Origin of the sequence: Massilia sp. (genome assembly GCF_032106685.1) — a bacterium.
Lineage (GTDB): Bacteria > Pseudomonadota > Gammaproteobacteria > Burkholderiales > Burkholderiaceae_D > Telluria.
In genome coordinates this window covers 57,672-114,559 of the sequence record NZ_DAMCPG010000001.1, presented here as the reverse complement: position 1 = coordinate 114,559, position 56,888 = coordinate 57,672, and the positions used below count along the sequence as shown (strand labels likewise).

Sequence of the window (56,888 nt, the reverse complement as noted above, 5' to 3'; positions counted from 1 at the left end):
GGCAGGCGCGGCCGCGGGAGCAGCAGCGGGCGCGGCAGCCGGTGCGGCAGCAGCCGGCGCAGGCGTCGACGGGGTGCCGGCGACCGGCGCGGCGGTCGCCGCGTTCTGGGCGGCCGGTGCGGCAGCCACTTCGGCCTGGGCGCCAGCGGCGGGCGCTGCCGGCACCGCCGGTTCCTTGAACTTGGCGCCGCTCTGGTTGGCCATGTAGACGACGGCGCGTTCGACCTCGACGTTGTCCAGGTCCGGATTGCCGCCTTTCGCCGGCATCGCACGGATGCCTTCGATGGCATGCTTGATCAGGGTATCGTAGCCCTGGGCCAGGCGCGGGCCCCAGTCGCCCGCGACGCCGGTCTTCGGCGCGCCGGCGGCGCCGGTGCTGTGGCAGGCCGCGCACACGGCGGTGTACACGGCGTCGCCCGCCTGCAGCACTTTCGGTGCATTGGCGTCGACCAGGGTAAAACCTTCCTCCGCGACCGGACGCAGGCGCGCGGCGACGGCTTCGTCGCTCAAGCTTTGCGTGCCGGCGCCCTCGAGCTTGTCGGTCGTGACAAAGGAGACCAGCAGGATGATGCCGATAACGATGACGAGGAAGAAACCAGCGACCACCGCGATGAGTTGCTTGGGCGTCCGGATAAACGATTGTTCATTGTGTGCGTCGCTCATGATTTCCTTAATGCGATTAAAAAAACCTGCTACCCGGCGCTTGCGCTTGCCCATCTTGCATGCATTTTTGCAAAGGCCGCCAATCGGCGATTATAGTCCCAAAAAATGCCCTATGGCACATCGTCCGCGAGCGCATCCACACTTTCCGTGGACGGCAGGCGCGAAAGACTGTATCCTTCGCATCGCTCAGGAGTTTCCCGTGCGGCTGTAGCTCAGTGGATAGAGTATTGGCCTCCGAAGCCAAGGGTCGCTGGTTCGATCCCAGCCAGCCGCACCACCTGACATTCCTGCTTTAATCCCCCTTCGTTTCTCCTCCATCTGCCGGTTTCCTTGCCGGCGCGGCGCTGCACATGCGTACAGCTCATGCTGCCTTTTTTTTCGTCCCGTATGACTGCATGGCACGTCATGATTATTTCCTCCCGGCACAATTGCAGAGATATAATTATCTTAATAAATTCGCCGAGACGATGATGACCCTGGACCATGCAAAAAAAGTTGCTGAGCTCCAAAAGCTTAAGCTGGAGAACATAACGAGCGTTTTCGGATTGATTGCGAAAACGGGCGCGGCAATGGGCACCGTGAGCGTGTTTGTTTACTGTTTCTTCGTCGTGAAGTTTTTTCCGGTTGGCTTGCAAGTCGGGGATACGCTGTTTTTCCTGTTTGTTGTACTCGGCATGGCGATCACTGGGGCACTTGTATCGGGCTTGGGTTTTATTACCTTGGTGCCCTGGGTATTGAAGCGTGCTTCGGCCTCAACCTGGACTGACTTCAACAAGGCAGCATGCGTGATGGGTTTGTTGCTATGTTCGCTGGGTATGTTGTACTTTGCACACGATTATTGGGCGGGACAATTCGAACTCGCGGATGCATGCACGCTGCTGCCGACTTGGGGCAGCGTTGGCGGTGTCATCATTTGTGCGCTGTCCTATTTTTTGATTACCTGGTTTTTGTCGAATGGATTTGCGAACGCCGTCGGCCTTGTGCTGCCGTGGCTGGCAGTTTCGCTTGTCGTGTCATTGCTGATGAGCCCTTTGGAGAGCAAAGTGGCGCTGATGTGGGCGCTGGCGATTCTTACCGGCGGCGCCATGATGGCCATCGGCATATCGGCCCTGGATAAAGCCGGCACAGGCGCACATGGCGCCCTGCCTGGATTACTCATTCTGGTTGCCGCCATGATGGTGCCATTTGTACTTGGCGAAGGCGGCAAGATGCTGGGTTTCGTCTTCAATGGCGTCGGTATCCGGTCGGACCAGGCGACCCTCGTCGTGAACCAGGCTAACCTGAACACCCTGCAGGCTGCCGCTGACGCACAAGGCCTGACACTGTACAGCTGCCGGGTAGAGGAAGACAGCCATGTTGTCAGCAAGGTTGGCATCCTCTGGCATGGAATCGGAGAGCGCAGCTACGTAGCGCTGCGGAGGACACCGGCGCAAGCGAGCTCCGGGAATAAAACGCCGGAGGCAGGTCAAGTGAAAGTGGAGCTCGATAGTGCCGGCGTGAAAAAGGTCGAAGGCACGCACGAGCAGTCCTGCATCGAATTACGCAGAGCGATTTATTTCGATTCCGGGAAGGCGACGCTGACATCGGCCCAATGGGCCGTGGCTCAGCCGGTAGTGCAACGTTTCCTGTCCAGCTATGCGACCGCGGAAAAGAATGACAAGGACGAGAACAAGGACGAGGACAAGGACAAGGACACGAACACGAACACGAACAAGGACAGTCTGGTCGTGACGGGTTTTGCCGACCCGATGGCGGATGCGGGCAAGGGCAATGCGATGCTGGCGCGTCAGCGCGCCTGTACCGTCTACCAGAACGTGCGTACTGACGAAACGGTCAAGCGACTTCAAGCAAAAAATAACTTACAAATCTTGATCGATAGCCGTATCGGCTCGAACGATGCCGCATGCGACGGCAAGAATAATGCGGCGGGCCAGCGCGCCTGTCACGAGAAAGACCGCCGGGTCGAACTGCAACTGATCAGCTCTGGCAGCGCGTTCAACCGGCTGGGACCAGTCGACGCCAAGGTCTGCGATACACCGTAAAGCCTGGAGAAAATTGCGTCGATCCGGGCGCAGCGCCCAAGCTGCGCGAGGCAATGCCCGAAGCGCTGCCCAGCGCAGGTGTCACAGCGTGATGTAACGCCGCAATCGCGGCCCCAGGCTGTTGGTCACCGCCAGCGGCAGCTTCTGCCACGCGCTTTCGACCAGCGGACGCAGGCTGGACTTCGCGCCGCCCGAGGTGGCCGGCGCGACGATGGGGGCAACCCCTTGCGCATCCCACTCCTTCCAGTCGAGCGCGACCGGCACCGCGCCCCACTGCTTCTTGAATTTATACGTCCCTTCGCCGTAGGTGGAGCGGCCGAAGTCGAACTGGCGCACGCCGGTTTCGCATAAATGCGACTGGATCGCCCAATACAACAGCATATTGGGCGCCAGCGGGTTGTAGTCGGCCAGGGTCGAGGCCCAGGGAATGACGGCCTGGTCGCCGCACAGCAGCACCCAGCCGGCGCCGACGGCCTTGCCTTCGTGGCGCACGATGACGATGAACATGTCGCCCGCCGCGCTGTAATGACGGTGGATCGCGTCGAACCAGCCGCGGCTGTGCGGCGGGCTGCCGAGGCGGCGCATGTTGCGGCTGTAGACGTCGTAGAACTCGGCCACCGCCGCCGCGCCCCTCACTACTTCCGACGTCAGTCCATTCTTTTCCGCCTTGCGCACTTGGCTGCGCAGTTTCGGCGGGTAGCTCTGCATCAGGCCGGCGGCGCTGTCCGGCAAGGCGAGCAGCATGCGTACCTTGCGGCCTTCGAGCGCCGCTTCTTCCAATGCTTCCTGGGCCGAGCAGCGCAGTTCGAGTCCGGTCGCGCCGCCCGTGCCGACGTCCTTGCGCGCCCGTGCGGCCAATGTCTCGGCGATGTCCGGCGCGGTCGCGAGCGGGCCGCCCAGGTCGCAAAAGGGGAGCGAGATCCAGCGCGGTTTGCCGAGCGGGCGGGCCACCGCCGACAGCGGCAGCAGGCCCTGGATCGCGCCGGCGCGGCGCGCCACCAGCACCTGGCCGGGATAACCATAGGCCGTCTCGACGGCGCGGCGCCAGGCCGCCAGGTGGTAGGCGCTGGCGCCGGGTTGGGCGCGCGCAAAGGCGTCGAGCTCGTCGTTGGCGGGGGAGTCGTTGTTCAGGTAGGCGAATTCGAGGTCGTTCAAGCGCAGCTCCTGCGGTGTGCACCGGCTTTTATCACCAATGCATGATTGTTCGCGCCAGATTGTAAACGATTGACAACTTTTTTAATGCCGCGCAAGCCAAGAGTGTGGGGTGCGCACAATTCATTTTCTTACGGAACTTGTATTTCAGAAAATGCTAATATTGCACGGTGCCCATGCAGAATGCGTGACGGTGAGACCCGTCGGCACCCCAGGCAGCGCGATGCAGAGCGGGGCGTCATGCGCCTGTCATCATCGCGTGGCAAAAAGCAAGCAGACCGGTCGCGTTTCTTGGGCGGGGTCATCCAAAGCTTGCATGGAACCGACAGCATTGGAAGCGTCCCGATGCAAATACAACATCGGTTGACCAAGCGTGTTGTTGGTGTTCTACAAACGGAGTAGCGAAGTTGAGGCGCCTCCTGTTTCCATGCTATATTAAAAATTAGCATAATAGCAAAACTTTATTCGATAACGGAAGCTGATAATGAAAGCAGATCAGGTCGTCGCGGTAGTTGGACTGGGTTACGTCGGACTGCCGTTGGCAGTGGAATTCGGCAAGAAGGTACGAACGATCGGTTTCGATCTGTCGGCCGCCAAAATCGAGAACTACAAGAAATTTATTGATCCGACGGGCGAAGTCTCCACCGAACAGCTGCAGGCCGCGCGCCAGCTGGAAGTAACGACCGACCCGGCGATGCTGGCCCAGGCCGACTACGTCGTGGTCGCCGTGCCGACCCCGGTCGACATCGCCCACAACCCGGACTTCACCCCGCTGGCCGGCGCCAGCACCACGGTCGGCAAGCACATGAAGAAGGGCGCGATCGTCGTCTTCGAATCGACCGTCTACCCGGGCGCCACCGAGGAAGTCTGCATCCCGCTGCTGGAACAGCACTCGGGCATGAAATGGAAAGAAGGCTTCCACGTCGGCTTCTCGCCGGAGCGCATCAACCCGGGCGACAAGGAACACACCCTGACCACGATCCTGAAGGTCGTGTCGGGCGACGACGCCGAGACCCTGGAAAGCGTCGCCCAGCTGTACGAATCGGTGATCACCGCCGGCGTGCACCGCGCCTCGAGCATCAAGGTCGCCGAAGCGGCCAAGGTCATCGAGAACACCCAGCGCGACCTGAACATCGCGCTGATGAACGAACTGGCGATCATCTTCGACAAGATCGGCATCGACACGCTCGAAGTGCTGAAGGCGGCCGGCACCAAATGGAACTTCCTGCCCTTCCGTCCGGGCCTGGTCGGTGGCCACTGCATCGGCGTCGACCCCTACTACCTGACCCACAAGGCCGAGATGGTCGGCTACCACCCGCAGGTGATCCTGGCGGGCCGCCGCATCAACGACGGCATGGCCAAGTTTGTCGCGGAAAAGACCGTGAAGTCGATGATCTCGTCGGGCTTCCAGGTCAAGGGCGCGAAGGTCAACGTCATCGGCCTGACCTTCAAGGAAAACTGCCCCGACCTGCGCAACTCGAAGGTCGCCGACATCGTCCACGAGCTGGAAAGCTACGGCGTCGACGTCCACGTCTACGACCCGCTGGCGGAAGCCGACGAGGCAGAGCACGAGTACGGCATCAAGCTGGAATCCTGGGACAGCCTGCCGAAGGCCGATGCCCTGATCGCCGCCGTGCCGCACAAGGAAGTGCTGGCGCTGTCGCTGACCGACTTCCAGTCCAAGCTGAACGACGGCGGCTGCTTCATCGACGTCAAGTCGCAATTCGATCCGGAAGCGCTGAAGGAAGCGGGCTACTGCGTCTGGCGCCTGTAAGGCGCCGCGGTCCGGGGCCGCCGTCTCGCGCGGCGGCTTTGCCGTCCCTGGACCCCTGGTTTTTTCGCATCGCGCAATCGAGAAAGTGTTCGGAAAACTGTGAATAAGATTCAAGACGTAAGGCAGCATCTGGGCCAGCACAGCCATCACTGGCTGGTCACCGGCGCGGCCGGCTTCATCGGCTCGAACCTGGTCGAGGCGCTGCTCAAGCTCGGCCAGCGCGTGACTGGCCTCGACAACTTCGCGACCGGGCATCGCCGCAACCTCGAGCAGGTGAAAGAATCTGTCACGAACGACGTCTGGATGAAATTTAATTTCATCGAGGGCGATATCCGCAACGAAGCCGACTGCGCGCGCGCCTGCGCCGGCGTCGACTTCGTGCTGCACCAGGCCGCGCTGGGCTCGGTCTCGCGTTCGATCGACGATCCGATCGCCACCAACGCCACCAACGTCACCGGCTTCCTCAACATGCTGGTGGCCGCGCGTGACGCAAAAGTGCGCCGCTTCGTCTACGCCGCCTCCAGCTCGACCTACGGCGACCATCCGGACCTGCCGAAGGTGGAAGGCGTGATCGGCAATCCGCTCTCGCCGTATGCGGTGACGAAGTACGTCAACGAGCTGTATGCGAACGTGTTCGGCCGTACCTACGGCATGGAATCGATCGGGCTGCGCTACTTCAACGTGTTCGGCCCACGCCAGGATCCGAACGGGGCCTACGCCGCCGTGATCCCGCAGTGGGTGGCCGCGCTGATCCGCAACGCGCCGCTGCGCATCAACGGCGACGGCGAGACCAGCCGCGACTTCTGCTACATCGACAACGTGGTCCAGGCGAATCTGCTGGCGGCGCTGGCCTCCACCGAAGCGGTGAACCAGGTCTACAACGTGGCGCTCAACGAGCGCACCAGCCTGAACCAGCTGTACGGCATGATGCGCACGCTGCTGCGGGAACGCTTCCCGCACGTCGAGACGCACCAGCCGCAGTACGTCGATTTCCGCCGTGGCGACGTGCGCCATTCGCAGGCGGACATCGGGAAGGCCGCCGCGCTGCTGGGCTATGCGCCCACGCACCGGATCGACGAAGGCCTGCGCCAGGCGATGGACTGGTATGTCCAGGACCTACAGGGCCAGGGTTCGCATGTGGTATCCGAGTAAGAAAAAGTAAGAAGAATTCAGGAGGACTGACGTGTTTAGAATCTCTAACCACTACGTGTCGAAAATCGTTTCCGTGCTGCTGGTCGTCGAGGTGCTGGTGCTGCTCGGCGCCGCCTATGCCGGCGTGGCCTTGCGTTACATGGAAATCGGCGATGGCGTGAACCTGCCTCCGCTCGAGCATTTCTTCACCTCGGCGGTCGCGTTCGCGCTGGCCATCGTGTTCAGCATGAGCGCGATGGGCATGTACCAGCTCGACTTCGAAGACGGCCTGCGCCACCCCTTCCTCATGAAGCTGCTGCCCTCGTTCGTGATGGGCTTCCTGATCCTGACCCTGGTGTTCTACATCGCGCCGGAGCTGTCGCTGGGACGCGGCATCCTGCTGCTGGTGTTCGCGCTGTCGGCGGTCGGCATCTACCTGGCGCGGATGATCTTCTTCAAGACTTCCGAAGCGCGCTTCCTGCAGTCGCGCATCATGTTCCTCGGCGGCGGCCCGCTGGCCAAGGAGTGTGCCGACCTGGCCGACCGCGCCGCGCGCTACCACCGCTACGACGTCGCCGGCTTCATTCCCGCCAGCGGCGAGGAACTGTGCGTGCCGCAGAACAGCCTGTTGAAGGTGCGCGAGGGCGATTCGCTGGTCAAGCTGGCGCGCCAGTACAACGTGCAGGAAATCGTGGTGTCGGTGCAGAACCGGCGCGGCGGCTTCCCGATCAAGGAACTGCTGGACTGCAAACTGCAGGGCATGAAAGTCACCGACGCCGCCACCTTCTTCGAGCGCGAGACCTGCCAGATCCGGGTCGATTCGATCCAGCCGAGCTGGCTGGTGTTCGGCGGCGGCTTCGACCAGAGTTTCGTGCGCACCTTCATGAAGCGCAGCTTCGACCTGGTGTGCAGCACCGCGATCCTGGCGCTGACCTTCCCGCTGATGCTGCTGGCGGCGCTGGCCATCTGGCTGGAAGACCGCGGCCCGATCTTCTATTCGCAGGAACGCGTGGGCAAGGACGGCAAGAGCTTCTTCGTCCACAAATTCCGCAGCATGCGCACCGACGCCGAGAAGGCCGGCAAGCCGCAGTGGGCGGCGCAGAACGACCCGCGCGTCACCCGCTTCGGCAACTTCATGCGCAAGACCCGGATCGACGAACTGCCCCAGATCCTGAACGTGTTCAAGGGCGAGATGTCCTTCGTCGGCCCGCGTCCGGAGCGCCCCTACTTCGTCGAGCAGCTGATCGAGGTGGTCCCATACTACAATGTCCGCCACAGCATCAAACCAGGCATCACCGGCTGGGCCCAGGTGCGCTACGGCTACGGTTCCTCGGCCGAGGACGCGCTGCAAAAGCTGCAGTACGACCTCTACTACGTGAAGAACAACAGCCTGTTCCTCGACTTCCTGATCCTGATCGATACGCTCAAGGTGGTGTTGTTCCGCAGCGGCCGCTGACCGTCTCTTTGCTGACTGTACGTACAACGTCTTGTCCCGGCCGCGGCTGGGACGAGGCATTTTCCGGACCCTGCCTCCGGTACGAGATCCATGGATAGTGTTCCCCTGACCAGTATCGCCGCCTACAGCCATGGGCTGGCGGCCCTCGGCTTCGTGGCCCTGGGCGTGCCGCTGCTGGCGGGCTGGCGCAGCCGCGCCTACGGGCCGGTGCTGATCCTGGCCTGTGTCGCCTCGGCGCTGTGGGCCGGCGCGCTGGCCTCGGCCGCGCTCGACCGCATGCTGTGGACCGACCTGTCCGACGCGCTCGAAGTGGCGCGCAACGCCGCCTGGTCGCTGTTCCTGGTGGTGCTGCTGGGCGACTACCACAAGCCGGGCAGCCGCCTGCCGTTCGGCCTGCGTCCGGTGCTGTTCGTGGCCGCCGTGTGCTACCTGCTGGCGCTGGTGGCCGCCTTTGCCGGCCACTGGGACCTGGCCCTGCTCGACTCGGTGCTGCCGGTGACGGCGCGCGTGGCGCAGGCCGTGGGCGGCATGCTGCTGGTCGAGCAGGCCTACCGCAACAAGACCGCGCAGGAGCGCTGGGCCATCAAGTTCGTCTGCCTGGCCATCGGCGGCATGTTCGCCTACGATTTTTATTTGTACAGCCACGCGATGCTGTTCCGCGAGGTCGATCCCGACATCTGGGCCGCGCGCGGCGTCGTCAACGCGCTGACCGTGCCCCTGATCGCGCTGTCGATGACGCGCGCCAAGTCCTGGAGCTCGCCGCTGGCGGTGTCGCGCCGCGCCATGTTCCATTCGGCGGCGCTGTTCGGCTCGGCCATCTACCTGCTGGCGATGGGCTCGGCCGGCTACTACCTGCGCTACTTCGGCGGCAACTGGGGCACCGTGATGCAGGTGACCTTCCTGTTCGGCGCCTTGCTGCTGCTGGCCGGTATCCTGTTCTCGGGCACCTTCCGCGCCTGGCTGAAGGTCTTCATCAGCAAGCATTTCTACAGCTACGGCTACGACTACCGCGAGGAATGGATGCGTTTTACGCGCACCCTGTCCGAACGCGGCGACAACCTCGGCGAGCGCGCCATCCAGGCGGTGGCGGCCCTGGTCGAAAGTCCCGGCGGGCAGTTGTGGCAGCGGCGCGAATCCGGCGCCTTCGAACCGGTCGCCGCCTGGCAGGTGCCGGGCATCGACACGGTCGAGCCGGGCGACTCGGCCCTGTGCCGCTTCCTGGAGAGCACGCAATGGGTGATCGACCTGGGCGAGGTCGTCACCGAGCCGGAGAAATACGACGGCCTGGAACTGCCGCAGTGGCTGCGCGACTACCCGCGCGGCTGGCTGGTGGTGCCGCTGATGATGGGCAGCAGGCTGTTCGGCTTCGTGGTGCTGCAGACCGCGCGCAGCCCGATCAAGCTCAATTGGGAAGTGATCGACCTGCTCGACATCGCCGGCAGCCAGGCCGCCAGTTACCTGGCGCAGCAGGAAGCGGCCAACGCCCTGATGGTGGCGCGCCAGTTCGAGTCCTTCAACCGCATGTCGACCTTCGTCGTGCACGACCTGAAGAACCTGGTCTCGCAGCTGTCGCTGATGAACGCCAACGCCGAGAAGCACAAGCACAATCCCGAGTTCCAGGCCGACATGCTGGAAACGGTGTCGCTGTCGGTGCAGAAGATGAAGCTGATGCTGCAGAAGCTGAGCCGCACCGACCTCCAGGAAAAGCCGGTGCCGCTGGCCGTGGACGCGGTGGTGCGCCAGGCGATGGCGCAGAAGGCCGCGTTCGTGCCGCGCCCGCAGCTCGAGGTGATCGACGCCGGCCTGCGCGTGCTGGCCGACCGCGAGCGTCTCGAGCGCGTGCTGGGCCACCTGATCCAGAACGCGATCGAAGCCACGCCGAAGGACGGCAGCGTGACGATCCGCCTGGCGCGCGCCGGCGAGGCGGTGCAGATCGAGATTGTCGACACCGGCGAAGGCATGAGCGAGGAATTCATCCGAGAGCGCCTGTTCAAGCCTTTCGAGTCGACCAAGTCGGCGGGCATGGGCATCGGCGTGTTCGAGAGCCGCGAATACATCAACGAGCTGGGCGGACGCCTGGAAGTCTCCAGCAGGCCAACGCTCGGCACTACTTTCAAAGTCATCCTCCCGCTGTACCGGCAGGATGCGCTGCTCGTCGAACGGGCAGCCTGACGCGAGGAACACCGTGACACAGAACAAACCGAAACTCCTGATCATCGAAGACGACCCGGGCCTGCAGAAGCAGCTCAAGTGGAGCCTGGACGCCTATGAAGTCGTGGTCGCCGGCGACCGCGAAGCGGCGCTGGCGCAGATCCGCCGCCACGAGCCGGCCGTGGTGACCATGGACCTGGGGCTGCCGCCCGACCCGGACGGCTCGACCGAGGGCCTGGCGACCCTGCAGCAGATCCTGGCCCTGGCGCCGGACACGCGCGTGATCGTCCTGACCGGCAACCAGGACCATGCCAACGCCGTCAAGGCGATCGGCCTGGGCGCCTACGATTTCCACCAGAAGCCGTGCGACCCCGAGGTGCTGAACCTGGTGATCCAGCGCGCCTTCTTCCTGCACAACCTGCAGCAGGAAAACCGCCGCATGCAGCGGGAACAGGCCGATTCGCCGATGTCGGGCGTGATCTCGCGCGCCCCCGCGATGCTGAAGGTCTGCCGCAGCGTCGAAAAGGTGGCGCCGACCTCGGCTTCCGTCATGCTGCTGGGCGAATCGGGCACCGGCAAGGAGGTGCTGGCGCGCGCCGTGCACGCCTTGAGCCCGCGCGCCAAGGAACGCTTCATGGCGATCAACTGCGCGGCCATTCCGGAAAACCTGCTCGAAAGTGAACTGTTCGGCTACGAGAAGGGCGCCTTCACCGGCGCCGCCAAGCAGACCAAGGGTAAAGTGGAACTGGCCCACGGCGGCACCTTCTTCCTCGACGAGGTGGGCGATTTGCCGATGCCGCTGCAGGCCAAGCTGCTGCGCTTCCTGCAGGAGCGCGTGATCGAGCGCATCGGCGGCCACGAGGAGATCCCGGTCGACGTGCGCATCGTCTGCGCGACCCACCAGAAGCTGAAGGAATTGTGCGCCACCGGCCGCTTCCGCGAGGACTTGTACTACCGCCTGTCCGAGATCGTGGTGACGATCCCGCCGCTGCGCGAGCGCGAAGGCGACGCCGCCCTGCTGGCGCACCACTTCAAGAATAAATTCTGCGCCCAGGAATCGCGCGGCACGCTGCACTTCGCGCCGGACGCGATCGCGGCGATCGAGGGTTATGCCTGGCCGGGGAACGTGCGCGAGATGGAAAACTGCATCAAGCGCGCCGTCATCATGGCCGACGGGAACACCATTGTCGCCGACGACCTCGGCCTGCCGGGCGAGGGGCTGGAAGAAGAGCCGATCAACCTGCGCCAGGTGCGCGACGAGGCCGAGTACAAGGCCATCATCAAGGCCCTGGCCCGGGTCGACGGCAACATCGTCAAGGCGTCCGAGATCCTCGGCATCAGCCGCCCGACCATGTACGACTTGATGGGCCGCCACAACATCAAGACCGGTACGTGAAGCGTGCCGTCGGCGCGCTGGCCTTGCTGGCGCTGCTCGGACTCGGCGCCGCCGCCGCCGGCCTCGCGTACTTGCAGTCGCAGGGCGCCACGCCGCGCGCCCTCGCGCCTTACCTGCTGCACCGCACGAGCGGGCACAACGACCTGATCGAAGGCACGGGACGGGTTGCCGCCGGCATGCTGCTGCGTCTCGACCGCGGAGCGGGGCAGGGCTACGCGCTGCCGCCGCTGGCGGTCGGCGCCCAGCCGGCCGCGCTCGCGACCGCCGGCGGCAACGAGCGGCGGGTCGCCAGCGGCGAGGAAGCACGCCGCGCCTTCGCCAGCGCCGTGCCGGGCGACCTGATCACCTTCTTGCCCGGCAGCTATGCGATCAAGGGCACGATTTTCGCCAGCCGCCCCGGTCTTGCGGATGCGCCGATCGTGGTGCGTGCCGAGCATCCGGGCACGGTGACGATCGCCTTCAACAGCAGCGAAGGGTTCGCGGTGTCGGCGCCCTACTGGCGCTTCGAGAACCTCGACATCCGCGGCGCCTGCCGCTACGACGACAACTGCCAGCACGCCTTCCACGTGGTCGGCCGGGCCCATCATTTCGTCGCCCGCAACAACACGATCCGTGACTTCAACGCCCATTTCAAGATCAACGGCCAGAAAGGCGTGTTCCCGGACCACGGCCTGATCGAATCGAACACCCTGTCCAACGGCGGCCCACGCCGCACGTCGCGGCCGGTGACGCCGGTCGACCTGGTCGGCGCCAGCGACTGGATCGTGCGCACCAACCTGATCCGCGACTTCGTCAAGCGCGGTGGCGACGGGACCAGCTACGGCGCCTTCGCCAAGGGCGGCGCCCAGCGCACCGTCTTCGAGCGCAACGTGGTGCTGTGCGAGCAGGCTTTACGGGGCGAACGCGGCCAGCGCATCGGCCTGTCGTTCGGCGGCGGCGGCACGGGAAAAAAATATTGCCGCGACCGCCAATGCATCACCGAGCACGACGAGGGTGTCATGCGCGCCAACCTGGTCGCCGGCTGTTCCGACGTGGGCATCTATTTGAACAGCGCGGCCGGCACCCGCATCGTCGACAACACCCTGCTCGACACGGCCGGGGTACAGGTGCGTTTCCCGCAAAGCGGCGCCACATTGGACGGCAACCTGGTCGATGGCCCGATCCGCGGCGACGAGGGCGGCGCCGTACGCCTGGGCGAGAATCTCCATACGCCGATCTGGCAGCTGTATCTGGGCCGCCATCCGCAACGCGCGCTGTTCGCCGATCCGGGCCGGCTGGACCTGCGCTGGCGCGGCGAGGCGCCGCGCCGCGGCGGGTCCGCTACGGGCCCGGACCTGTGCGGTGCGGCGCGCGGCGCGCCGGCAAGCTACGGCGCTTTCGAGGATTTTTCCGCCTGCCGGGCCGGCGCAGGCCAGTGAGTTTTACGCCAGCGGCCTGGCGGCGAGCTGTTCGGGCGTCGAATAGATGGTGATGCCGTCGGCGGCGAGGCCTTGCAGGTGGTCGAAGAAACCCTGGGCTGGGATGAACCAGGCCTCGGCGTCGCCGACCTGGCCGTTCACGCGCAATCCGGCGCGCTCGAATTCGCGGCGGAAGTAGTCGCGCAGGTCCTCGCGCGCCGCGTAGTCGATGCGGCGCGCCGCCACCGCGCGGGCAAAGGGCCGCACCGGCACTTCCCAGCGCCGGCCGTCGCGGTCCAGGCAGGGGATACGGTAGGTGCGCTCGTCCCAGACCGGTTCCGGGAAGGCGTCGCCGAGCGCATCCTCGACCACGTGGTAGAAGGTCACCGGCCCCATCGACACGCCCAAGCCGAGCACCTTGGCGTTCTCGAGGCCGACGAAGCGCTGCCAGGGCGAACCCTCGCCGAAGATCGAGGGCGCCTGGTGGTGGCCCTCGGTCAGGTATTGCGCATGCTTGCCCCAGGCCGACACGGAATGGGTCGGGTGCACGCTGCGGTGGGTCGCCGCCTGGGTCAGGAAGGTCTCGGGAAGCCGGCCCATGTTGGTGCCGTGGCGGTTCGGGTCGAACACATAGCCTTCCATCTCGCAGGCGGCCTTGACGGTGCCGGCCGGCAGGTAATAGGTCGGCACCAGGAGGGTGCCTTCCGGCCCGACGGCGTCCTGCAGGGCGCCGACCACCGCCGCTGCGCCGCCCTCGACATAGCCCAGGCTTTTCAGCGACGAGTGCACGAACAGCGTGTCGCCGCGCGCGATGCCCAGGCGCGCCAGGTCGCGCACCAGTTCGGCGCGCGTGACGAGCCGGCTCGAGCGGCGGATCTGCTGTTCGTTGCGGCGCCGGCGCGTACTTTCCAGGACGGCCTTGACGATGTTCTTGAGCGGCTTAAGCATCGCTGACGCTGCCTGCCAGCGTGGCTTGCGCCGGTTCGGCCTGGGCCAGGTGGACCGATGCCAGTCCGGCCTTTGCCAGCTCGACCTTCGCCAGTACGGCCGCCGTCAGCTCGACTTCCAGCAGGTTGGCGTCGATGCAGAACTTGGCGGCCCAGTTCAGGTATTGCCACTGGCCGTAGGCGCCATCCACCGGGAACGAGCCCTTGATGCCGCCGGCCGCGTCGCCGGGGCCATCGAGGCGCACGGTGCGGCGCACGAAGGCGTTCAGGGTGCGGCCGGCGGCCAGGTAGCGGGCGTCGCCGGTCAGGCGATGCAGCAGGAAGTAGCAGTGCGCGATCTGCACCGAGCCGGTCAGGCAGACGTAATTCGCGGCGGCGCCGAAATGGCGGTCCAGGCGCCCGGCCAGGTAGCCGTCCTTGTCGATTGCCCCGAGCAGGCCGTTGGCGGTGCGCACCGCGGCTTCCAGCAGGTCGGCGCGGCCGGACAGCAGCTGGCCCTCGATCACGCCGCGCAGCACGTAGCCGATGGTATGGGTCAGGGGATGGTCGGCGTCGGTCAGGCAGTTCGAGGCGAACCAGCCGTTCGGCTGCTGCTTGGTGAGCGCCCACTCCACCTGGCGCAGGCCGGCGGCGCCGTAGCCGTGGCCGGGGGCGACGCGCTCGGCCTCGAACAGCCCCCACGACACGTGGGTTTCGTAGGCCTTTTCGCCCGGCTTGGCGAATGGCGTGCCGAACTTGCGCCAGCAGCCGTCGGCGTCCAGGCTGTCGCGCAGCCAGGCGGCCGCGCGGTGCATCGCGTCGAGGTAGCGCGCATCGCCGTATTCGGCGGCGCCGGCCGCCAGCCCGAGCAGGATCTGGCCCGTGTTGAAGGTGACCGGGACGCGCGGCTTGGCGTCGATCTTCCCGCCCTGGAAGCCGCCTTCGGCGAACTGGATCGCCACGCACCAGTCCAGCATGCGCCGCGCGCGCGCGTGCAGGCCGGCGTCGCCGTTGCGGTGCGCCATGGCGATCATGGTCGGGATGATGTAGCCGGTGGTTTCGGGATAGGACGTGGCCCAGCCACTTTGCAGCGAGAAGTCGCGCGCCACGCCGCCATCGTTCGACGCCGACTTGTCCTGCGCCATGCATAACCATGTGGTGCAGCGGGCGATCACGGCTTCGGGGCCGGGATCGTGCGCCGGCAGGCCCTGCATGTCCGCCTTGAGCTCGCTCTGGGCGAGGGCCGTCAGCGCTGGTTGCGGGGAAAACTGGTTCTTGACCGATTTTAGTAGTTTTAGCACTGGCGTCCTCGCATGCGGTTAGTGCCTTGAGCCGGCACGGGCATCCCAGTAGGCTATTCTGCCATGAGCCACTTACCAAAAATACATTTTAAAAATATATTTTTTAGTTAAGATAGTGATGAAGTGTAAGTACGCAACAGCGCTGCGCTTACCAGGAACGCAGCCAGTCGCGGGTCCAGTTCGACACCTGGTCCTGCCAGGGGCGGCGCGAGAAGGTATGGTCGGCCTTGTCGATTTTCTGCTTCGTGAAGCGCGGTGTCGCCAGCAGGCGCTGCCAGGCGCCGGGGCGCGCGGACAGGTCGGCGAATTCCTGGGCCGTCAGGTCGGCGCCGCTGAGCACCACCAGTACGCGCCCGCCGAAACGGGTCAGCGCCGCCTGCATGCGCTCGGGCAGGGGCGTATCGGTGCCGGCGGAACTGCCGGCGCCGGCGGATGCGGGTGCGGGGCGCGGCCGGAACGCCTTGCCAAGGTCGCGCCACAGCGAGCGCAGCGAGGCCTTCACATTGAACTGGCCGCCGGCGATCTTCTTCCACAGGCGCGCGTCGAACAGGCGCGCGCGGTAGTAATGCTTGATGGTGGCGCGCGCCGCGCCTTCCTCGGTGCGGACCCAGGGGTTGAGCAGCACCAGGCCGCCCACGCGCGCATCCTGCGGCGCGTACATCGCCGCCGCCGAGGCGCCGTCGCACAGGCCCCACAGCACCACTTCCTTCATGCCGGGCACTTCCGCGAAAAAGCGGTCGATCGCCGCGCGCAGGTCGTCCTCGACGTTCTCGAAGTTGCGCAGGTCTCCCTCGCTGTCGCCCATGCCGCGGTAGTCGAAGCGCATCGCGGGAATCCCGGCGGCGGCCAGGTCGCGCGCGAGCAGGGTGAACTGGCGGTGGCTGCCGGCGCGGTACTGCGGGCCGCCGACCACGATCAGGACGCCGCGCGGATGCGGCGCCGCCGGCAGGCTGACGATGCCGTACAGCCAGGCGCCGCGGCAGGCGAAGGATAGGGCGCGTTCTTCAGGCATGGGCGGAAAGGGTGAGGGCGGCGCTGGTGGCCGCGATCAGGTTGGGGCAGTCGACCGTCTCCGGCGCGGCCCAGAACTGCGGGCCTTCGGCCAGGTGCACCTCGACCCGGCTGCCCTGCAGTTTCCAGGTATCGACCACGCGCGCCGCCGCCGGCGGCAGCGGCCGGCCGGGCGCGGCGACGACTTCGCACCAGTGGATCGGGCAGCGCGGCGCCAGCGCGCGCGCGTCGGCCGCGTCGATGCCGTCGGCCAGCGTCGGCGACAGCGCATAGCCGGCGATCTCCAGCGATTCGCCGGCTTTCAGGCTTGCCCGCAGCGCTTCGGTGCCGCCGCTGTCGCTGCCGCCCTGGAGCAGTTCGCCCGCCAGGCGCAGGCGCAGGAACTGGTTCAGGTAGCCGGAACCGAGGGTGACCGGTTGCCACAGCAGCAGGCGTTCGGGCGGATTCGGGGCGCGCTGGGCGTGCGCGACCGCCAGCAGGGCGCCCAGGCGCAGGCCCCACAGGCCGGCGCCGCGCCCCAGCTTGTCCTCGATCCAGGCGCGCGCCGCCGCGATGTCGCGCAGCCAGCCGTCCCAGGAAGCGTCGCCGAAGTCGCCCGCGCTGTCGCCGCAGCCGTGCAGGTCGAGCAGCAGTACGCCGATGCCCTGCGCGGCCAGGGCGCGCGCCTGCAGCGCGGCCATGCGGCGCGAACGGTTCATCTCCTCGGCGAACGGGTGGATGTAGACCAGCGCGCCGCGGCATTCGCCGACCGGCGCATGGAACAGGCAGAAGCGCGGGCCGTCGGGCGTGTCGAGGAAAAAGGCGTCGGCGGGGGCGTGGCCGGGCGGCGTCATGGCGGCGTCGAGCAGCGTTATTCGGCGCGCTCGGCCACGAACCGGGCCAGGCTGCCGAGCGTCGCGAAGGTGCTGGCGCTGATGTCGTCGTCGTCGATGGCGATGCCGAAATGCTCGTCGAGCGCGCCGATCAGGGTGACCACGGCCATCGAGTCCAGCTCGGGCAGGCTGCCCAGCAGCGGCGAATCGGCATCCAGGGCCTGGCCGGCCGGGCCCAGGTTGAGCACGTCGATCAGGAGGGTTTTGACTTCTTCAAGGTACTTCATAAGCTCGTCGTCGGTGTTGGTGCCGGGCGGGTGCGCGATTCGAGCAGGGCGTGCAGGCGGCGCAGCCCCGGCCAGCGGTAATAGTTGACATGGTACATAGTGCGTACCTCGTCCGTCCAGCGCAGGTGCCATTCCATCACGCGGCCGTAGAACTCGAGCCGCGCGAAGCGTCCCTCGTCGAACAGGCGGCGGCAGGCTTCCTCGCGCATCAGGAGCGTGGGCGACAGGTTACTGGGCACGCTCTCGTCGTAGCTGGTCTTCAGCACCACGATGCTGGCCTCGTCCTCGACGCACAGGTCCATCGCGACCAGCTGCTCGCCGAAATAATAACGGTAAACGCTGGCGGCGTTGCGGCGGGCCAGCGCTTCGAGCATGGCGCGGTAGTAGCGGCCCTGGGCATTCCCGGCGTGCACCGCCGTGCCCTTGTCCGCCTTCCAGCCCGAGCTTTCCAGGCGGCCGTAGTCTTCCACCGCCTGCGCCATCGCTTCCGGGGTGCGGTCGACCTGCAGGCGCGTGACGACGCCCTCGCGTTCCAGGCGCGCGCGCTGCTTCTTGAGGTTGCCGCGCAGGTTCTTGCCGCGCTGGGCCCAGTAGTCCTCGAAGGAACCAGACAAGGTCACGCGCGCGGTGTCGATGTAGTCGAGGGTACGCACGCAGGCGCCGTCGAGCGGGCGCGGCATCAGCATCGGGTCCATTTGCGTCAGCGCGAAGATCAGCGGGAAGCCGGGCAGGGCGCCCAGCAGGCTGCGCGCCAGCGCCTCGGTGTCCAGGCCCGGCTGCTGCAGCCACAGGCCGAGCGGCGCCTGCGCCGGCTGGAAGGTGGCCCAGGCGCCGCGCCGGGTCGCGCGCACGATCGCCATCGCGCGCACGGCTGTGCCCTTCTTCTCGATGGCGAGCAGGTCGCCCGGGCGACCGAACTGTTCGACCAGGGGCGCGACGAAATCGAGGGCCAGCAGGCTCGTTGCCGGGCCCTGGGCATGCAGGGCGGCCCAGGCATCGGCATGGCGCGCGAATTCGCGCGCGGGCACGGTGCTCCAGCTCATACGCTCGCCTCCTTGCGCACGGCCGCGATGATCCAGTCGAGTTCGTCCTCGCGCAGCTCCTGGTGGCAAGGCAGCGACAACACGCGGCGCGACAGCATCGCCGCGTTCGGGCAGGTGGCGTCGTCCACGCCCTGCCACAGCGGATAAGCGAAGCGCGTCAGCGGCACGCCGCGCGCCTTCAGGCGCTGGAACAGGGCTTCCGGCTCGTCCACCAGCAGGGGGAAGACCCAGGGGCAGGCGCCGTCCGGCAAGCGCGGATGCAGGGCGCGCAGGCCGGGCAGGCCGCGCAGGGCCTCGTCCAGGCGCCCGTAATTGCGGCGCCGCAGCGCCTGGATGCGCGACGGCGACGCCGCTTTCAGCACCGCTTGGGAAAACAGGGATGAGCGCTTGTCGAGCCAGCGCGGGTCGAAATCGAAGCTGCTGTCCGAGGAAGCGGGCGCCAGCGCCGGGGCGGCAGTCTTGCGTCCACGCTTGAGCATGCCCCAGAGCGCGGCTTTGGCGCGCAGCGGCAGCCAGAGGGCGGCGCGCACGGCCGGCAGGCGGCCGTAGGCAAAGCCCCGTTCCAGGGAGTTCAATGCGACCTTGGCCTCGAAGCCGGCGCCGGCCGAGCGCAGGGTCAGGTTCTTCAAATCGTGGCGGCTGGATACCAGGGCGCCGCCTTCGTAGATCGGTAAAAATTTCATGCTGCTGGCAATCGCATAATCGCCCCAGCTGCCCAGGGGGCGGCCCTCATGCTCGCCGATGAAGGCGTGGGCGCAGTCCTCGACCAGGGCGATCCCGCGTGCGTCGCACAGGGCGCGGACCGGGGCGAGGTCTTGAGGGAAGCCGAAATAGTGGGTCACCATCACGGCGCGCGTCTCCGGGCCGATCCTGGCCGCCAGGTCGTCGAGGTCGACGCCGGCGTTTGCCGTCACGCGATAGAACACGGGCGTGGCGCCGCGCCACAGCACCGGCGGGATCATCGAGGGGCTGTGGTAGGCCGGCACCAGCACCGTGTCGCCGGCCTGGACGCCCAGCTCGCGCAGGGCCAGGGCAATCGCCACGCGCCCGCTCGTCACCAGCCGGTATGCCCCGGCGTCGAGCACGGTGTGCGCGCGCGTACCCGGTGCACGGCGAAACGACGCAGCGGACAGCACCGGCGCAAGGGGAATCGCGGGACCGGCGGCGGGAGACGCGGTGGAAGACGCGGTGGAGGGCGAATACGCAAGCATTGGACCAGTATAAACCGGGTGTTGAAAAATTTGCCACGAGACATGTCGGAAAACCAAATGGCGTGCTGCGGTCAAAAGCTGCAAGCTGTTAAGATTGCGGGCTGCGCGGCACCAGCGGCGCTATCCCACGAACCCCTTTTGCCATGGCTGACCTGATCCACGATTTCCTGTTCGATTCCGCGCGCCGCACGCCTGGCGCCGAGGCGCTCGTCCACGGCCCGGTGCGGCTCGACTATGCCGCGCTGGCCGCTGCTGTCGAAGGCGCGGCCGGCGCCTTGCTCGGAGCCGGCGTGCAGCCGCGCGAGCGCGTCGCCGTGTTCCTGGAAAAGCGCGTCGAGAACGTGGCCGCGATGTTCGGCGCCGCCCTGGCCGGCGCCGTCTTCGTGCCGGTGAATCCGCAACTGAAGGCGGAGCAGGTCGCCCACATCCTGGCCGACTGCAACGTGCGCATCCTGGTGACCTCGCCCGAGCGCCTGGCCCAACTCCAGGAGGCGCTGGCGGCCTGTCCGGATCTGAAAACCGTGTTCGTCACCGGCGCCGCCGCGCCGCAGCCGCAGTCGGCATATGCCGTGCGCGCCTGGAACGCGGCGCAGGCGGCGCCGGATGCCGCCGTGCTGGCCGCGCGCCGCGCGATCGATGCCGACATGGCCGCCATCCTCTACACCTCGGGCAGCACCGGCAAGCCGAAAGGCGTGGTGCTGTCGCACCGGAACATGGTGGCCGGCGCCCGCAGCGTGACCAGCTATTTGCACATCACGCCCGCCGACCGCATCCTGTCGGTGCTGCCGCTCAGCTTCGACTATGGCCTCAGCCAATTGACCTGCGCCTTCCTGCCCGGCGCGACCGCCGTGCTGCTGAACCACCTGTTCGCGAAAGACGTGCTGAAGGCCGTGGTCGAGGAGCGCATCACCGGCCTGGCCGCGGTGCCGCCGCTGTGGTTCCAGCTGTGCACCCTGCCGTGGCCGCGGGACTGCACGCTGCGCTACCTGACCAATTCCGGCGGCGCCATGCCGAAGACGACGGTGGCCAGCCTGCGCGCGGCCCTGCCGCGGGCCGAGCTGTTCCTGATGTACGGCCTGACCGAGGCCTTCCGTTCGACTTACCTGCCGCCGGCGGAACTCGAGCGCCGCCCGGATTCGATGGGCCGCGCGATCCCGAATGCCCAGGTGATGGTGGTGCGCCCGGACGGCACGCCTTGCGCACCGGACGAACCGGGTGAGCTGGTGCACCGCGGCGCGCTGGTCTCGCTCGGCTACTGGAACGACCCCGCCAAAACCGCCGAGCGTTTCAAGCCGGCGCCCGGCCAGGACCCGGCCCTGCCGCTGGTCGAGATGGCGGTCTGGTCCGGCGACACCGTGCGCATGGATGAGGAGGGCTACTTGTACTTCATCGGCCGCAGCGACGACATGATCAAGGTGTCGGGCTACCGCGTCAGCCCGACCGAGGTCGAGGAGGCGGTCTACGCCACCGGCCTGGTGGCCGAGGCGGTCGCTTTCGGCGTGCCGCATCCGCAGCTGGGCCAGGCCATCGTGCTGCTGGCGCTGCCGAAGGACGGCGCGCTCGCGAGCGCCACCTTGCTGAAGGAATGCCAGCGCCGCCTGCCGGCCTGGATGGTGCCGGCCCATGTGGCGCTGAGCCGCGAACCCTTCCCGCGCAACCCGAACGGCAAGATCGACCGCAAGACCCTGCGCCTCGATTACCTGACGATGTTCGACACGATCTCCGGAAATACACAATGAACGCCAAGCCCGTCCACGCTGCCCAGACCCTGTTCCCGGTCGTCGACGACTGCCTGCAGGTCGGCGGCATTCCCTTGCCGCGCCTGGCCCAGCGCGTCGGCAGCACGCCCTTCTATGCCTACGACCGGCGTCTCCTGAGCGAGCGCGTCGCCCATGTGCGCGCCCACCTGCCGCGGGCGGTGGAATTGCACTTCTCGATGAAGGCCAATCCGATGCCGGCGCTGGTGCAGCACATGGCGGGGCTGGTCGACGGCATCGACGTGGCGTCGAGCGGCGAACTGAAGGTGGCGCTCGACACCGGCATGGAACCCGGCCGCATCAGCTTTGCCGGCCCCGGCAAATCGGACGCGGAACTCACGCGCGCGGTCGCCGCCGGCGCCGTCGTGCACGCCGAGTCCGAGCGCGAGATCCGCGCGCTGGCGCGCATCGGCGGGGAACAGGGCATTGCGCCGCTGCTGGTCCTGCGCATCAATCCGGACTTCGAGCTGAAGGGGTCCGGCATGCGCATGGGCGGCGGGGCCAAGCAGTTCGGCATCGACGCCGAGGAAGCGCCGCGCATGCTGGCGCTGGCCTGCGAACTCGGCTTGATCGTGCTTGGTTTCCACATCTTCAGCGGCTCGCAAAGCCTGAAGGCCGAGGCCATCGTCGAGGCCCAGGCCCAGACCCTGCTGCTGGCCGAGCGCCTGGCGCAGGACGCGCGCGATCCGATGCGCATCCTGAACATCGGCGGCGGCTTCGGCATTCCGTATTTCCCGGGCGAGGCGGCGCTCGACCTGGCGCCGATCGGCGCCGCGCTCGAGGCTGCGCTGCCGCGCGTGAAGGCGAGCCTGCCCGATGCCCAGCTGTCGATCGAGCTGGGACGCTACCTGGTCGGCGAAGCGGGCGTCTACGTGGCGCGCGTCATCGACCGCAAGGTCTCGCGCGGCCAGGTCTTTCTCGTCACCGACGGCGGCCTGCACCACCACCTGGCCGCGTCCGGCAACTTCGGCCAGGTGATCCGCAAGAACTACCCGGTCGCGATCGGCAACCGGATGAGCGCCGGCGGTGCGCTGGAAACCGCCTCCGTGGTCGGCCCGCTGTGCACCCCGCTCGACCTGCTGGCCGACCGCATGGAGCTGCCGCAGGCGCAGGTGGGCGACCTGGTGGTCGTGTTCCAATCGGGCGCCTACGGCCGCTCGGCCAGTCCGCAAGGTTTCCTCAGCCACCCGGACGCGCCCGAAGTGCTGGTATGAGAGCGCCTAACAAAACCTCCATGGCTGCGTTGCAGCTCCTCGCCGTACAGGCGTACTGTCTTCGTCGCCGCGCCTTGCTCTGAAGGTTTTTTTACGGGCTCCAAGCTGTGCCGCGCATGCCACATGGGTGCAATCGTGTGGCCGCTCCTGTAAGATTTGCGATAAATTAATTGTTGCAGGAAAATAAACACAGTCGGTAGTCCGCTGTGTCCACCTGCGGCGGCTATAGGCGCACGCTTTGCGCACTCCCGGAACGGACCGGCTGCGGCCACCCAGGACCAAGACCATGCTAGCGCAACAGACTTCCAGCTTCGAATCCCGTTTGTCCGACCAGTTGCAGCGCGCCCTCGCGCTGTGCGCGGTCCATCTGCCCGACGCGGACGAGCGCGTGCGCGCCTTCCTCTCGCAGTTCGCCGACCCGCCGCCCTACGGCAGCTTCAAGGCCATACCGCCGGGCGCGCGCGTCCTGTACGACCAGGTGCTGGAGGAGCGCGGCGAGCAGGCCGGCGCCTGCTTCCTGCTGGCCGCCGTGCTGATGGGCGTACGCGCCTCGCTCGACGGCGAGCTGCTGGGACGCCTGCCGCCGCGCGTGCTTGCACACCAGCTGCGCCAGTTCGCGCGCATCGCCAACCACGACGAAGCCTTCCTGCCTTACTGCCGGCTGGACGGCGACGTGTTCCTCAAGGAGTTCGGCCTGGCCACGCTGCGCCTGTATGCGGGCGCCTCGAGCGTGATCGATCCGCGCGCGGGCATGGGCCGCTCGATCCTGTGGCAGGGCGGCCTGCTGCAACTGCCCGGACGCGCCCTGCTGTTCGCGCGCGCCGGCGGCTTCAAGCCGTATTTCGCGATCCACGTGAACCGCCTGTACCAGGACGAATTCAACGAGGAAGGCCGCAACGAGTGCTACCGCTGCTGCGTCGACCTCTACGACTTGCACCCGGACGCGCTGGGCATGATTGCCGGCAGCTGGTTCTACGACCCGGTGGTCGAGATCATCAGCCCGCATCTTGCCTACCTGCGCACGGTGCCGGAAGAGGGCGGCGCGCGCGCGCTGTTCGTCGCGCACGACGAGCAGGCCGTCAGGAACGCCACCGCCACCTCGGAAAAGCGGCGTGCGCTGCACGCCGCCGGCCAGTACCGCCCGGCGTCCTGGGCGCTGGTGTGGCCGAAGCGCGCGCAGATCGACTGGGCGCACCGGCACAGCAAGGACAAGAACGACTGACATGACGATCAAACAAGCCGTACTGCGCGCCGCCAAGTTCGCCGGCGTCTTCGCCCTGGTGCGCGCCGCCACGCGCCGCCACCCGCGCATCCTGTGCTACCACGGCGGCAACCTGGGCGACGAACGCCGCTACAACCCGAAACTGTTCTGCACCCGCGAGCAGCTGCGCGAGCGCCTCGACTGGCTGCGCCGCACCGGCTTCGTGCCGGCCACGCTCGACGAGGTGGCCGCGCCCGGCGCCGCGCCCAAGGGCGGGATTCCGGTCGCGATCACGCTCGACGACGGCTGGTACTCGTCCTGGCACGACCTGCTGCCGATCATGGCAGAGTATGGCCACCGTCCGGTGCTCTACCTGCACACCGAGGCCTACGAGGCCGGCGCGCCCATCGTTCCGGTGAGCGTGCGCTACATCCTGTGGAAGGCGGGCCCGGTCGAGGCGGCGCTGGCAGGCTTCGGAGAAGGCATGGACGGGACCTGGCGCCTGGCCGAGCGCGAGCAGCGCCACCGCCTGTGCGCGGCGGCCGAGGCCTGGCTGCTGGCGCAGGCGCCGCAGGACGTGGCCCCGAGCCTGGAACGCTTCGCCGCGGCGCTGGGCGTGCCGGCGGCCCAGCTCGACCTGGCCTCGCGCCGCTTCAGCTACATGACGCGCGAGGAACTGCGGGCGGCCAGCGCCAAGGGCTGCGCGATCGAGCTGCACGGCCACCTGCACGAATACGTGCCGGGCGAGCCCGAGCGCAACCGCGCGAACATCGAGAAATGCCGCGAGAAGATCGTCGAGGCCGGCCTGCCGCGCCCGACCCATTACTGCTACCCGAGCGGCGCCTTCGACGCCCAGGCGCCCGAGGTGATGCGCGCCGCGGGCGTATCGACCGCGACCACCTGCCTGCCGGGCCTGGTGCGTTTGAACGACGGCGACACCCGCTACCTGCTGCCGCGCTTCCTCGACGGCGGCGACGTCTCGATGATCGAGTTCGAGGCGGAGATGAGCGGAGTGCTGGAACTGCTGCGCAAGCTGACCGGGCGCTGACGCCCGCAGGGTTGAAGAAGAAAACGCGCCGAGGGCGCGTTTTTCGTAGGGTAGGCACGAAGTGCCGGCGCCTTACGTGCGCATCCTTTCTGCGCTGGCTGGAACGTTCGCCCGCTAACGTAAAGCTTGCCCCGGTTCGTGTCCATCGCATGCTTTGCGGGCGGCATATCGTCGCCTGTGACTGCCAGCGACGTGCGTAACGCGTGGGCACGGGTGCCCACCCTACGTTGCTGTCGATGGCGCGCGCCTTACCCCACCAGCTTGATATGGATGCCCGCCTTGCCGAGCACGGTTTCGACGCGCCCGAAGCCGTAGCGTTCCAGTCCGTGCGGCATTTTCGCCAGGCGCCACAGCAGGTACAGGGTGGTCGCATAGGTCAGCCCGCCGACCGCCACGCACAGCACCAGCGCCAGCACGTAGTCGAGGGTCACGCCATGGCGCAGCGCCAGCTGGCTCTTCACCGCCAGCACCACGCCGGCCATCGCCAGCGCGGCCAGCAGCGGACGCACCAGCTGGCGGCAGAACGTGGTCCAGCCCAGGTCCAGGCAGCGCGCGACCATGCTCTGGTTCACCGGGATCATCACGATGCCGGTGATCAGGTAGGTCCAGGAGGCGCCGATCACGCCGTAATGCTCCACCGCCGGGATCAGGAGCGCGACCATGATCACCGCCTGCACCGCCCACACGATGGTGATCAGGCGCGGCCGGTTCAGCGCCAGGTAGACGTAGGTGATGTTGGTCTGCACCGCCTTGATCACGCCGTGCACGGCCAGGATCTGGATCAGCGGGATCGCCGCCAGCCACTTCCAGCCCAGCGCCGCCGGCACCAGCAGGTCGGCCACCGCGAAGATGCCGATCCCGGCCGGGATCGAGAACAGGGCGATCGACGAGATCACCTTCAGGAAGCTGTCGCGCAGCAGGTCGAGGTCGTGCGCAGCCTTGGCGTAGCCGGGGAAGGCGGCGCGGTTGATCGGCGCCACCAGCTCGGTGGTCGGCATGGTCGCGATCTCGGTCGAGATCGAATGCACGCCGAGCGAAGCGGGGTCGGTGTGGTGGGCGATGATGAACTGGGCCGCGCGGTTGTTGACGAACTGGATCACGTTGTTCACCACCAGCCACTTCGAGGCGCTGAACATTTCGGCGCGCGCCGCCAGCGACAGGCGCGGACGGTAGGTCGACACCACATACGACTGGATCACCGACAGGATGGTGCCGGCCAGCTGGCCCAGCACCAGCGCCCAGTAGTTGCGCATGATGAAGGCGAGCGGGATCGTCACCACCAGCGTCGCCAGGCGTTTACTCAGCAGGAAGCGGAACTCCTTGTCGAAGCGCATCTCGCGCTGGAACTTGACGGTGCCGATGTTCGAGAAGCCCTGGATCGCGAAACCCAGCGCCAGCACGTACAGGATGGGCTCCAGGCGCGGCTCGTCGTAGTAGTGCACCGCCGGCACCGCCAGCGCCGCCAGGCAGATGCCGCAGACGGTGGCGAAGATCACGTTGAAGGTCCAGGCCGTATTGAAGTGGTCGGGCCCGGCCTTCGGGTTCTGGATCAGCTGGACGTCGAAGCCGAACGACACCAGCAGCTGCATGGCGGCGATCAGGATCATCGACATCGCGACCAGGCCGAAGTCCTCCGGCACCAGCATGCGCGCCAGGATCAGGGTGCTGATCAGGCCGATGCCGCGGTCGAGGAACTTGAAGGCGATCATCCAGACCGCGCCCTTGGCGATCTTGGCGTCGATCTCGGACACCGGTTTCAGGCTCATCGTGCGGCCTCGTCGAACAGGCGCGCCAGCTGGGCCGCCTTGTGCGTGCGCGAAGCGCCCGCGATCACCTCGTCGCTGGCGACGTAGGCGCTGCCGTCGCGCAGGCCGGGCAGGAAGCGCTCCAGCGCCGCGCCGATCTCGGCGGGGTTGTCGACCTGGGCGCTCAGCGTGAAGCCGGCGTTGCGCAGCACCTGCGCGGTTTCGCCTTGCGGGTCGACCAGGCCGAGGATGGGTTTGCGGGTGCGGAAGTACTCGTAAACCTTGGCCGGGATCTGGCTGTTGAAGGGCGTGCCCTGGAACAGCAGCAGGCCGTCGGCGGCCAGCATCTCGCCCAGGGCGTCGCGGTAGGGCACCGGCGGCAGCACCTCGACGATATCGCCGACCTTGTGGCGATCGACCTTGGCCTGCGTGGCCGGGATGTTGCCCGGCGCGCGCAGCACCACGCGCAGCGAGGCGGCGTCGATCTTGCCGGCGCTTTTGAGGGCGGCCAGCGCCGCCAGGAAGGATTCCGGGTTGCGCCCGGCGTCGTACAGCACGCCGCTGTGCAGCAGTGTCGTGCGCTTGCCCGCGGAAGAAACCGAAGCTGCCGACGGTGCCGGAGCGTTTGCCGTTGCCGCTTCGATCAGGCGCCCGAATTCCTCTTCGTCGTAGCCGTTCTCGATCACCAGGAACTTGGCCGGGTCGATCTCGGGAAAGCGTTCGCGGTAGGAACGCAGCGCGCTATGCGTGGTGAATACCGCGAAGCGGCAGCGCGTGATGGTCTGGCGTTCGATCCAGCCGTAGATGGCGCGCAGGCGCTTCGACGTCGGGTGCGAGGGCTGCAGCATCGGGTCGCGGAAGTCGGCGATCCACGGCAGGCCAGTCAGGCGGTGCAGGCCGAGCGCGATCAGGTGCGCGGTGGCGACCGGGAAGGTCGACCACAGTACCTGCGGCTTGTAGCGCCGGATCATCGACAGGCCGGTGGGCGTGGCGCCGAACCACCAGGAGACGTAGCGGTCGGGCATGGCCAGCGCCTCCACGTAGCGGCCCTTGAAGCCGAGGTGGCGCTTGGTGTCGAGCGCGAACGGGCGCCGCACCACCAGGTCGGGCGAGATCGCGGCCAGTTGCGAGGGATTCTGCACGCCGTAGGCGCGCGGATGGGCCGACAGCACCATCGGCTCCCAGCCGTGGCGGCCGAGGAGTTTCGAAAAGCTCAGCGTGCGCTGGATGCCGCTGCTTCCCGCCTGCGGCGGGAAATGGAATGCGATGAGTAATGCGCGTTTGTTCATGGTGTTTCCTTCGGCTTGCTGCCGAAGCCTGGTTACTGCGGGATCCGGCGCGGGCCGGATGCATGTCGTTCTGTTCCTTTAACCGCGCGCCAGCCACTGCAGCAGGCGCAGCGCGAAGCGCATCGGCGTCTCGTCCCACGGCCGGCTGCGCGCCAGCTGGTAGCGGTCGTGGTGGCGTGTGATCGCGCCCACCGCCGTGGTGAACCCGGCCTGGAACCCGGCCTCGCGCACCATCGCCACGTGGCGCTGATCGAAGTCCTTGCCGACCTTGCCGTTCGGGTAGGCGAACAGAGTCACGGGCTTGCCGACGATGGCTTCGAGCTCGCGCTTGCTGTCGCGGATTTCCTGCATCGCGCTGGCGTCGTCGAGGCTGGTGAGGATCGGGTGCGTCACCGTGTGCGCGCCGATCTCGATGCCGTTGCGGTCGAGGTTGACGACCATCTCGGGGGTCAGCATCAGGCCTTCCGAGCTGCGCTCGCCGACCAGGGTCTGCAGGCGCCCGACCAGGCGGCTGCGTTCCTGCGGCGGCAGGTATTTCGAGGCCTCGGTCAGGCTGCCCAGGGTGGCCGTGCGTTCGGGGATGGTGCGCAGCGAATACACGCCCAGGCCGAATTCGGCCAGGTCGAGCTCTTCCGCCGGCAGGGTCTCGACCGCTTCGACGATGCGGTCGTTCCACATGTTGCGGCCGTCGACGTAGCCGCTGCTGACGAACACCGTGGCCGGCAGGCCCAGGCGGCGCAGGACGGGCAGCGCCAGGTCGTGCACCGAGCGGTAGCCGTCGTCGAAGGTGATGCAGACCGCGCGCGGCGGCACGCGGCCGCTGTCGATCGCCGCCAGCGCCTCGCGCAGCGACAGCACGTTGAAGCAGCGCGCCAGCAGTTCCATCTGCCAGGTGAAGATACCGATGTCCGGCTCGGAACGCAGGAAGGGACTCGGCGCCGCCAGCACGCGGTGGTAATTGACGATCGCGACGCGGCCATTGCCGCGCGTGAGGCGGGCGATGGCGTTGCCGGTCGATCGAATGATGTGTTCGTTCATCAGTAGTGAAGATTCCGCAATATTGTCGTTATATTAACCCCTGCGCGGCTATTCGCCGGGGTTCAATCGTGCGGAGAGGGGAGTCTTGACGAGCACCGGGCGTGGTGAGCCGACGCCGGGGAGGGTAACACCAGGCGAAGCTGTTCCTGGCGCGGATGCGCCAGGCACAGCGGCCTTCATTTGCGCCAGCGTCGCCGGCAGCAGGCGCTTCTCGACCACCAGCACCAGCCCGAACAGGCAGAAGATCAGGTCGACGTACGCGAAGCTGAGCGCGGCGCCGCCGAGGGCGAAGGCGAACACGCTGAGCTGGAGCATGGTGGCGAGCGTGCGCAGCCATTCCGGCGCCCCGGCGCGCTTGGCGCGGCGCGCGACGCTGCCGGCCTTGAAGAAGGTGCTGACCAGGCAGCCGAGGTACAGAATCAGTCCGCCGAAGCCCTGTTCGCCCAGCACCTGGAAATAGATGCTGTGCGCCGCGCGGCCGACCGTGGTGTTCGGCATGGCGTTGCCGGTGTAGAACCAGGGGTACGAGAAGAACTCGCGCGACAGCTCCTTCCACACCGGGAAGTATTCGAGCGACTTGAAACCGCCGCCGAAGAACGGATGCTGCATCGCCATGATGAACGACAGCTTCCAGGCCACCACGCGTCCCATGAACGAGGCATCCTGGTCGGCGGCCTGGATGGTGTCGATGCGGTTCGTGTAGTCCTGGCTGATGAAGGGCGTCAGGCCGATCACGAGGGCGACGATCAGGAAGGTCAGCAGCACCTTGCGTTCGCTCTTGACGTACATGTAGGCGCCGAGCGCCGCCAGCGCCAGGAAGCCGCCGCGCGACTGGGTGCCGATCACGCCGATCACCAGCAGCGCCATGGTGCCGAGCAGGCCCAGGTGCAGGATCTTCGACTGCTTGCCGTATTCGTTCAGCAGGTAGTAGCAGACCGGCAGCGTCATCACGAAGGCCAGCGACAGTTCGTTGCGGTCGCCCAGCACGTGGCCGTTCATGCCCGCGATGTTGTGGCCGCCGCCGCTGGCGAGGAATTTCAGGGCCTCGAGGTCGGCATAGAAGCCGACCGACAGCACCAGGCACCACAGCACGAAGTCGACGTGCAGCTTGTCCTTGATGGTCAGCGCCACGAACACGAACAGCATCACCACCTTGAAGAAGCGGATCCAGTATTCCATCGACACCTCGCGCGGCGATAGGCTGGTGAAGGTGCTGATGGTGGTCCACAGGAAGAACAGCAGCACGAAGCTGCCGATCATGCCCAGGTGGACCTTGGGCTTGTGTTTCCAGGCCAGGTAGCCGAGGATCGCCACCGCCGTGAACAGCAGGTTGTAGCGGATGCTCGAGGCGATGCCGTAGACCCAGCCGTTGGGGAAGAACAGCGCGGTCCAGACCCACATGCCGACCGCGATGAAGGGGCGCTGCGCCATCGCGTACAGCATGATCGGCAGCAGCGACAGCAGGAAGAGGTCACGCATGGCCGCTCTCCTGTCGTGCCTGGACTGCCTGCTGGCGCGCCAGGGCGGCGGCCTGCTCGGCTTCCTTCGTTTTACGCTTGTCGGTCTTCAAGGCCCACAGGCAGAGGTAGACCACGGCGCACAGGTCGATTGCCCACAGAAGAGATTCCATCGTTCAGTCCTTGTCAGGTTCGGGCCAGCACCAGGTTGCCGGCGCGGCGCGCCAGGACCTCGTCGAACAGGCGGATCTGGCCTGCGGTCGTGTCGTCCCAGCTGAAGCGTTCGGCGTAGCGGCGCGTCGCCGCGCGGTCGGGGTAGTTGGCGCGGAGAAGTGTGACGGCGTCGGCCACGCCCTGGTAGCTGCGCTCGCGCATCAGGACGCCCGCTTCCGGCGCGGCCACCACTTCCGGCGTGCCGTAGACGCGGCTGGCGACCACCGGCGTGCCGCAGGCCATGGCTTCGAGCAGCACGTTGGCCCAGCCCTCGCGGCTCGACGACAGCACCAGCGCGTCGGCGGCGCCGTAGTGCGCGCGCAGCTGCGCCTGCGGCACCGCGCCCAGGAAGCTCACGCGGTCCAGCACCTGCAGCTCGCGCGCCAGGTTCTCCAGCTTGGCGCGGTCCGGGCCGTCGCCGGCCAGCACCAGGCGCACGTCGGGCAGCAGCGGCAGCGCGCCGATGATCAGGTCCTGGGCCTTGACCGGCACCAGGTGGCCCACCGCCAGCAGCGTGAACATCGGGTTGGCTGTGCGCTCGGTGGGGCGGAACAGCTGCAGGTCGACGCCGTTGCGCAGCGAGACCACGCGGTCGGCATCGATCCCCATCGCCACCACTTCGTCGCGCAGGGCGTTGCAGACCGTGATGACGGCGTCGGCGCGGCGCGCCGCCCACAGGATCTGGCGGCGCGGCAGCGCATAGCCCGGGAACAGGGTGATGTCGGAGCCGCGCGCGGTGATCACCAGCGGCTTGTTGAAGTAGCGCGCCAGCATGGCCGCGGCCACGCCGTCGGGGTAGAAATAATGGGCGTCGATCAGGTCGAAGTCGAAACCTTCGTCGATCAGGCGGCCGATCGCAGGCTTTACCGCCTGCGCCAGCAGGAAGGGGGCGATGCTCATGCCGACTTTCGGCAGCACCGGGTAGCGCGGGTGCGCCACCTCGATCCCGTGGCGCACTTCGTGGCGCGGCGCTTTCGCGAAGCGCGCGTAGTTGCCGAAGCGCGGATTGGTCGAGGGGAACCAGGGAATCGGCGCCACCACGCGCGATTGCACCCGGCCGCTGGCGACCAGGTGGCGCAGGCGCGTCTCGACAAAGATGCCGTGGCCGGGTTTTTCGCTGTTCGGGAACAGGGTACTGAAGGTCAGGATCTTCATGCAGCCTTCAATCCGGTCACCTGGCCATAGATGTTCTTGTAGCGCGACACGCTCACCGGCCAGTTGCGCTCGGTTTCGACGTAGGCGCGCCCGGCCGAACGCAGCGCCGGCCACAGCATCTGCGCATCGAGCAGGTCGCCGACCTTGGCCGCCAGCGAGGCCGGGTCGTCCGGCGCGAACAGCACGCCGGTCTTGCCGTCGACGATCAGCTCGCGGTGGCCGCCCACGCTCGACGCGGCCAGGATGCGCCCTTGCGCCATCGCTTCCAGCGGTTTCAAAGGGGTGACCAGGTCGGTCAGGCGCATCGACAAGCGCGGGTAGACCAGCACGTCGAGCAGGTCGTAGTACTTCTGCACCTGGTCGTGCGGCACGCGGCCGGTGAACACCACCTTGTCGGCGATGCCGAGCTCCTGCGCCAGCTGGCGCAGGTTGGCGTCCTGCGGACCGCCGCCAACCAGCAGCACGCGCAGGTCGGGGTGGCGCTGCGACAGCGCCGGCACCGCGCGCAGCAGCACGTCCAGGCCTTCGTAGGCATAGAACGAGCCGATGAAGCCGATCAGGCGGTTCTGTTCCAGGCCCAGCTTGCGCTTGAGGTCCAGGTCGGCCTGGCCGCCGACGGCGAACTTGTCGATGTCGACCGCGTTCGGGATCACCGTGACCTTCGAGGCCGGAATGCCGCGCGCGACGATGTCGCCGCGCAGGCCTTCGCAGATGGTCGTCACCGCATCGGCGCGTTTCAGGGCGTAGGTTTCCAGGCCGCGCGTGAGTTTGTAGCGCAGGCCGTTCTCGGTGCTGGTGCCGTGGTCGACCGCGGCGTCTTCCCAGAAGGCGCGCACCTCGTACACCACCGGGATGCCGAACTTGCGGCCGGCGCGCAGGGCGGCGATCGCGTTCAGGCAGGGGGAATGGGCGTGCAGGACGTCGGGCTTGATGGCCGGGATGATCTCGCTTAAGCGTTTTTCCAGGCCGCGGATCACCTCCAGCTGGTTCAGCACCGGCATCTTCGCCAGCGCGCCGGTCGATTTCGGGGTGCGGTAGAAGTGCAGGCCGTCGGCGGTTTCCTCGAGCAGGTCGTTGCCGCCCTGGTGCTTGGCGCCGGTGACGTGGAAGGTTTCCCAACCCAGCGCGCGCTGCTCGCGCAGGATCGAGGCGGTGCGGAAGGTATAGCCGCTGTGCAGCGGAATCGAATGGTCGAGGACGTGAAGGACACGCATGTGATACTCCGTTATGCTGCGCTGGCGATCAGGGAGCTGGCCGCACTGGTGGTACTGTGGATACTGGTGGCGCCGGTGGCGCCGTTCTTGCGCAGAAAGGCTTCGAACATCAGCACGGCCCACAGCGCTGTGCTGTGGTCCTTGGTGCCGGCCAGGTGCTCGTCGACCATCCGCTGCAGGTAGTGGCGGTTGAAGATGCCGGTATCGAGCAGCATCGGGTTCAGCACCGCCGCCTTCATCGCTTCGCGCAGCGGGCCGCGCAGCCAGGAGGCGAGCGGGATCGAGAAGCCCATCTTCTTGCGGTACAGGATGTCCTGCGACAGGTAGGGTTCCAATGCCTTCTTGAAGATGTGCTTGCCCTCGCCGTTGCGCAGCTTGCTCGACGACGGCAGGCCCGAGACCCATTCGATGAACTTGTGGTCCAGCAGCGGCACGCGCACTTCCAGCGCGTGCGCCATGCTGGCGCGGTCGACCTTGGTCAGAATGTCGCCCGGCAGGTAGGTCTTCATGTCGACGTATTGCGTGATCGAGAGCGGATCGTCGGTCGGCGCGTTGGCGGCGTGGCCGCGCATCACCTCGACCGCGCGGTAACCCTGCAGCTGGCTGCGGAACGACTCCGAGAAAAGCTGGTCGCGCACGCGGTCTACCAGGATCGAGACGCCGTGGAAGTAGCCGTCGACCAGGTCGCGCGCCAGCGCCTCGAAGGTCGTCTTCGCGCGGAAGATGCGCGGCGCCCAGTCGGCCTTCGGATAAGCCTTGCCGAGGAAGCCGAACACGGGTTTGCGCAGCGCCAGCGGCAGCATCGAGCGCACCTGCTGCTCGCCCATCGCCATGCGGTAGCGGCGGTAGCCGGCAAAATTCTCGTCGCCGCCGTCGCCCGACAGCGCCACGGTCACGCGCTTCCTCGCCAGCTCGCAGACGCGGTAGGTCGGGATCGCCGAGCTGTCGGCATACGGTTCGTCGTACAGGCCGGCCAGCAGGTCGACCAGGCCGTAGTCGTCCTTGTCGACGGTCTCGCACCGGTGATTCGTCTTGTACTGCTCGGCCACCTGGCGCGCATAGGTCGATTCGTCGAAGGCCGGGTCGTTGAAGGCGATCGAGCAGGTGTTGACGGGTTCTTTCGACAGGCCGGCCATCATCGCCACGATCGCGCTCGAGTCGACGCCGCCGGACAGGAAGGCGCCCAGCGGCACTTCGGCTTCCATCTGGCTCTCGACCGATTCGCGCAGGCGCACGATGAGTTCTTCTTCCATCTGCTGTTCGCTCATGGCGCCGTGCGGCGTGAACGGCACGTCCCACCAGCGGCGCGGTTTCGCGCTGGCCGCGTTCGCGCCGACCTTCAGGGTCAGCGAATAGCCGGGTTCCAGCTTGAAGGCGTCCTTGAAGATGGTGCGCGGCTCGGGCACGTAGCCGTAGGCGAAGTACTCCTCGACGGCGCGCGGTTCGATCACGCGCGGCAGTTCCGGGAAGGACAGCAGGGCCTTCAGTTCCGAACCGAAGACGAAGGTGCCGTCCGGCAGAAACGCATAGTGCAGCGGCTTGATGCCGATGTGGTCGCGCGCCACGAAGAAGACCTTCTTGTTGCGGTCCCAGATCGCGAAGGCGAACATGCCGCGCAGGTGCTTGACGCAGTCTTCTCCCCACTGTTCCCAGGCGTGCACGATGGTCTCGGTGTCCGAGTGGGTGCGGAAGGTATGGCCCAGCGCCGTCAGCTCTTTGGTCAGTTCGCGGAAGTTGTAGATCTCGCCGTTGAATACGATGACGACCGTGTGGTCTTCGTTGAACAGCGGCTGCTGGCCGGCGGCCAGGTCGATGATCGACAGGCGGCGGTGGCCGAAGCCCACGCCTGGTTCCAGGTAGACGTCGCCCTCGACCGGACCGCGATGGAACTGGGTCTGGTTCATCCGTTCGAGGACGCCGCGGTCGAATGCGCGCGTGCCGCGCGGGTCAAACATGCCAACTATTCCGCACATGGTTCAGTAATTCCTCTGGGAGTTGTCTTGGTGTTGCTCAGGCGGTCGTACAGCGCCGTGTAGGCGCCGACCATCGCGGCAACGCTGTAATGGTGTTCGATGTTTGCGCGCGCCGCGGCTCCATGGGCGGCAACGCGGGCAGGGTCCTGGACGTACGCTTCCAGCGCAGCGGCCAGGGCTGGTGGATTGCTGGCCGGGACCAGGGCGCCGTTGACGCCGTCCTGCACCACTTCCGGGATGCCGCCGACTTTCGTCGCCACCACCGGCAGGCCGCAGGCCATGGCTTCCAGCAGGGTGACCGGCGTGCCCTCGGCGATCGAGGACAGGGCGAACACGTCGAAAGCGCGCATCAGTTCCGGAATGTCGTTGCGCGCGCCGGGGAACCAGACCAGGTCCTGCACGCCGAGCGCGCGCGCCTTCTGCGTCAGCTTGTCGCGCAGCGGACCGTCGCCGACGACGGCCAGGCGCGCACGGGCGTTGGCGCCGCGCGCGCGCAGCAGGGCAAAGGCCTCGATCAGGCTGGCCTGGTCCTTCACGTCCTGCAGGCGGCCGACGGTGCCGATGACAAAAACATCCTCACCTGCCCACGGCGTTGCCGCCGCCGGCAGGTTCGGGGCGAAGCGCACCGTGTCGACCCCGTTCATGATCAGTTCCGACTTCGCCGCCGGAATTCGGACCACGTTCGTCAGCCAGCGATGCAGGTCGTGCGAGACCGGCACGTAGCGGTCGATGAAGGGGACCAGGGCGCGGCGCAGGAAGTTGTGCTTGGGGTTCAGGCCCTGCGGGTCGCTGGCGTCGCGCCCGTGCTCGGCGTGCACGCGCACCGGCACGCCGGCCAGCCAGGCCGGCGCAGCGTATTCGGCGCAGGCGAAGTTATAGGTGTGCAGCACGGCCGGGCGCAGCTGGCGCAGCAGCTTGAACAGTTTGATGTGGATGCCCAGGCCCAGGCCCGGCTGCTTGTCCAGTGCAAACAGCTCGACGCCGGGACGCGTGATCTTGTCGGCGAAGGCCGTGTAGCCGGTCAGGCAGACGACCGCGTGGCGGTAGCGCTCGGGCGGCATGTGGTTGATGCAGTCGACCAGCAGCGTTTCCAGCCCGCCGAAGTCGAGCCGGTAGATCAGGTGCACGACCAGCGGAATATCCGCCGGCCGGTTGTTCGTTACCGCCATCTTACTTACCCCGTGCCGCCTCGAGCGTTGCTTCCAGCGGCGCCAGGTTGGCGCCGAGGAAGGCGCGCAATGCGGCGCGCGCCGATTCCGGATGTTCGCCGACCGGGGTGGCCACCATCAGGGCCGCGCCGTCGTCGCCGTGCATCATCAGCTTGGCCTGGGCCTGCCACAGCTTGCCGATGTAGTCGTTGGCGGTGAAGCGGCCGTCGACCCAGTTCCAGTGCCAGACCAGGTAGTTGCCCTGCGGGCCGCGCACGCGGGTTTCGCGCAGCGCCAGCTCGCGCCCGCCGATGGTTTCGACGCGCTTGCTCGACGCCACGTGCTGGAAGCCTTCCTTGCGGTTGTCGACGCGGTTCACGGAGCTGATCAGGCGCTTGTCCGGGCCCTGGTTGCGGTAGTACAGCACGTTCAGGCCGACCGGCGCGCCGGCTGCCGTGTAGGCGCCCTTCAGGGTGGCGTCCGGGGCCAGGTAGTCCGGGCTCCAGGTCGGCATGCCGGTCGATGTCGAGGCCAGGCGTGCGCCGTCGAGCGCCACCGGCGCCGGGTTGTGGGCGGCCTTGTCGCTGATGACCGCCAGCGCCGGCCACATGGCGCACACCAGCACGGCGGCGATGGCGGCGCCCAGCACCGGGCGCGCCGGCGCCGGCGCGCTCGTGGTCTTGCCGGCGCTGGCGGGCGCCGCGGCGGGATCGTCTTCCCTCCAGTAGCTGCCGATCCAGAACATGATGAACATGACCAGGCCGAAGAACAGCCAGCCGTAGATCAGGTGGTCGACGCCGGTGGCCAGCGCCATGTCGCTGGTGTGGCCGATCATCACGATCATGTAGGCGCGCAGGCCGTTGGCGATGATCGGCACCACGATCGACAGGCCGATGAACAGGGCGCGGCGCCAGTTCGAGCGGTAGCTCAGGTAGGCGTACAGGCAGCCCAGGGTGATCGAGGAAATCAGGTAGCGCACGCCGCTGCAGGCTTCGACCACCGACCAGTTCCCGGTCGGCAGTTCGAACATGGTGCCGTTGCGCAGCACCGGGATGCCGGTCGCGCGCACCGCGGCGACCGTGAAGTCGGCGGTGAAGTTGATCAGGGGCTGGACGAAGACTTCGCCGAAGGGCACGGCGAACAGCAGGAACAGCAGCGGGAAGGTCAATGCGCCGGCCAGCCGGCGGCCCAGCAGGGTCAGCGCCATGACCGGGAACATCGCCACGAAAGCGTACTGCATCACGACCCCGACTTCGCCGGCGCGCGCGACCAGCCAGCCGGCGCCGCACAGGGCCAGCAGCGCCAGGGCCGGCCACCAGGGCGCGACCGGGATCTGCTGGAACACCTCGCGCCGGCGCCAGATCAGCCACAGGCTGATCGGTGCGATCGCGTAGCCGTGGGCGAAGGTTTCGGAGCTGTTCCACACCGAGACGATCGAGGCGGCGGTGCTCCAGTACAGGAGCAGCGGCGCCAGCAGGGCCGCGACGAGGATGGCCACGGTCGGCACCGACATGCGCCCGTGCGCGGCGCCGGACAGCGCCTGGGTATCGTTCATCAGCATTCGAACCTCGTCTCGATGGTGGACAGGTGCGCCGGCCAGCTGTAGCGGCGCTCGACGCTGGCGCGCGCGGCGCGGCCCATGGCCGGGTGGGGCGCGCGCAGCAGGCCGATCACGCTGTCGGCATAGTCCTCGGGCGCATCGGCCACCAGCAGCTCGCGGCCTTCGACCGCCTCGATGCCCTCGAAGGCCTGGGGCGACGCGACCACCGGCCGGGCCATCGCCATCGCTTCGAGCACCTTGTTCTGGATGCCGCGCGCGATGCGCAGCGGCGCCACCGCGGCCTTGCAGTGCGCGAGGTAGGGCCGCACGTCGGGCACGGTGCCGGTGACGACGATCGCGTCGCCGGCCAGCGCCTGCACTTCCGGCGACGGGCGGGCGCCGACGATGTAGAAGCGCGCCTGCGGCACCGCTTCCAGCACGCGCGGCAGCACGTTGGCGGCGAACCACTTGACGGCGTCGACGTTCGGCCAGTAGTCCATGGCGCCGGTGAACACCAGCGCCTGCTCGCCTTCCTCGAAAGGATTGTCGTAGGCGCGCTCCGGGCTGAAGTAATCGGTGTCGACGCCGTTGTTGAAGAAGCCGATCTTGGCGCGGCTTTCCGGCGCCAGGGTGCGGAACAGCTCGGCCTCGGGATCGGACACGAACAGCGAGGCGTCGAACTGGTCGGCCACGCGGCGTTCGTAGTCGAGCAGGTGGCGCGCCTCGTGGCGGTAGACCCAGCTCATCGGCCACTTCTTCTTTTCGGCGTACTGGCGCCATTTATCGGAGTCGACGTCGCAGAAGTCGATCACGCGGCGCGCCGCCGGATAGTCTTCGGCGTACTGCGCCATCACCGAGGAGAACATCATGATGCGGGCGATGCCGTGCTCGCGCATGGTCTTCGCGACCCAGGCCTTCATGCCGGCGTCGCGGTAGTAGCCCAGCGAGAGCGACTTGCCGGTGGCCAGCGCCTGGGCGCTGCGGATCTTGCCCTGGGCCGGGTTCAGGCGCACGAAATGGCTGCTGGCGCACAGCGTCTCGACGGTCGGCACGTACTGCCAGTCGTCCTCGTCGTCCACGAAAGTCGCCAGGTGCACGCGGTACTTGCCGGCCAGGTGCTTCAGCAGGTGGTACGAGCGGATCTTGTCGCCCTTGTTCGGCGGGTAGGGGATGCGGTGCACCAGCAGCAGCAGGTCCGGCTTGGCTGCCTCGGCGACCGCTGCCGCCTTCTTTTGCAGCACGCCCTCGATGATCGAATTCATGGGCGTTCCAGGAAAATGCGATCCATGCGGTCCCACGCGAAATCGCGGGCCAGGGCGGCGATGCGCCTTTCCATGCGGTCGATGTTGATGTAGTGGCGGAAGCGCGCCTTGGCGCCGAGTCCCTCCGGACGCGGCTGGCCGGGATCGACTTCCCAGGGGTGGAAGTAGAACAGCGCCGGCTCGTTGTCCATCTCGTTGACGCGCTTGACCATCCAGCGCGACAGCGCGTAGGGCAGCAGGCGGAAGTAGCCGCCGCCGCCGGCCGGCAGCTTCCTGCCTTTCAGTTCGACGGTGGTGATCGGCACTTCCAGCAGGCCGTCCGGGCCGTTCGGGTAGAAGGCGAAGCGCGGCGCGTCCGGCATGCCGTAGTGGTCGTGGCGGATCGGGTAGATGCTCGAGCTGTAGCGGTAGCCGGCTTCGGTCAGCGCTTCCAGCGCCCACAGGTTGCCGTGGCCGATCGAGAAGCTTGGCGCGCGGTAGCCGATCACTTCCTGGCCGCCGATGTCCTCGAGGATCGCTTTCGCCGAGCGGATGTCGTTGTCGAACTCGGCGCGGCTCTGGTCCGAGGCGCGCAGGTGGCCGTAGCCGTGGCTGGCCAGTTCGTGGCCGGCGGCGACGATGCGGCGCACCATCGCCGGGTAGCGCTCGGCGATCCAGCCCAGGGTGAAGAAAGTGCCTTTCACGTCATGACGCTCGAACAGCGCCAGGATGCGCTCGATGTTGGCTTCGACGCGGCATTCGCGGTTCGGCCAGCTGTCGCGGCTGATGTAGGGGGCAAAGGCCGAGACCTGGAAGTAATCCTCGACGTCGCAGGTCATCGCGTTGCGGATGCGCTCGCCCGGCTGGCGCTGTGGCCGGGCTGCGGGAGCTTGCATTCTCATTCCTGGGTATCCACGTGTTGGGTCGCCTGCGCCCCTTGCGGGGTGGCGACGATTTTCTTCAGGATCGACAGTACCGAGACGATCGATTTTTCGAGGCGCATCATGCGTTCGTCCAGCATCTCGGCGCTGTCGCGGCGCTCGGGCAGGTGGCCGAGCTCATCGTCGCCCATGCTGCTTCCCAGGGCGCCGGCGGCTGGCGTGCCGACCGCGGTCGGCAGCTGGAACTCTTCGCTGATGTCGCTGATGACGGTCTTGATGTGCTCTTCGTTGAACTCGTGCAGTTCTTCCAGGTAGCCCATCAGCAGCACGCGGTCGAGCAGGGTGTTGGTCTTGCGCGGGATGCCGCCGGTATGGGCGAAGATCGCCGCGTGGGCGCCGTCGTCGAAGGCCGGGTCGCCGTTCCAGCCGACCGTGTGCAGGCGGTGCTCGATGTAGGCGCGGGTCTCGTCGGCGTCCATCGGGCCCAGGTGGTAGCTGGCGATCACGCGCTGGCGCAGCTGCTGCATGGTCGGGCTGTGCAGGGTGGCGCGGAACTCCGGCTGGCCGAGCAGGAAGGTCTGCAGCAGCGACTTGTCGTCGGTCTGGAAGTTCGACAGCATGCGCAGTTCCTCGACCGTCTGGGCCTTCAGGTTCTGGGCTTCGTCGATGACGAGCAGGGCGCGCTTGCCCTGGCGGTCGACGGCGCGCAGGAACTGCTCGAGGCGGGTCAGGAGGTCGGTCTTGCTGGCGCCTTCGTACGGCAGGCCAAAGGCCGACACCACCATGCGCAGGGTGTCGTCCGGATCGAGGTGGGTGTTGACGATGTGGGCGGCGACGATCTGGTCGGCCGGCAGCTTGTTGAACAGGTTGCGCACCAGCGTGGTCTTGCCGGCACCGACTTCGCCGGTGATGACGATGAAGCCCTCACCCTGCGACAGGCCGTATTCCAGGTAGGCCATGGCCCGCTTGTGGCCCTTGCTGCCGAAGAAAAAGTGGGGATCGGGGCGCAGCTGGAAGGGCTTGGCCGAGAGTCCGTAATAGCTTTCGTACATCGTGTCACTCCGTGTTTAGAGCTGCACCGTCAGGGTGGCGGCGACGGCGTTCTCGGTGTAGTCGCGGCGCGTGACGTCGCTGTCGCCGACGATGCGGCGCAGTTCGACGCTGCCGCGTACCGAGCGGCCGAAGCGGTGCGTCAGCCCCAGGCGCAGCGAGTTCTGCTTGCTTTCCAGGTCGGTGTCGAGCGAGCGCGCGCGCGTCGCCGACAGCGACGCCAGCGCGCTCGAACGGGCGCTCAGGCGATAGTTGTAGGCCGCGGTCACGCCGTACTGGCGCACGCTGTCGTTCAGCGCGCGCAGCTGGCTGCCGAGCAGGCCGCTGTCGCTTTCCGACGAGGACAGCGCGGTGCGCTCGCTGGCGTAGGCCGACAGCACGGCGCTGCTGTGGCGCCAGTTGAAGGCGCTCGATGCCTGCAGCAGCTTCTGGCGCATGTAGCGGTTGGTGAGATAGTTGATGCTGTCGGCCAGCGTCGGCGGCAGGCCGGCGGCGCGGATGTAGCCTTCGACCGCCTGGCGCCGCAGCACCGGGTCGGGAATGCTGGCGCTGAACAGCGAGTCGAGCATCGAGGCGGTGTCGATCGCGGCCGGCAGCGTGAACTGCGAGCGGCTGGTGGTGACGGCGTCCGAATAGCCCAGCTTCCAGACGCTGTGGCGGCTGCGGTGCAGCGCCGCCAGCGAGCCGGTATTGCCGAGGTAGTGGCGGCCGACCGACATCTGCAGGCTGGTGCGCGGCGAAGGCGTCCAGGCGAATCCGCCCGACCAGCTCGCGCCCGAGGTGCGTCCGCCCAGCGCCTGGTAGTCGTACTTGTCGTAGCCGGCGGTGGCGGTCAGGGCCAGGGTCGGGCCGACGCGGTAGTTCAGGCCGGCCAGGGCGTTCTGCGACGAGGTGTCGCCGAAACGCTCGTTGTCGACGTCCTGGCGCGCCAGGCGCAGGTTCCAGCCGACGTTGCGAAAGCCCGGGCCGCTGACCACGTCCAGCGAGACGCCGTCGGCGGTGCTGTCGCCGAAGGTGCTGCTGACGCCGGTGTCGACGCTGTCGTGGGTGTAGCGCAGGATGCCGCTGGCGAAGTTGCCGAAGCGGTGCGTCAGGTAGGGGCTGATGCGCCAGCTCTTGACGTCGGTCTGGTTCTCGTCGCTGTAGCGGTTGCCGTTGGCGTCCTCGACCAGCGGGCCGAAGGCCGTGATGCTGCGCGCGCTGGATTCGGCGCTGGCCTCGACGTAGAACAGCTGGTCGACCACGTTGATGCGGCCGCTCGCGTCGTACTGGTGCTGGCTGCTGCGCACGCCCGGCACGTTGTCTTCGCTGTAGTCGAAGTAGTACAGGCGCGCCTTGGCGGCGAAATCCACGCGGGCGCTTTTCGCCAGCACGTCCAGGCCCGGCACCGCTTCGGTGACGAAGGACGAGCGCTTGGTGGCGTCGCCGCGCAGGTTAACGTTGTCGGTATAGGTTTCGCTCAGGCTGAACGAAGGGGTGACGGTCACTTCCGCATGCGCGGGAAGTGCCGCCAGCAGTGCCGCCGCCAGCGGCAGCAGTGCCGGATACTGCGGGCGCGGCAGGCGCGAACGCTTAGCCGTAGTGATAATCATACGTCTCTTCGATGCCGGGGATGTCCCGGGCCTTGTTGTAGATGAGGTTGACGTTGCTGCAGCCCTCCAGCTGGCGCAGGGATTCCTTGACCGCGTGCTGGGTCGTGGTCTGGGCTTCCACCACCACGACGATCTGGCCCATGTGGCCGGCCAGGACCCGCGATTCGCTGGTCAACAGCAGCGGCGGCGAATCGAAGATGATGACGCGGTCCGGATAGCGGTGCGCGATCTCGGTGACCAGGTTGCTCATCGTCGAACTGGCCAGCAGCTCGGTGGCGCGCGGTGTGCTGGTGCCGGCCGGAAGGATGCTGAGGGTGTCGACGTTGGTGCGCAGCATGACGTCGGCGAAATCGAGCTTGTCGTCGATCAGGATGTCCATCAGGCCGCGCTGGGCCGGCAGGCCGAGCGTGCGCAGCACCGAGGGACGGGCGACGTCGGCGTCGACCAGCAGCACGGTGTGGTCCAGTTCCATGGCGATGCTCATCGCCAGGTTGATCGCGCAGTAGGTCTTGCCTTCGCCCGGCAGCGAGCTGGTGACCATGATCAGGTTGTTCGGGCGGCCCGGGGCCGAGGCCTCGTTGAAGGCGCGCTTGAGCAGCGGGCGCTTGATGACGCGGAAATCCTCGAGCAGGCTGGTGCGGCCGCTGGCGGCGGTCACCATGCCGGCTTCGCGCATCCGCGCCAGGTCGAGGTCGACCTTGCGCGCGTTCGGCTTCGGCGCCGCACCGCGCGTGGCGCGCGCCTGGGCCGCCTGCGCGGTTGCCGTGGCCGATGCCGGCGCGCCGGCGAACGCGCTGCCGGAGGCGAGGGCTGCGGCAGCGGCTTCGGCCGGCGTCGGCGCGAAGGTCTCGATCGGCGCCGGCTGCGGCACCGGTTGCGGGGCCGGCGCCGGGCTGGCGTGGGGCGCCGCCTGCGGGCTCAGGGCGAGGATCTCGGCCTCGATGTCGGCCGGGATGTTCGCCGGCGCGTTGGCCGGGGTAGCCGGCGTGGCCGGCGCGGTATTGCGGGTGTGGTCAATGCGGCTTGCCGCTTTTTCGATAATGCTCACATTCGCTCCTAGTATTCTTACAGGCCCGGACGGGCAACCATCGTCGCCACGCCGACGCCATACACGCCGATCAAGAGCATCACCGTTGCGGCCAGGCCGTACAGGCGCTTCTTGCGGCGCACCTTCTGGGCATCGGTCCAGTGCATGTTGATGGTGCCGAGGATCGGCACGCCGGTCACTTCGCGCAGGGCCGCCTGGCTCAGGAAGGTCGGACGGAACTGGCTCATCAGGAAGGCGCCGGCCAGGCCGGCCAGCAGCGCGACGATGAAGGCGGCGGTAAACAGCACCGGGCGGTTCGGGCCGGTCGGTACCAGCGGCGCCATCGGCGGTTCGATCACGCGGAAGCTCAAAATGTCGGTGGCCGAGGACAGGTCGCCCGACAGGCGCGCCTGCTCGCGGCGCTCGACCAGGCGCTGGTAGTTCTCGCGGTTGACCTGGTAATCGCGGTTGAGCTGGGCCAGCTGGGCTTCGACTTCCGGCGCGGTCGTGCTCTGGGTGCGCAGGGTGTTGACGCGCTGCTGGTACTCGTTGACGCGGGCGCGCAGCGAAGCGACGCGCGACTCGGCGTCCGACAGCGACACGTTCAGCTGCTGCATCATCGGGCTGGCGGCGAGGTTCGGATTGACGCCGCCTTTCTTCGCCTCTTCCTTCTTGCGCTCCTGCAGCTGGTCGAGCAGGCGCTTGGTGGCGATGATGTCGGGGTGCTGCTCGGTGTACTGCAGGCGCAGGGTGTCGAGGTTCTTCTGCGTGGCGGCGATGCGCTCGGCCAGTTCCGGATCGACCGGACCCGCACCGTCCTTGCCGCCACCGGTCATGCGGCGGCGGATCGCATTGCGCGCCTGCTCGGCCTCGGCCAGCTCGAGGCGGGCCTGGCTCAGGGCGTCGTTGGCGTTCGCCACCTTGCTGCCGAAATCGGCGCCTTCGCGCGGCAGCAGGCCCATGTTCTTGATCTTGAATTCCTTCAGCGTGTTCTCGGCGGCGGCCAGCTTTTCTTCATAGCTGCGGATCTGGTCGTCGATGAACTGCACCGCCTTGTCGGACTCCTGCTTCTTGCCGCCGTAGCTGCCTTCCATGAAGATGCTCAGCAGCGACTGCACCACGTCCTTGCCCAGCTTCGGATCGGTGGCCTTGTAGCTGATGGTGTAGATATCGTCGCGCTCGGTGCCGGCCAGTGTGATCTTCGACATCAGGTTGTCGATCATCTTTTCCTTTTCGTCGGCCGTGCGGGCCTTGACGTCGAGGTCGGTCATGCGCATGACCTTTTCGATGTTCGGCCGGCTGATCAGGGTCTGGCGCATGAACATCACCTGCTGGTTCAGGTTGGGCAGCGAGGTCATGCCCGACAGCAAGGGCTTGAGCATGCTTTGGGTATCGACGTAGACACGGGCGGTCGTCTCGTACTGGTTGGGCATCCGGAGTACGACTGCCCAGCCGATCAGCGCCACCACCCAGGTGATGATCACTGCATGCCAACGGTATTTACCGATGGCCTTAAGGAAATTCAGAATAAGGGCTGTTATTTCTGCCATCTCGTCAGTCTCGCCATGAACACCCGGCGCAGGAAACGCCAGGCACAACAATCAAAACAAAGAACCCGCATGATCGCTTGTTGTTTGTGCAATTGCAATTGCGTGCTGGAAAATTGAGCTAATAAACGCGCCGAATGGCACCGCTTACAACACAAATTCTTAACAGCAACGTATAAAAAACCCGGATTCGGGCTGCTTGACGCTGTATTATTGTCGTCAAGCAAACTTCGGCGGGCTGCAACTGTTGCACTAGATCAACCGTGAAGGTTCGGGGAAGAAGTCTTACGGGTCGCTTTGCTCAACATCAAGCTGATGTATTGTAATGTTTAAAATACAAAAGGGTCTGCACGATTGATTCCTATTCGAAATAATAAAAAAGCAAACGTTGGGCGGCCACAGCGCGCGCGGCGCAGGCTGTTCGGCGCTGCGCTGCTGAGCCTGGCCAGCATGCTGGGCATGCCGGCGCAAGCCGACGGCCTGGTGCGTACGATCGCTGCGGTCAAGCCTTCCGTGGTCGGGGTCGGCACTTTCCTGAAGACGCGCAGTCCGGCGGTGATGTTTACGGGCACCGGTTTCGCCGTCGGCGATGGTTTAAGCATCGTGACCAATGCTCACGTGGTCCCGAACCAGCTGGACGGCGCAAAGATGGAGCAGCTCGGGGTGGTGGTCGGCAGCGGCCAGGAATTCAGTTTCCGCCCGGCCCAGCTGGTGGCGCTCGACCGCGAGCACGACCTGGCGCACCTGCGCCTCGAGGGCGGCCCGGCCTTGCCGGCGCTGGCGCTGGGCGACTCGCGCACCGCCGCCGAAGGGCAAACGCTGGCCTTCACCGGCTTCCCGCTCGGCATGGTGCTGGGCCTGAATCACGTGACCCATCGCGCCATGCTGTCGGCCATTACCCCGATCGTCATGCCCTCGATGAGTTCGCGCCGGATTGACGCCCGCGCCATTGCCCAGCTGCGCCGTGCCCCGTTCAGCATTTTCCAGCTCGATGGCACGGCCTATTCGGGCAACAGCGGCAGCCCGGTCTACGATCCCGAGACTGGAAAGGTGCTGGCTGTTATTAATATGGTGTTCGTCAAGGGGCTGAAGGAGACGGCGATCACCAACCCCAGCGGCATCACGTATGCGGTGCCGGTGCAGTACGTGCAGGAACTCTTGCAACAGAAGTAAAAAAAAGAAAAGTATTTCAATCGTGCACGCCTTTTCCTCGAGCATGATTACGATACAATACGCCGGTTTGATGGCTAAATAACAATTTTAAGGCATTCGTAACAGCGTGGCGCTGCCGGTCGCTGCATGCCGGGAAAGGAATTGACGTGAGCAAGATCATGACGAATCTGACGAAACTGGCGCTGGCCGCCGCCTGCGGCCTGGCCCTGGCCGGCTGCGCCAGCAAGCCGCCGGCGCCATCGGCCGCCGCCATGGCCCAGGCCGCGCCGGCCGACTACCTGATCGGACCAGGCGATGCCGTGAACATCATCGTCTGGCGTAACCCGGAGGTGTCGATGTCGGTGCCGGTGCGTCCGGACGGCAAGATCACGACCCCGCTGGTCGAAGACCTGCCGGCCGCCGGCAAGACCTCGACCGAACTGGCGCGTGACATCGAGAAGGCCCTGGCCAAGTTCATCCAGCAGCCGGTCGTGACCGTCGTCGTTACCGGTTTCGTCGGCAACTACGCCGAGCAGATCCGCGTGATCGGCCAGGCCGCCAAGCCGCAGGCGCTGGCCTACCGCCGCGACATGTCGCTGATGGATGTCCTGATTGCCGTCGGCGGCGTCACCGAGTTCGCCTCGGGTAACAAGGCCAGCATCATCCGCAACGTCGACGGCCGCCAGGAAAAGCTGAACGTGCGTCTGGACGACCTGATCAAGGAAGGCGACATCTCGGCCAACATGCCGATGCGCCCGGGCGACATCCTGGTGATCCCGGAAAGCTTCTTCTAATCCGAACCGCTGTCGGGTTTTCTTACAACGACGCCGCTCAGGCGTCGTTGCATTTTGCTCCTCGCCAGCGCATGTCCCGCTAAGTGCTTGATTCACTGTTGCATTTAGTCAATTTGATATGCCTGGTACGGGGCTTGCTTCAAGGTTGAAAAAGCGCGTCACCGGACGCGGCTATGGCATACTTTCGATGACTCAGGAAACCGTCGATATGGAAGATCAAGCAGACCGCAAGCCGACCATGCCCGAGGCGCAAGGGCCACACGATGCGCCGCAGCTCGACGCCCGCGGCGCCGCGCGGCGCCGCTTCACGCGGGCCGGCGTCGGTGCGGCCGGCGTCATCCTGACCCTGCACAGCCAGGCCGGCATGGCCGCGGACGAGCTCCTGCCCTGCGCTTCGCCGTCCGGCTTCATGTCGATCAAGACCGCCAGCCACAATCCGCAGAATTCCTGCACCAATAACCGCTCGCACGGCTACTGGAAGAACCACGGCAGTGCATGGATGTCGAGCACCGGCACCAGTCCCGACACCCGGTTCGGCGACGTGCTGGCGGCGCGCGGCAACTATGCCGGCCTGGCGGACTATACCCTGATGCAGGTGCTTGCCCGTCCCAAAGAGGCCAAGGAAATCAAGGAGATCGACCGCAACAACGTGGCGATGCAGATCGTCACCGCGCTGCTCAACGCGCGTTCGTCGGCCCGTTCCGGCATCCCGAGCGTGCTGCCGGAAGACAAGGTCGTCGCCATGTGGGACGAATTCACCCTCACCAACGGCTACAAGCCGACCGGCAGCGCCACCCCCTGGACCGGGGCGCAGATCGCTGGCTATCTGGAAACCACCTTCCGCTAGGATGGAACGGCACGCCGTCGTGACGCATGCGTAGTTCGCCGATCTGGCGCCTGGCCCCCGGCCAGCGCCTGGTGCACCGCTGCCACGATGGCGAATGCGTGCTCTTCAACGACCTGTCCGGCGCCACCCACCTGGTGGACGACGCCACCCTCGGCCTGCTGCAGGCCCTTGGCGAACTGCCGCAGTCGGCCGGCGACCTGGCCGGCGATGCCGGCGATCCCGCCAATATCGACCCCGATACCCTTGCCGCACTCGACGAACTGCTGGCCGGCCTGGCCGCCCTCTATCTGATCGAGGCGGTGGAATGCTGACCGTCGGGAGCCTCGGCCGCCGCGAACTCGGCGCGCGCTTGCGCGGTCCCGGCCTGCGCCTGCAGACCGGTCCTTTCGTGACCTGCGTCCGCAGCACGCTGGCGCCGTTGATCGACGCCCTGGGCACGATGTACGCCGACTACCCGGTGCTCGATGACGGCGCGCTGGCCGACTTCCACGTGCGCCTGTCCGGCTCGCGCGGCCTGCGCCGCCTGGTCCGGCCGCAGGTGCACTTCCATTACGACGGCATGGCGCCGTTCCAGCCGCTGCCCCTGGCCCAGGCCTTCCCGATGTTCGAATGGGCGATGAACTGGTGCGTGTCGAGCCAGGCCCATTCCTGGCTGGTGATCCATGCGGCGGTGATCGAGAAGGGCGGCCGCGCGGCGATCCTGCCCGCGCCGCCCGGTTCCGGCAAGAGCACCCTGTGCGCGGCCCTGGTCAACCGCGGCTGGCGCCTGCTGTCGGACGAATTGACCCTGGTGCGGCTCGACGACGGCCGCATCGATCCGCTGCCGCGCCCGGTGAGCCTGAAGAACGCCTCGATCGACGTCATCCGCGCCTACGCGCCGCAGGCTGCCTTTACGCGTCCGGTGACGGACACCGTGAAGGGCACCGTGGCCCACATGCGCGCCTCCAGCGACAGCGTGGCGCGCGCGCTGGAGCCGGCGCAGCCGGCCTGGATCGTGTTCCCGCGGTGGCGCAGCGAGGCGCCGGCCGTGCTGCAGGCCGTGCTGCAGGCGCGCGCCCACATGCGCCTGGCCGAGAACGCATTCAATTACAGCCTGCTCGGCGAAGCCGGCTTCCAGGCCGTGGCGCGCCTGGTCGGCCAGGTGCGCACCTTCGATTTCAGCTACGGCCGCCTGGACGATGCCGTCGCCGTCTTCGAGCGCCTGCTGGAGGAGGAGGCGTGAAGGGCCTGCCCGTGCTGCTGCGCGCGCTGCGCGAACCGGCCGCCATGGCCGCTTTCGACGAGCGCGACTGGGACCTGCTGCTGCGCCAGGCCGGCGCCGCCAAGCTCGGCGCCACCCTTGGCCTGCTGGCCGAGGAACACGGGCTGCTCGCGGCCTTGCCGGCACGCGCCCGGCGCCGCCTGGGCTGGGAGCGCACGGTGTGGGAACGCCACCTGGGCGCGGTGCGCTTCGAGCTGCGCCAGGTGCAGCGCGCGCTGGCAGCCACCGGCCTGCCCCTGATCCTGCTGAAGGGCACGGCCTACGCGGCCGCCGGCCTGCCCGCCGCCCCCGGGCGCCTGTTTTCCGACATCGACATCCTGGTGCCGAAGGAGCGCCTGGCCGACGTCGAAAGCGCGCTGATGCTGCACGGCTGGGCCGGCACCCACCACGACGAATACGACCAGCGCTATTACCGCGAATGGATGCACGAGCTGCCGCCGCTGCAGCACATGCGGCGCAGCAGCGTGATCGACGTCCACCATGCGATCCTGCCGGAGACGGCGGCGGTGCGCCCGGATCCGGCGCGCCTGCGCGCGGCCGCGCGCCCGATCCCCGGCATGGACGGCGTGTTCACGCTGGCGCCTTGCGACATGGTGCTGCACAGCGCGGCTCACCTGTTTTCCGAAGGCGAGTACCATCATGGGCTGCGCGACCTGTTCGACCTGCACCGCCTGCTGCGCCATTTCGGCGCCCAGCCCGGCTTCTGGACGGCGCTGCCGGCGCGCGCGCAGGAACTGCAGCTGGCGCGTCCGCTCTTCTATGCGCTGCGCTACTGCACGCGCCTGCTCGGCACCCCGGTGCCGGCGGCGGTGCTGGAGCAGGCGCGCGTGGGCAGTCCGGGGCCGGCCTTGCTGGCCCTGATGGATGCGCTGTTCGGGCGCGCGCTGCTGCCGCCGCACCCGAGCTGCGCCGATGCCTTCGACGGCGCGACGCGCGCCGCGCTTTATATACGCGGCAACTGGCTGCGCATGCCGCCGCTGATGCTGTCGCGGCACCTGTTTCACAAGGCATTCCTGTCCCCGAAGGCCGAGCCGGCAAACTAGCGCCGCGCCGCCGGTCGGGACGCAACGGACGGGGCGGACCCGTCGACGACGAGGTGACACATGGAAGCGGACCACGGCCTGATGCGGCTGCACGACCTGCAGCATTTCCTCTCCAGCGGCAGCCTGGAGGACAGCCTGCGGAGTCAGGCCCAGCAATGTGCCCGCATGCTGAATGCCGACAGTTGCTCGATCATGCTGCTCAGTGGCGGCAGCGGCGAAGACCTGCGCCTGCGCGTGCATGCGCGCGCCGGCGACCTGCCCGACGCCGTGCTGGCGGCCGACATCGGCCGCGGCGAAGGCATCAGCGGCCAGGTGCTGGCCAGCGGCCAGGCGCTGCTGGTCGAGGACATCGGCAACTCGGCCTATGCGCTGCTGGCGCGGCGCCCGCGCGGGGCCGGCCGCAGCCTGATGTCGGCGCCGATCCGGATCGAAGGGCGCATCGTCGGCGTGGTGAACGTCGCCGGCAGCACCTTCGTCCAGGACGACCTGGCGCTGCTCGAGGTGACCTGCCTGTTCATCGGCAAGAGTATCCAGGTGGTGCAGCTGCAGCGCCTGCTCGATTCGCGTTTTGCCCAGCTGGCCCTGGCCCACGAGACCGAGGAGGCCGGACGCACCGCCTACCGCAATCCGGAGGAGGTGGCGCGCATCCTGGCCCGCTCTTTCTTCAAGGAACTCGTCAAGGCCGGTTTCGAGGCGCCGCAGATCGTCGGCGCGGCCAGCGAAATCATTGATCAACTCAACAACAAATTGCACGAAAAAAAGTAACGATGCCTATTGACATTTTCTGAAAAGAAATGTATGTCGATAATTTTTACACAATTGTTGAGTAATCTCTAACATTCCTCGGTAAGTCGTTGATTTAAAAAGAAACGGAAGAGCTGGCACGACCATTGCTAATAGATGGGTGTGTTTGCCAAAAACCGATCAACCACAGAACGAGGATACCAATCATGAAATTTCTGAAGAAACTGACCTGCGCAGCAGCTGTAGCAATGTCGATGGCTGGTGCCGCTCACGCCGGCCCGGTCCTGAATGACTGGGTCTTCAACCCGAACGGCGGTGGCTACGAAAACGGTCAGGTCATCAACGAATACCTGGACGTGAACGGCAATGCCTTCATCGAGCTGACCCCGACCGGCGGCACCAGCTTCTCGTTCCGTGAACATGCCGTGTTCAACATCGTCCAAGCCGACTCGAACGGCATGCTGTTCCCGCAGAACTTCGCTGGCGGCAACATCACCGCGACCTTCGAAGCTTACGGCACCGGTAACTTCAGCGGCGCCTTCTCGTTCACCGGCGGCACCATCAAGATGTACCAGAATCCGACCAACGGCCAGTACGCCGGCACCGACGGCTACTACGGCGCGAACCTGGGCAACCTGATCGCCGAATTCAACGTGCTGGCTGGCGGCGGCGGCCTGGTCGATGCAAGCGGCTCGCCTGTCAACAACGGCCAGGTGACCGTCAACGCCAAGGCCATGCCGGGCATGCTGGAGTCGGGCTACTTCTTCAACTCGATGGGTGACGACCTGTCGATGGAATCGATCCTGTCGTTCGCCTTCACCAACGCCAACACCGTCGGCGAGCCGACCAACCGCCTGGTCGACGAAGTCGCCTGCCAGTTCGCCGGCTTCGGCGGCGCCGGCTGCGACGGCACTGACTACGCCAACGCGCCGGGCCAGTACTTCTTCGTTTCGAACAACGGTCAGTTCAAGCTGGCTGAAGTTCCGGAGCCGGGCTCGCTGGCCCTGTTCGGCATCGCCATGCTGGGCGCCGGCGTCGCTGCACGCAAGCGCGCCAAGAAGGCCTAAGTCGGGCTTTCCGGTTCATCCGCGAGGATAGAACCGATCCGCAAGGATCAAATCGACGTGACGACAAAGAGCGGGCTTGCCCGCTCTTTGTCTTTGCACGGCGCGGGCAGACCAGGCTAAAAGAGAGCAAAAAAAAACGGCAAGCCAGGCTTGCCGTTTTGCGTTCCAGTTGCCGCTTCAGCGCCTCAGCAGCTCCGCCACCGGACGGCGCACCGAGCGCGAGGTCGGACGCGGGCCGTAGCCCATGCGTCCCATGTAGACCGGATGCCCCTGGCCGTCGAAGATCAGGGCCTCGGTCTGGCGCTGCAGGTCGCGCGCCGCCTGCTCCAGGCGCGCGTTGGCGGTAAACCGGGTGTTCTCGCGCGCGTACTTGGAAAAGATCAGCGGCGTCATTTCGGGCTGCATGTACAGGCCGAGCGTCGTCATCGTCAGCCAGAAGCGCTGCAGTGCGCGGCCGGCGGCGACGTAGTCGTCGATCGAGGCCGGTGCACGCTTCGCCTTCAGCACGAAGTGGGCGGCGCAGGCCATGCCGGGCGCCAGGTCCATTTGAAGGCGCGGCGCCCAGGTGCCCATCAGGGTGTTCATGGTCGCCATGCGGCGCCAGCTGACCATTGCCCATTTCATGAGGTGCAGGGTCATGGCGTCGACCCCGAGCGCGTTGGCCGGCACCTTGTCCGGGCTTTCGACGCGGTTTTCCCAGTCGATGATGCTGCGGTGGGTCTCGAAAGCCTCCGGCATGGTCAGGCGCAGCCTGGCGTTGTTGTACATGAGCTTGGCCGCCTGCCATTTCTGGTCGCGGCTCTCGAGCCAGGTCAGGGTGTATCCGGGCCCGACGGTCTCCTCGAGCAGGCGCTTGTGCTCGGCGCTCAGGGGCGTGGTCTTCATCGGGCGGCGCTGCACGCGGCGCTCCTCGATCGCCTGCAGCAGCGGGCTCGGCTTGATTGCCGGGTCGGCCACGAAGCGCACGTCGAATTCCGGATGGGTCTCGCGGCCCGCCGGGCGGCGGGCGATGTCGGCGCGCAGGCCGTGGGCGCTGGCGGCGATCGCGATGGTCTCGAGCAGGGTGCCGAAGGCGATCTGGCTCGGGTGGCCGTCGAGGTCGTAGACGCAGTGGTCGCGCGTATCGTAGGCGTGCACCACCAGGTGGTCGGGCGCCGCGATCTCGAAACGCCAGGTCTGCATGTTGTCGCCGCTGGGCGCCCAGCGCGCCAGCTCGAGGATTTGTTCCATCGTGCTCATCGCGTCACTCCCGCCGCCGCCAGGTCTTTCGCCAGCTGCTGCTTGCCGATCTTGATCATCAGGCGGTGCAGGGGATTCTTGTTGCCGCCCGGGCGCCAGGTGCGCACCAGCTTGTTGCGGTAGGCGTCGAACTGCACGCCCCAGGGCGCGGCCAGCACCTTGCCGCGGCCGAGCAGGATCTTCAGCGCCTCGGTGCCCATCACGCCGGCGCACAGCTGGCAGGCCATGATGGTCGAGGGACCGCGCCGCTCGACGAAATTCACCGCTTCCGGCACCACGAGATACGGGCGGTGCAGCCCGGCCGGCGCCAGGCCGACCACGAAGTGCACCGCCTTGTCGGTTTCCGGCAGGTCTCCCCACTGGAAGTATTCCTCGAAGGTCATCTGCCCGGGCAGGAAGTTGAGCAGGGCCGCGCCCATGCCCAGCGGCGCCACGGTGCTGGCCGGAATGCCGAGCTTCGCGCACAGGGCGAAGGTCTGCTGGCGGATCTCGAAGGCGAAGAAGTCGAGCGCGTCGACGTACATGTCGACGCCCTGCAGGAAGGCGTCCAGGTTGCCGGCATTGATGCCTTCGCCGAACACCACGACCTCGCACTCGGGATTCACGTCGAGCAGCATGCGGCGGATGACCTCGGCCTTCGGCTGGCCCAGGGTCGAGACCATGGCGCCGACCTGGCGGTTAAAGTTGGGCACGTCGAAGCTGTCGAAGTCGGCGATGTGGAATTTGGTGACGCCCAGGCGCGCCAGGGTCATCGCATGCACGCCGCCGACACCGCCGCCGCCGGCGATCGCCACCCGCTTTTGCCGCAATCTTGCCTGTTCCTCCTTCGTGACCCAGCCAATATTTCGGGAAAACGCCTGCTCGTAGGGGAAAGGAGTGCTCATGTGCGGAAAAGAATACTGCGGGAAGAAAAAGAATGGGCGCGCCGCGGCGCCCGCATGGATGGCATTACGCGACCTGTTGTTCGTCGATGCGGCGCAACCGGTTGATAATGCCTTGCTCCTCGCGCGGCGAGAAGAAATACGGATAGAAGGAACGCTCGTTGGTGGTGGTGCTCCAGGTGCCGCCGAGATTCTTGATCTGTTCCGTCACATATTCCAGGCTGATACGCAGGAGGTAAGCCGGCGCATTCACGCGCGGATTGGTCTTGACGTCGCCGACCCGCTCGAATCCGAGCATGTGCTCGTAAAAACGCCGATGGCGCGGATTGACTTCGATGACGATATCGGTGCAATCGTGGATATCGCGCGCGTAAATCACGGCCAGGTGAAACAGGTTGGCCAGCGAGGTTTTCGAGCGCACCGTCGGGTCGAAGGCCAGCTTGGTGAATTCACAGAGCTTGGCCCCGCGCGCGCGGTAAACGTCGAGTTCTTCCTTGAAAATCTGGTCGGCCATCAGGCCGATCGGCGAGTCGATCCCCAGCGTCAGCGTACCGACCACGTCGCCCTTGTCGGTGGCGGTGAGGGTGATGCGGTTGGGGTCGTCCGTGAACTGGTGCGTCCCCGCGTAGCCGCGCCAGGCATACATCTTGTTGACCAGCATGCTGGCCGAATTGCGTCCTTTCGCCGTATCGGTAAGCCGGATTCCATATGAATCTTGGTTCACGATAACATCCTCTAATTCTGAGTTCGCCATATTATCGCGATCCTCGGAAACATGAGCGTTCGATAGAATTTCGACGGAAACTTCTCCGTTTTCCTTCACATCTTCGGATTTTGTCATCGCGGACACCTCGTTTTGCGGCGCCGCCGCGATTGCGGCGGCGCCCCGGTTTGGCCCAATGCCGCACCCGTTCCGATGCCGGAAAGAAGCGCGGTCCTGTCGGTTTTATTCTGCTGGAATAGTAGAGCTTTATAGAGTTTTTAGCAACGAACGCGCCTCGTCCAGCTGGGGGAATGGCTTGTTCTGGGCGAGCAGGGTTTCGAGTTCCTTGCGCGCGCCGTTCTTGTCGCCGGATTTATGCAGTCCGACCGCCAGGTGATAACGGATCTCCGGCGCATTCGGACTACTGCCGACCGCTTTTTGCAGCAGCGGCAGGCCGCGTTCGACATTGCCCTGTTCGACCAGCATCCAGCCCAGCGTGTCCATGACCGAGGCATTGTTTGCCGCGACCTTGTAGGCCTGTTCGGCGGTGGCCAGCGCGCGCGGGTCTTTGTCCTGCTGGTAGGCCCAGGCCAGGTTGTTCAGCGCCGCGCCGTTGTCCGGCTGGCGCTTGACCAGGGCCTCGAGGATGGCGATGGCCGGCTTGAACTGCTTCTCGGCCATGTGCGATTCGGCCAGGTACATCTGGACCGTCGCGTCTTCCGGGTTCTGCTTGGCCCAGGCGGCGATGCGCTGCTGCGCTTCCTTGGTCTTGCCCATCTTGCGCAGCGTCTCGGCGCTGCGCATCAGGATCGCGCCCGACTTGGTGATCGCGAGCGCCTTGTCGTAGGCGGCCACGGCCAGTTCCGGCTTCTTCAGCGTCTGCTGCAGGTCGCCCTCGAGCAGGAAGCCGACCGGCGAACCCGGGGTCTTCTGCTGCAGGTCGCGCGCCATCGCCAGCGCCTCGTCGTGACGGCCGCGGCGCATCGCCAGTTCGACCTGGGCCACGCGCGCCTGTAGCAGGTCCGGCTGCAGCGCGACGGCGCGCTTGAGCGCTTCGGCGGCGGCGCTGTCGTTCTTCAGCTTGGCATGGGCACTGGCCAGGCGCATTTGCGCCAGGGCCGATTTCGGCAGCACGTTGACCAGCTTGCTGTAGCTGTCGAGCGCGCCCTGCGCGTCATTGTTCGCCAGCTGGGCCTGGCCGAGCAGGTCGAGCAGGTCGGGGCTGGACGGGTTCGAGGCCTGGAACTTGCGCGCCAGCGTCAGCGCCTTTGCTTCCTGCTTGGTCACCAGGTAGTGGCTGCCCAGCTTCAGTACGGCCGGGATCGCGTCGGGATTCTCGGCTTGCGCCTTTTCCAGCCAGGTGGTGGCTTCCTCGGGCTTTTGCTGCAGCATGGCCAGGTCGGCCAGCGCGGCCATCGCGCCGAAGTTCTTCTTGTCCTTCTCCAGCAGCGCCTCGAAACGCTTGCGGGCGGCGTCCGGCTTCTGCTCGCGCAGGTCGAGCTGGGCCAGGTTGGCGGCGGCCGGGAAGAAGGTCGGCTGCAGCTGCAGCGCCTTTTCGAAGGCGGCGCGCGCGGCCGGCACGTCGCCCTTGGCCAGGTGCACCGAGGCCTTCAGGTTCTGGGTCTGCGGATTGTCCGGCTGCGCCTGCTCAAGCCGGGTGACCGCGGCCAGTGCCTTGTCGTAGCGCTTCAGGTTGAGTTCGGCCTGGACCAGGGCGGTCAGCGCGCGCGGCGATTTCGGATCGAGTTCGGCGGCGCGTTCGAGTTCGTCGATGGCCTTGGCGTTGTCGCCCTGGCTCAGGCGCGACAGGCCGAGCGAGGTATGCAGCACGGCGGCGTCGGGCGCCAGCTTGGCAGCCTTCTCGAACAGCGCGGTGGCCCTGCCGAAGTCGCGTGCCTGCATGTAGGACTCGCCGGCCAGGGCCAGCAGCTGCGGATCGTTGGTGTTGTCCAGGGCCGGCGCCAGCGCGGCGACCGCGTCGGCCGGCTGCGCACCCTTGAGCAGGGCCTGGGCCAGCAGCTTGCGCGCGTACAGGTTGTTCGGATCGGCCGCCAGGTACTTGCGCAGGTAGGCC

The 56,888-nt window shown here is 66.7% G+C and carries 48 protein-coding genes and 1 tRNA gene (2 of these 49 cut by a window edge); 20 read left to right on the top strand and 29 right to left on the bottom strand.

What is annotated here, in order from left to right; all coding sequences use genetic code 11:
* Nucleotides 1–663, bottom strand: partial view of a c-type cytochrome gene (locus RT688_RS00495; protein ID WP_313702896.1) — the 5' portion only. Its footprint begins 261 nt before the window's first position; 663 of the gene's 924 nt are visible here — the first part of the coding sequence; it begins with the start codon at nucleotides 661–663; its stop codon lies off the left edge, out of view.
* A 201-nt stretch (nucleotides 664–864) separates the two neighbouring features.
* Between RT688_RS00495 and RT688_RS00490 the strand changes: the two genes are divergently transcribed.
* Nucleotides 865–940, top strand: a tRNA-Arg gene (locus RT688_RS00490).
* Between the two features lie 73 nt (nucleotides 941–1,013).
* Nucleotides 1,014–2,705, top strand: coding sequence for a hypothetical protein (locus RT688_RS00485; RefSeq protein WP_313702895.1), 1,692 nt, complete (start codon nucleotides 1,014–1,016; stop codon nucleotides 2,703–2,705).
* Nucleotides 2,706–2,786: 81 nt separating this feature from the next.
* Here the strand turns inward: RT688_RS00485 and RT688_RS00480 are convergent, their stop codons facing one another.
* Nucleotides 2,787–3,860 (bottom strand): GNAT family N-acetyltransferase, encoded by a 1,074-nt coding sequence (locus tag RT688_RS00480; protein ID WP_313702894.1) that lies wholly within the window; start codon nucleotides 3,858–3,860, stop codon nucleotides 2,787–2,789.
* Between the two features lie 481 nt (nucleotides 3,861–4,341).
* Between RT688_RS00480 and RT688_RS00475 the strand changes: the two genes are divergently transcribed.
* The 6 genes from RT688_RS00475 (at nucleotide 4,342) to RT688_RS00450 (ending at nucleotide 13,183) form a co-directional block, all read left to right on the top strand.
* Entirely contained in the window at nucleotides 4,342–5,631 is a 1,290-nt protein-coding gene (locus RT688_RS00475; protein WP_313702893.1) for a nucleotide sugar dehydrogenase, read from the top strand.
* Nucleotides 5,632–5,730: 99 nt separating this feature from the next.
* Nucleotides 5,731–6,783, top strand: a complete 1,053-nt coding sequence (locus RT688_RS00470; protein ID WP_313702892.1) for an SDR family oxidoreductase — start codon at nucleotides 5,731–5,733, stop codon at nucleotides 6,781–6,783.
* Between the two features lie 31 nt (nucleotides 6,784–6,814).
* On the top strand, nucleotides 6,815–8,218 hold the full coding sequence (locus RT688_RS00465; RefSeq protein ID WP_313702891.1) for a TIGR03013 family XrtA/PEP-CTERM system glycosyltransferase: 1,404 nt from the start codon (nucleotides 6,815–6,817) through the stop codon (nucleotides 8,216–8,218).
* 90 nt (nucleotides 8,219–8,308) lie between these two features.
* Entirely contained in the window at nucleotides 8,309–10,390 is a 2,082-nt protein-coding gene (gene prsK, locus RT688_RS00460) for an XrtA/PEP-CTERM system histidine kinase PrsK (protein WP_313702890.1), read from the top strand.
* Nucleotides 10,391–10,403: 13 nt separating this feature from the next.
* Nucleotides 10,404–11,765 (top strand): PEP-CTERM-box response regulator transcription factor, encoded by a 1,362-nt coding sequence (prsR, locus tag RT688_RS00455; RefSeq protein WP_313702889.1) that lies wholly within the window; start codon nucleotides 10,404–10,406, stop codon nucleotides 11,763–11,765.
* A complete protein-coding gene (locus RT688_RS00450) occupies nucleotides 11,762–13,183 on the top strand; it encodes a right-handed parallel beta-helix repeat-containing protein (RefSeq protein WP_313702888.1) in 1,422 nt (473 codons plus the stop codon). Before prsR ends, RT688_RS00450 begins: the two co-directional genes overlap by 4 nt.
* A gap of 3 nt (nucleotides 13,184–13,186) precedes the next feature.
* On the opposite strand, the gene RT688_RS00445 is transcribed toward RT688_RS00450, so the two are convergent.
* The 7 genes from RT688_RS00445 to RT688_RS00415 form a co-directional block, all read right to left on the bottom strand.
* Complete coding sequence (locus RT688_RS00445) at nucleotides 13,187–14,110, bottom strand: AAC(3) family N-acetyltransferase (RefSeq protein WP_313702887.1); 924 nt, start codon at nucleotides 14,108–14,110, stop codon at nucleotides 13,187–13,189.
* A complete protein-coding gene (locus RT688_RS00440; protein ID WP_313702886.1) occupies nucleotides 14,103–15,389 on the bottom strand; it encodes a hypothetical protein in 1,287 nt (428 codons plus the stop codon). The genes RT688_RS00445 and RT688_RS00440 overlap by 8 nt, the downstream gene beginning before the upstream one ends.
* Before the next feature lie 148 nt (nucleotides 15,390–15,537).
* The gene (locus RT688_RS00435; RefSeq protein WP_313702885.1) at nucleotides 15,538–16,401 is read right to left on the bottom strand and encodes a hydrolase 1, exosortase A system-associated; all 864 of its coding nucleotides are present in this window, start codon (nucleotides 16,399–16,401) and stop codon (nucleotides 15,538–15,540) included.
* Nucleotides 16,394–17,233, bottom strand: coding sequence for a hydrolase 2, exosortase A system-associated (locus RT688_RS00430; protein ID WP_313702884.1), 840 nt, complete (start codon nucleotides 17,231–17,233; stop codon nucleotides 16,394–16,396). Before RT688_RS00430 ends, RT688_RS00435 begins: the two co-directional genes overlap by 8 nt.
* A gap of 17 nt (nucleotides 17,234–17,250) precedes the next feature.
* Nucleotides 17,251–17,499, bottom strand: coding sequence for an acyl carrier protein (locus RT688_RS00425; RefSeq protein ID WP_312549687.1), 249 nt, complete (start codon nucleotides 17,497–17,499; stop codon nucleotides 17,251–17,253).
* Nucleotides 17,496–18,542 carry a GNAT family N-acetyltransferase gene (locus RT688_RS00420; RefSeq protein WP_313702883.1) on the bottom strand — a complete coding sequence of 349 codons (1,047 nt, stop codon included), beginning with the start codon at nucleotides 18,540–18,542 and terminating at the stop codon, nucleotides 17,496–17,498. Before RT688_RS00420 ends, RT688_RS00425 begins: the two co-directional genes overlap by 4 nt.
* Complete coding sequence (locus RT688_RS00415) at nucleotides 18,539–19,753, bottom strand: DegT/DnrJ/EryC1/StrS aminotransferase family protein (RefSeq protein WP_313702882.1); 1,215 nt, start codon at nucleotides 19,751–19,753, stop codon at nucleotides 18,539–18,541. The genes RT688_RS00420 and RT688_RS00415 overlap by 4 nt, the downstream gene beginning before the upstream one ends.
* Before the next feature lie 143 nt (nucleotides 19,754–19,896).
* On the opposite strand from RT688_RS00415, the gene RT688_RS00410 reads away from it, so the two are divergent.
* From RT688_RS00410 to RT688_RS00395, 4 genes are all read left to right on the top strand, one after another.
* Nucleotides 19,897–21,492, top strand: coding sequence for an acyl-CoA ligase (AMP-forming), exosortase A system-associated (locus RT688_RS00410; RefSeq protein WP_313702881.1), 1,596 nt, complete (start codon nucleotides 19,897–19,899; stop codon nucleotides 21,490–21,492).
* Complete coding sequence (locus RT688_RS00405) at nucleotides 21,489–22,724, top strand: pyridoxal-dependent decarboxylase, exosortase A system-associated (RefSeq protein WP_313702880.1); 1,236 nt, start codon at nucleotides 21,489–21,491, stop codon at nucleotides 22,722–22,724. Before RT688_RS00410 ends, RT688_RS00405 begins: the two co-directional genes overlap by 4 nt.
* A gap of 286 nt (nucleotides 22,725–23,010) precedes the next feature.
* Nucleotides 23,011–23,946, top strand: a complete 936-nt coding sequence (locus RT688_RS00400) for a hypothetical protein (protein WP_313702879.1) — start codon at nucleotides 23,011–23,013, stop codon at nucleotides 23,944–23,946.
* A gap of 1 nt (nucleotide 23,947) precedes the next feature.
* Nucleotides 23,948–24,973 (top strand): polysaccharide deacetylase family protein, encoded by a 1,026-nt coding sequence (locus tag RT688_RS00395; RefSeq protein WP_313702878.1) that lies wholly within the window; start codon nucleotides 23,948–23,950, stop codon nucleotides 24,971–24,973.
* A gap of 248 nt (nucleotides 24,974–25,221) precedes the next feature.
* Here the strand turns inward: RT688_RS00395 and RT688_RS00390 are convergent, their stop codons facing one another.
* From RT688_RS00390 to RT688_RS00315, 16 genes are all read right to left on the bottom strand, one after another.
* Nucleotides 25,222–26,739 (bottom strand): lipopolysaccharide biosynthesis protein, encoded by a 1,518-nt coding sequence (locus RT688_RS00390; protein WP_313702877.1) that lies wholly within the window; start codon nucleotides 26,737–26,739, stop codon nucleotides 25,222–25,224.
* Nucleotides 26,736–28,007: a glycosyltransferase gene (locus RT688_RS00385; RefSeq protein WP_313702876.1), complete on the bottom strand. Its 1,272-nt coding sequence runs from the start codon at nucleotides 28,005–28,007 to the stop codon at nucleotides 26,736–26,738. Before RT688_RS00385 ends, RT688_RS00390 begins: the two co-directional genes overlap by 4 nt.
* A gap of 78 nt (nucleotides 28,008–28,085) precedes the next feature.
* Nucleotides 28,086–29,045: a polysaccharide deacetylase family protein gene (locus RT688_RS00380; RefSeq protein WP_313702875.1), complete on the bottom strand. Its 960-nt coding sequence runs from the start codon at nucleotides 29,043–29,045 to the stop codon at nucleotides 28,086–28,088.
* A gap of 48 nt (nucleotides 29,046–29,093) precedes the next feature.
* Nucleotides 29,094–30,524 (bottom strand): putative O-glycosylation ligase, exosortase A system-associated, encoded by a 1,431-nt coding sequence (locus RT688_RS00375; RefSeq protein ID WP_313702874.1) that lies wholly within the window; start codon nucleotides 30,522–30,524, stop codon nucleotides 29,094–29,096.
* Nucleotides 30,517–30,675, bottom strand: a complete 159-nt coding sequence (locus RT688_RS00370; protein ID WP_313702873.1) for a hypothetical protein — start codon at nucleotides 30,673–30,675, stop codon at nucleotides 30,517–30,519. The genes RT688_RS00375 and RT688_RS00370 overlap by 8 nt, the downstream gene beginning before the upstream one ends.
* Before the next feature lie 13 nt (nucleotides 30,676–30,688).
* Nucleotides 30,689–31,870: a glycosyltransferase family 4 protein gene (locus RT688_RS00365; protein ID WP_313702872.1), complete on the bottom strand. Its 1,182-nt coding sequence runs from the start codon at nucleotides 31,868–31,870 to the stop codon at nucleotides 30,689–30,691.
* Nucleotides 31,867–33,084 carry a TIGR04063 family PEP-CTERM/XrtA system glycosyltransferase gene (locus RT688_RS00360; RefSeq protein ID WP_313702871.1) on the bottom strand — a complete coding sequence of 406 codons (1,218 nt, stop codon included), beginning with the start codon at nucleotides 33,082–33,084 and terminating at the stop codon, nucleotides 31,867–31,869. Before RT688_RS00360 ends, RT688_RS00365 begins: the two co-directional genes overlap by 4 nt.
* A gap of 11 nt (nucleotides 33,085–33,095) precedes the next feature.
* Nucleotides 33,096–35,057: an XrtA/PEP-CTERM system amidotransferase gene (locus RT688_RS00355; protein WP_313702870.1), complete on the bottom strand. Its 1,962-nt coding sequence runs from the start codon at nucleotides 35,055–35,057 to the stop codon at nucleotides 33,096–33,098.
* Nucleotides 35,045–36,226, bottom strand: a complete 1,182-nt coding sequence (locus tag RT688_RS00350) for a TIGR03088 family PEP-CTERM/XrtA system glycosyltransferase (protein ID WP_313702869.1) — start codon at nucleotides 36,224–36,226, stop codon at nucleotides 35,045–35,047. The genes RT688_RS00355 and RT688_RS00350 overlap by 13 nt, the downstream gene beginning before the upstream one ends.
* Before the next feature lies 1 nt (nucleotide 36,227).
* The gene (gene xrtA / locus RT688_RS00345) at nucleotides 36,228–37,766 is read right to left on the bottom strand and encodes an exosortase A (RefSeq protein WP_313702868.1); all 1,539 of its coding nucleotides are present in this window, start codon (nucleotides 37,764–37,766) and stop codon (nucleotides 36,228–36,230) included.
* Complete coding sequence (locus RT688_RS00340) at nucleotides 37,760–39,007, bottom strand: TIGR03087 family PEP-CTERM/XrtA system glycosyltransferase (RefSeq protein ID WP_313702867.1); 1,248 nt, start codon at nucleotides 39,005–39,007, stop codon at nucleotides 37,760–37,762. The genes xrtA and RT688_RS00340 overlap by 7 nt, the downstream gene beginning before the upstream one ends.
* Nucleotides 39,004–39,888: an XrtA system polysaccharide deacetylase gene (locus RT688_RS00335; protein ID WP_313702866.1), complete on the bottom strand. Its 885-nt coding sequence runs from the start codon at nucleotides 39,886–39,888 to the stop codon at nucleotides 39,004–39,006. The genes RT688_RS00340 and RT688_RS00335 overlap by 4 nt, the downstream gene beginning before the upstream one ends.
* A complete protein-coding gene (locus RT688_RS00330; protein WP_313702865.1) occupies nucleotides 39,885–40,919 on the bottom strand; it encodes an XrtA/PEP-CTERM system-associated ATPase in 1,035 nt (344 codons plus the stop codon). The genes RT688_RS00335 and RT688_RS00330 overlap by 4 nt, the downstream gene beginning before the upstream one ends.
* Before the next feature lie 15 nt (nucleotides 40,920–40,934).
* Nucleotides 40,935–42,509, bottom strand: coding sequence for a TIGR03016 family PEP-CTERM system-associated outer membrane protein (locus RT688_RS00325; RefSeq protein ID WP_313702864.1), 1,575 nt, complete (start codon nucleotides 42,507–42,509; stop codon nucleotides 40,935–40,937).
* Nucleotides 42,490–43,557 carry an XrtA-associated tyrosine autokinase gene (locus RT688_RS00320; protein WP_313702863.1) on the bottom strand — a complete coding sequence of 356 codons (1,068 nt, stop codon included), beginning with the start codon at nucleotides 43,555–43,557 and terminating at the stop codon, nucleotides 42,490–42,492. The genes RT688_RS00325 and RT688_RS00320 overlap by 20 nt, the downstream gene beginning before the upstream one ends.
* A gap of 17 nt (nucleotides 43,558–43,574) precedes the next feature.
* Nucleotides 43,575–45,086, bottom strand: a complete 1,512-nt coding sequence (locus RT688_RS00315) for an XrtA system polysaccharide chain length determinant (RefSeq protein ID WP_313702862.1) — start codon at nucleotides 45,084–45,086, stop codon at nucleotides 43,575–43,577.
* 456 nt (nucleotides 45,087–45,542) lie between these two features.
* On the opposite strand from RT688_RS00315, the gene RT688_RS00310 reads away from it, so the two are divergent.
* The 8 genes from RT688_RS00310 to pepA all read left to right on the top strand — a co-directional run bounded on the left by RT688_RS00310 (nucleotide 45,543) and on the right by pepA (nucleotide 51,991).
* Nucleotides 45,543–46,256: a serine protease gene (locus RT688_RS00310; protein WP_313702861.1), complete on the top strand. Its 714-nt coding sequence runs from the start codon at nucleotides 45,543–45,545 to the stop codon at nucleotides 46,254–46,256.
* A 158-nt stretch (nucleotides 46,257–46,414) separates the two neighbouring features.
* A complete protein-coding gene (locus RT688_RS00305; RefSeq protein WP_313703143.1) occupies nucleotides 46,415–47,029 on the top strand; it encodes an XrtA/PEP-CTERM system exopolysaccharide export protein in 615 nt (204 codons plus the stop codon).
* Between the two features lie 208 nt (nucleotides 47,030–47,237).
* Nucleotides 47,238–47,876: a hypothetical protein gene (locus RT688_RS00300; RefSeq protein WP_313702860.1), complete on the top strand. Its 639-nt coding sequence runs from the start codon at nucleotides 47,238–47,240 to the stop codon at nucleotides 47,874–47,876.
* A gap of 26 nt (nucleotides 47,877–47,902) precedes the next feature.
* A complete protein-coding gene (locus RT688_RS00295) occupies nucleotides 47,903–48,187 on the top strand; it encodes an HPr-rel-A system PqqD family peptide chaperone (RefSeq protein ID WP_313702859.1) in 285 nt (94 codons plus the stop codon).
* Complete coding sequence (locus tag RT688_RS00290) at nucleotides 48,181–49,098, top strand: HprK-related kinase A (RefSeq protein WP_313702858.1); 918 nt, start codon at nucleotides 48,181–48,183, stop codon at nucleotides 49,096–49,098. Before RT688_RS00295 ends, RT688_RS00290 begins: the two co-directional genes overlap by 7 nt.
* Nucleotides 49,095–50,180 (top strand): nucleotidyltransferase family protein, encoded by a 1,086-nt coding sequence (locus RT688_RS00285; protein WP_313702857.1) that lies wholly within the window; start codon nucleotides 49,095–49,097, stop codon nucleotides 50,178–50,180. Before RT688_RS00290 ends, RT688_RS00285 begins: the two co-directional genes overlap by 4 nt.
* A gap of 60 nt (nucleotides 50,181–50,240) precedes the next feature.
* The gene (locus RT688_RS00280) at nucleotides 50,241–50,945 is read left to right on the top strand and encodes a GAF domain-containing protein (protein WP_313702856.1); all 705 of its coding nucleotides are present in this window, start codon (nucleotides 50,241–50,243) and stop codon (nucleotides 50,943–50,945) included.
* Between the two features lie 185 nt (nucleotides 50,946–51,130).
* Entirely contained in the window at nucleotides 51,131–51,991 is an 861-nt protein-coding gene (pepA, locus tag RT688_RS00275; protein WP_313702855.1) for a flocculation-associated PEP-CTERM protein PepA, read from the top strand.
* A 177-nt stretch (nucleotides 51,992–52,168) separates the two neighbouring features.
* Here pepA and RT688_RS00270 read toward each other — a convergent pair whose 3' ends face one another.
* From RT688_RS00270 to prsT, 4 genes are all read right to left on the bottom strand, one after another.
* The gene (locus RT688_RS00270) at nucleotides 52,169–53,230 is read right to left on the bottom strand and encodes a nitroreductase family protein (protein WP_313702854.1); all 1,062 of its coding nucleotides are present in this window, start codon (nucleotides 53,228–53,230) and stop codon (nucleotides 52,169–52,171) included.
* A complete protein-coding gene (locus RT688_RS00265) occupies nucleotides 53,227–54,114 on the bottom strand; it encodes a ThiF family adenylyltransferase (protein WP_313702853.1) in 888 nt (295 codons plus the stop codon). The genes RT688_RS00270 and RT688_RS00265 overlap by 4 nt, the downstream gene beginning before the upstream one ends.
* Before the next feature lie 64 nt (nucleotides 54,115–54,178).
* The gene (locus RT688_RS00260; RefSeq protein WP_313702852.1) at nucleotides 54,179–54,952 is read right to left on the bottom strand and encodes an N-acyl amino acid synthase FeeM domain-containing protein; all 774 of its coding nucleotides are present in this window, start codon (nucleotides 54,950–54,952) and stop codon (nucleotides 54,179–54,181) included.
* Between the two features lie 129 nt (nucleotides 54,953–55,081).
* Nucleotides 55,082–56,888 carry the 3' portion of an XrtA/PEP-CTERM system TPR-repeat protein PrsT gene (gene prsT, locus RT688_RS00255; protein WP_313702851.1) on the bottom strand. Its footprint extends 968 nt past the window's final position, so the window shows 1,807 of its 2,775 coding nt (coding positions 969–2,775); its start codon lies beyond the right edge, outside the window; it ends in the stop codon at nucleotides 55,082–55,084.

Excerpts from the sequence above, each read along its gene's own strand:
- xrtA (WP_313702868.1), bottom strand. The coding sequence starts at position 37,766 with ATGCTGATGAACGATACCCAGGCGCTGTCCGGCGCCGCGCACGGGCGC.
- RT688_RS00385 (WP_313702876.1), bottom strand. The coding sequence starts at position 28,007 with ATGAACAAACGCGCATTACTCATCGCATTCCATTTCCCGCCGCAGGCG.
- RT688_RS00280 (WP_313702856.1), top strand. The coding sequence starts at position 50,241 with ATGGAAGCGGACCACGGCCTGATGCGGCTGCACGACCTGCAGCATTTC.
- RT688_RS00410 (WP_313702881.1), top strand. The coding sequence starts at position 19,897 with ATGGCTGACCTGATCCACGATTTCCTGTTCGATTCCGCGCGCCGCACG.
- RT688_RS00445 (WP_313702887.1), bottom strand. The coding sequence starts at position 14,110 with ATGCTTAAGCCGCTCAAGAACATCGTCAAGGCCGTCCTGGAAAGTACG.
- RT688_RS00405 (WP_313702880.1), top strand. The coding sequence starts at position 21,489 with ATGAACGCCAAGCCCGTCCACGCTGCCCAGACCCTGTTCCCGGTCGTC.
- RT688_RS00305 (WP_313703143.1), top strand. The coding sequence starts at position 46,415 with ATGACGAATCTGACGAAACTGGCGCTGGCCGCCGCCTGCGGCCTGGCC.
- RT688_RS00340 (WP_313702867.1), bottom strand. The coding sequence starts at position 39,007 with ATGAATTCGATCATCGAGGGCGTGCTGCAAAAGAAGGCGGCAGCGGTC.
- pepA (WP_313702855.1), top strand. The coding sequence starts at position 51,131 with ATGAAATTTCTGAAGAAACTGACCTGCGCAGCAGCTGTAGCAATGTCG.
- RT688_RS00260 (WP_313702852.1), bottom strand. The coding sequence starts at position 54,952 with ATGACAAAATCCGAAGATGTGAAGGAAAACGGAGAAGTTTCCGTCGAA.
- RT688_RS00295 (WP_313702859.1), top strand. The coding sequence starts at position 47,903 with ATGCGTAGTTCGCCGATCTGGCGCCTGGCCCCCGGCCAGCGCCTGGTG.
- RT688_RS00350 (WP_313702869.1), bottom strand. The coding sequence starts at position 36,226 with ATGGCGGTAACGAACAACCGGCCGGCGGATATTCCGCTGGTCGTGCAC.
- RT688_RS00475 (WP_313702893.1), top strand. The coding sequence starts at position 4,342 with ATGAAAGCAGATCAGGTCGTCGCGGTAGTTGGACTGGGTTACGTCGGA.
- RT688_RS00360 (WP_313702871.1), bottom strand. The coding sequence starts at position 33,084 with ATGCGTGTCCTTCACGTCCTCGACCATTCGATTCCGCTGCACAGCGGC.
- RT688_RS00300 (WP_313702860.1), top strand. The coding sequence starts at position 47,238 with ATGGAAGATCAAGCAGACCGCAAGCCGACCATGCCCGAGGCGCAAGGG.
- RT688_RS00400 (WP_313702879.1), top strand. The coding sequence starts at position 23,011 with ATGCTAGCGCAACAGACTTCCAGCTTCGAATCCCGTTTGTCCGACCAG.
- prsK (WP_313702890.1), top strand. The coding sequence starts at position 8,309 with ATGGATAGTGTTCCCCTGACCAGTATCGCCGCCTACAGCCATGGGCTG.
- RT688_RS00370 (WP_313702873.1), bottom strand. The coding sequence starts at position 30,675 with ATGGAATCTCTTCTGTGGGCAATCGACCTGTGCGCCGTGGTCTACCTC.
- RT688_RS00355 (WP_313702870.1), bottom strand. The coding sequence starts at position 35,057 with ATGTGCGGAATAGTTGGCATGTTTGACCCGCGCGGCACGCGCGCATTC.
- RT688_RS00335 (WP_313702866.1), bottom strand. The coding sequence starts at position 39,888 with ATGAGAATGCAAGCTCCCGCAGCCCGGCCACAGCGCCAGCCGGGCGAG.
- RT688_RS00390 (WP_313702877.1), bottom strand. The coding sequence starts at position 26,739 with ATGAGCCTGAAACCGGTGTCCGAGATCGACGCCAAGATCGCCAAGGGC.
- RT688_RS00435 (WP_313702885.1), bottom strand. The coding sequence starts at position 16,401 with ATGCCTGAAGAACGCGCCCTATCCTTCGCCTGCCGCGGCGCCTGGCTG.
- RT688_RS00270 (WP_313702854.1), bottom strand. The coding sequence starts at position 53,230 with ATGAGCACGATGGAACAAATCCTCGAGCTGGCGCGCTGGGCGCCCAGC.
- RT688_RS00330 (WP_313702865.1), bottom strand. The coding sequence starts at position 40,919 with ATGTACGAAAGCTATTACGGACTCTCGGCCAAGCCCTTCCAGCTGCGC.
- RT688_RS00485 (WP_313702895.1), top strand. The coding sequence starts at position 1,014 with ATGCGTACAGCTCATGCTGCCTTTTTTTTCGTCCCGTATGACTGCATG.
- RT688_RS00430 (WP_313702884.1), bottom strand. The coding sequence starts at position 17,233 with ATGACGCCGCCCGGCCACGCCCCCGCCGACGCCTTTTTCCTCGACACG.
- RT688_RS00420 (WP_313702883.1), bottom strand. The coding sequence starts at position 18,542 with ATGAGCTGGAGCACCGTGCCCGCGCGCGAATTCGCGCGCCATGCCGAT.
- RT688_RS00315 (WP_313702862.1), bottom strand. The coding sequence starts at position 45,086 with ATGGCAGAAATAACAGCCCTTATTCTGAATTTCCTTAAGGCCATCGGT.
- RT688_RS00380 (WP_313702875.1), bottom strand. The coding sequence starts at position 29,045 with ATGAACGAACACATCATTCGATCGACCGGCAACGCCATCGCCCGCCTC.
- RT688_RS00365 (WP_313702872.1), bottom strand. The coding sequence starts at position 31,870 with ATGAAGATCCTGACCTTCAGTACCCTGTTCCCGAACAGCGAAAAACCC.
- RT688_RS00325 (WP_313702864.1), bottom strand. The coding sequence starts at position 42,509 with ATGATTATCACTACGGCTAAGCGTTCGCGCCTGCCGCGCCCGCAGTAT.
- RT688_RS00395 (WP_313702878.1), top strand. The coding sequence starts at position 23,948 with ATGACGATCAAACAAGCCGTACTGCGCGCCGCCAAGTTCGCCGGCGTC.
- RT688_RS00375 (WP_313702874.1), bottom strand. The coding sequence starts at position 30,524 with ATGCGTGACCTCTTCCTGCTGTCGCTGCTGCCGATCATGCTGTACGCG.
- RT688_RS00310 (WP_313702861.1), top strand. The coding sequence starts at position 45,543 with ATGCCGGCGCAAGCCGACGGCCTGGTGCGTACGATCGCTGCGGTCAAG.
- RT688_RS00415 (WP_313702882.1), bottom strand. The coding sequence starts at position 19,753 with ATGCTTGCGTATTCGCCCTCCACCGCGTCTTCCACCGCGTCTCCCGCC.
- RT688_RS00425 (WP_312549687.1), bottom strand. The coding sequence starts at position 17,499 with ATGAAGTACCTTGAAGAAGTCAAAACCCTCCTGATCGACGTGCTCAAC.
- RT688_RS00265 (WP_313702853.1), bottom strand. The coding sequence starts at position 54,114 with ATGAGCACTCCTTTCCCCTACGAGCAGGCGTTTTCCCGAAATATTGGC.
- RT688_RS00290 (WP_313702858.1), top strand. The coding sequence starts at position 48,181 with ATGCTGACCGTCGGGAGCCTCGGCCGCCGCGAACTCGGCGCGCGCTTG.